The organism is Bacillus sp. BC08 (assembly GCF_054326875.1).
The window spans coordinates 1-57671 of the sequence record NZ_JBTGPA010000040.1; the positions used below are offsets into that span (position 1 = coordinate 1).

Genomic DNA, 57671 nt, shown 5'->3' on the forward strand with positions numbered 1-57671 from the left:
TACAAGACGATCGTTTCCAAGTTTCTCTAGTACAGGATGACTATATGTTTCTTTTACAGTTGTTTTTAGTGCGTCAATTGCTGTATTTCCTGTTATGAAAATGCGTGACTCATCTTTATTTTCTTTCTGTAAGTTCGTTGCCGATTTTGATGTAGGTGAGAAATGAAGATCTGCCATGACGCCTGTTAGTTGGCGATTCATCTCTTCTGGGTATGGAGAATATTTATCCCATGTACGAAGTCCTGCTTCTACATGACCTACTGGAATTTGATTGTAGAAAGCAGCTAAACTTGCGATAAATGTTGTCGTTGTATCACCATGTACAAGTACAATATCCGGCTTTGCTTCTTTCATTACTTTATCCAAACCTTCTAAACCACGCGTTGTAATATCAATTAAAGTTTGGCGGTCTTTCATAATATTCAAATCGAAATCTGGCGTAATTCCAAAGATACTTAATACTTGGTCTAACATTTGACGATGTTGTGCTGTTACAGTCACAATTGATTCAATTTTCTCTGAATGCTTTTGCAACTCTAACACAAGAGGTGCCATTTTAATTGCTTCTGGGCGTGTCCCGAAAATTGTCATTACTTTTAAACGTTCAGTCATTTCATTGCCTCTTTCTTTTACTAGTTAAAAATCTGGTAGTATTGTTACTGTATTATTATACATGAAAGTTATAAGGAAAAGGGGGAATCACCCTCAATAGAAGATATTGAAATTTAATTGCGGGGCATTTTGTATAATGAAATTGAAGAGTAAGAGAAATATTGATATTAGATTGATTTTGTGAAAATCATTTCAATAAATGAAATGAAAAATATATATAAAAGTGATAAAGATAAGATAATATATTTTTTGGTATTTTTATTTTAATGTTAAAATATAATAATTTAAAGAAAATAGGAGATAAAAAGAGAAAATGCTAATAATTATCCTGAAAAAAAACAAAAAAGGTGTAATATTAGGTTTTTCTTTCGAGATTTTCTCCTATATAATGATTTATGAATACGACATTAAAGGCTAATAATATTTGATATAATTTGCCTTTCCCTAACTTGGGTATACACTCTTTTCAACCTCCGTGTCAGAGATAATACATATTGAAAAGAGTGTATACATTTTTTTATTTAGAAGAGAAATTTTGAAATCCTTTTTTATAATGACAAATAAGATTTAAAATGGGATAATGATAGTATAACTTCCAGTGGTATGACCAATCTTTTGTAAGGAGAGAAGTGTATGCTAGATATTCAACAAATTAAAGAAATAATTCCTCATCGCTATCCATTTCTACTAGTGGATAAAGTTTTAGAAGTAGAAGAAGGAAAGCGTGCTATTGGGATAAAGAATGTTACAGCTAATGAAGAATTTTTTAATGGGCATTTTCCAGATTATCCTGTAATGCCAGGTGTTTTAATTGTAGAGGCTTTAGCACAAGTTGGTGCTGTTGCTATGTTGAAGAAAGAAGAGAATCGTGGTCGCTTAGCATTCTTCGCAGGCATCGATAATTGCCGTTTTAAACGACAAGTACGCCCAGGGGATCAGCTTCGTTTAGAAGTTGAAATGACGCGTGTACGTGGAGCAATTGGAAAAGGAAAAGCAATTGCTACTGTAGATGGTGAAATTGCTTGTGAGACAGAAATAACGTTCGCTCTTGGAGATAAAAAAGAATAATAAACGTAAAATGTTTTTTATACAGATAGGTGGATACCGGGCTGAGTTTGTAGCCTTGTGTCCACCTATTTTATTTGCAAGTAGTAATATGTGATTTGCTTAGCAAAGAGGTTTAGGAGTAGGAATACTTTAGACTGTTAATAAGAGTTTTGAATAAATAGGTCAGGGGAAATTTTGGAATAATAAGAAGGCAATTTATATAAATTTGCAGGTATTTATAGTGTGATGAGAGAATAAAGTAAAGGTAGGAATTTATACATTAAATTGTTAAGCATATAGGTTACAGAACTTTAAAAAAATTAGAAAAGTTCACAGCGATTTCATAAGAAAAACACAACTTGTTAGTAAAAGAAATATAAAATAAGTTTATCAAAATAGAGAAAAGAGATGATGAATGTGAAGCTATGCGAGGTTTTACATGATTATGAGAATGGAAAGTTTAAAGATGGCGATATGTTTTTATATCAAAATAATCCAAAGATGATTGCAATTTTTAAATCGGGTAATTTTGTTTGGAGCGATGATCATGTAGCTGTTAATTGCAAAGATATTTCAAAAGATATTTGGTACATCAGAGAAAAGTAGTGAAGGGCTAAAGTTACTATGTATAGAGTTTTATTTGTATTAATTATCTGAATGTTAAGTTATTTATCTTTGGTATGCATGAAACAAGAAATTTCTATAAATATAGAAGAAATCCATCTTAATGCGAGAGGATGGCCAAACCGAAAAGTAATTAGACATAAGAAGTGTAACTTTTTTTATTTTATGGGGAAATTACACTTATATGAATATAGAAGATAATAAAAAACTTCATCATTTAATTGATGGAGTTTTTCTGGTTTTGATGGCAAATACTAATTGCTCTTTTTAATTTATCTTTTATTTTTAATCAAGAATAATGTAATATAGTGGGGAGTATAAAAATAGATATATTATTTTAAAATTTTGATAAAGAGGGTAAAGGTATGAAAAAGAAAATTTTATTTTGGGTACTCGGTATTCTTGGGGTACTAATCATAGGCGGGGGAGTTTATGCCTATAATGTATATTCTTCTGTATCTAATACATTAAAGGAAGTTCATCAACCTTTAAAGCGTGATCAAAACAACAGTAACGTTGGAGAAAAAGTTAGCAAGAGTGAGCCAGTGTCAATTTTATTACTAGGAGCAGATGAGCGTGGTGATGATAAGGGGCGTTCAGATTCTTTAATGGTGATTACATTAAATCCTAAAAATAACTCTATGAAAACAGTAAGTATTCCTCGTGATACTTATACAGAAATTGTTGGAAAAGGTAAAAGCGATAAAATCAATCATGCTTATGCATTCGGCGGAGTAGATATGTCTGTAGCGACAGTCGAAAATTTCTTAAATGTTCCTATTAATTATTATATTGAAGTGAACATGGAAGGCTTTAAAGATATCGTTGATGCAGTCGGTGGGGTAGATGTAACTAATGATTTAGAATTTACGCAGGATGGACATCATTTTGCGAAAGGGAATATTCATTTAACAGGTGACCAAGCTCTAGCATTCACACGTATGCGTAAACAAGATCCACGTGGTGACTTTGGTCGTCAGATGCGCCAACGTCAAGTGATGCAAGGTGTTATCAAAAAAGGTGCAAGCTTCTCTTCTTTAACAGGTTATGGAGATGTATTAGCAGCAATTCAAAAGAATGTGAAGACAAACTTAACGCAAGATCAAATGTTTGATATGCAAAAGAACTATAAAGATTGCTTGAAAAATAGTGAGGATATCCAAATCCCAGGTGACGGTCACAAGGCCGCTGATGGCATTTGGTATTACTATGTTCCAGATGCAGCAAAACAAGATTTAACGAATAAATTAAGAACGCATCTTGAAGTAACTAAGTAATAAGTATTGATCCAACTTCTTATTCGGTTTCCCAAGTGCTAAAGGGCATGAAATTTGGGCACAATATGTAACGGATTATTTCGTTGCTAAGTAATAAAGGTACACAAAAGGTATACGAGCAATCGTATACCTTTTATAATAAGAGAGTGAATAAGAAATCCTAATATATGTAGGAGGAAGACAATGAACTCAATTCTAATCTGCGGTGGAGCTGGTTATATCGGTTCTCATGCTGTGAAAAAATTAGTAGACGAAGGTTTATCTGTAGTAGTAGTAGATAACTTACAAACTGGTCATGAGGATGCAATTACGGAAGGTGCGAAGTTTTATAATGGCGACCTTCGTGATAAAGCATTTTTAAGAGATGTTTTTACACAAGAAAATATTGAGGCTGTTATGCATTTCGCAGCTGATTCTTTAGTTGGAGTTAGTATGGAGAAGCCTCTTCAATATTATAATAACAATGTGTATGGTGCACTTTGTTTATTAGAGGTAATGGATGAGTTTAAGGTAGATAAGTTTATTTTCTCTTCTACTGCGGCGACGTATGGTGAGGTAGATGTAGATCTTATTACTGAGGAAACGATGACAAATCCAACGAATACGTATGGGGAAACGAAGTTAGCAATCGAGAAGATGCTTCATTGGTATAGCCAAGCTTCTAATTTACGTTATAAGATTTTCAGATACTTTAACGTGGCTGGTGCAACTCCAAATGGTATTATTGGGGAAGATCATCGTCCAGAGACGCATTTAATTCCTCTTGTGCTGCAAGTGGCGTTAGGTCAACGTGAGAAGATTATGATGTTTGGTGAGGATTATAATACACCAGACGGTACTTGTATCCGTGATTATATTCATGTTGAAGATTTAGTGGCAGCTCACTTCTTAGGGCTTAAAGACCTACAGAACGGCGGAGAAAGTGATTTCTATAACTTAGGAAATGGTAATGGTTTCAGCGTAAAAGAAATCGTTGATGCAGTTCGTGAAGTTACAAATCATGAAATTCCTGCTGAAGTGGCACCGCGCCGTGCGGGAGATCCAGCACGCTTAGTTGCTTCTTCTCAGAAGGCGAAAGAGAAGCTAGGCTGGGATCCTCAGTATGTAAATGTGAAGACAATCATTGAGCATGCTTGGAATTGGCATCAGAAGCAACCTAATGGGTATGCTAAATAAAATATAATAAGTGAAAGAGGGGTATTGTCGTTCAACATATGTTCGACAATACCCTCTCTTTTTTTATAGGATTTTTGCTATACTAAAATGTACTTATAATACAGGATGGAAGGAGGAGAATGATGAAAATACTTGTAGTGGATGATGAATCGAGTATTCGTAATTTGATTCGGATGCAGCTTGAGATGGAAGGGTATGAAGTGCTCACGGCGGCTGATGGAAGAGAAGCTTTAGAGAAATGGAATGAAGGACCAGATGTACTAATTTTGGATGTTATGCTTCCAGATACAGATGGGTATGAGTTGCTTCGTTTGTTCCGTGAGAAGAATAGGGATATTCCAGTGCTGATGTTAACTGCGAAGAGTCAGATGAATGATAAATTGCTTGGTCTGCAGCTTGGTGCAGATGATTATGTGACGAAGCCGTTTAATTATGCGGAGCTTATTCTTCGGGTCAAGAATATGACGCGGCGTGTGAAGAAGACAGAGATAACGGTAAGTCATGAAGTAATCGGAGCGGGAGAAATAACGATCTGTCCTAAGGAAAGAAAGGTGCATGTTAGTGGACAAGAAATTCAGTTAACGTACCGAGAGTTTAATTTATGTCAGTTGTTTGTTTCAAATCCACAGCGTGTATTTATGAGAGATGAGTTACTTGAGAAAGTATGGGGATTTGAGTATATCGGAAATACGAGAGCGGTTGATATTATGGTGCAAAGACTACGGAAGAAGCTAGGGAATAGCGGGGAATATATTAAGACAATTTATGGCGTCGGCTATAAACTGGATTGTTAAGTGGTGATGGTATGTCTTTAAAGAGAAATATGGTGTTTGGAATAGTGGGATTGTTAATCCCGATTTTTGTTCTTTTGTACGCAGTTGTTTATATTACGTTAGAAAAGAATATGTATCACAACGCGGCAAATTCTTTAGAGAAGTTAAGTGTAGAAGCACAAATTTATACGATGAATTATTTAGAGAAGGAAGCAGAGGTCGAGACGCTCGGTCCGAATTCACTTTTAATTGCTTCGTATTTAGCGAAGCGCATGGATGTCCGTGTACAGATGATTGGGAAGAATGGGGATGTTGTTGCGGATACGCAAAAGGGAGCACTTCTTCATCGAAATATCGATATTGCGAGTTCTTTGAAGGGGAAGAAATCGTATGTTTTTGAAGAGGGAGACCCAGCTCCAATTCTTTTGTTTTCAAGCCCAGTGTATTATGGAAACGATGTCATTGGAAGTGTTCGTTTTATAAATGAGTTAACGGGTGAGAAGGAAGTTTTAACAAATGTCGGTTGGACGTTCTTAATGACGTCTCTTTGTCTCGTAGCTGCGGGTATTTTCTTTGCAATTCGTTTGGCAAAGTCTCTTCATAAGCCGATTGATCAGTTAAGACAAATGGCGCAACGGCTTGCGAATGGTGATTATAAAAGCAAGATTGAGTTAAATGAATATGTGGAAATTGCTCAGCTTTCAGCATCTTTTAATGCGATGGCTGATGGAATTGAACTGCATATTAAGCAATTGAAAGAGGAGAAAGAGAAGCAGAAAGATTTCTTAGACCGCATTACGCATGAGCTAAAAACGCCGCTAACGGCGATTATTGGCTATGTGGATTTAATTCCAAAGTTAAAGGCGAAGGAAGATGTACAGGAGAGCCTGCGTTATGTAGCTGTAGAGAGTGAGCGTTTATTATCACTTGTAGAGGAATTACTTAAGTCTTCAAAGTACGGGACGAGTACGTTTGAAGTGTCACCTACAGTTGTGAATATAAAGGAATTAGCAGAAGAAGCAGTTTCAATTGTGAAACCTCGCCTGCAGAAATTTGAGATTGAAGTGATAAATGAGTTAACAGATGTACATGTTGTTGCAGATTTCGATAAGACGAAACAAATCTTCTTAAACGTGCTCGATAATGCGATAAAATATAGCGATGCTACGCAAATTCGTATGAATGTAATTGTAAATGAACGTGAGGCGAAGGTTTTTGTTCATGATGATGGCATTGGTATAGATGAAGGTGTGCTTGCAGAGTGGAATGAATCGCCAGAAGGGAAGATACTGCCTTCTAGTTACGGGAATGGTTACGGTTTGTATATTTGTCAGGAGATTCTGAATAAGCAGGGCGGAAGTATGCGAATTGAGAGTAGTGAAGAGGTTGGTACTACAATATTTATTACATTCTTACTTCCAAGACAGATGGAAGACATAAAAAACTTGAAAGCGGTTAAATGATACATTTATGAAACAATTATGCGGTATTTTCGAAACAACGTTTTTTTATCTTGGAGGTAGGCAGAAATGAAAAGGCTATCATTTCAAATTCTTATGTTTGTCCTTTGTATAATCGTTTCTCTTATTTTGTTTTATGTGATGGAGAAGCAAATATACAATCGAATCACAATAGTAAATGACAAACAAACTGTTTTACAAAGAGTGAATGAATCCCTGCCTACCGAAATGAAGGTTAGGCATGAAAAGTGGGGAGAAATTGTTATAACGGATGAAGTTCGTTTGCATACGATTGTTTCATTCTTTGACCGAATTCAAATAGAACCGAGAGAAGCTAAGAATCAAGAACAAGTATTTACTGGAGAAGTAACGTACTTGAATGGACATAAACGTACTTTTGCAGTAGGTGACTTGTTCCAGTACGGGGCTGATATGTACGGAAAGAATGGTACGGACCCAATGATTTCAGCATTTCAAACGTATTTGTTAAGCCTGTATTACACACCAGAACGTATTAGTGATTTTTTTGCGTCAGCGCAGGATGTCATAGTGCGCCAAGGTGATGTAGAACGTGCGATGAATCTTACGCACATACTTGATTCGATTCGGTACGCAAAGCAAATTACAGATTACGGAGAAATACAGAAATTATTACAATCACAGAATGAACCGATTGCTTATATTACCGCTTATAAAACAGGGAAGCGTATAAAGAATGAGCGAGAAGACATTCTTACTATTTCTGTATATCCATCGTACTTTGTTGTGCAATATCTCGGTGATAATAATGGGAATGTCATGTATATGAAAAGCTCCCTCGCAAATTTATTTGTAAAGGAGAATGTGTCATGAGAAAGATAGCCTTTTTCTTCTTTTTGCTAGTAATTGGAGGAGCGATGTCTAGTTGCTCTCGAGATACAACCTCTATTAAATATAATAAAAGTGGTCTCCCTATTTTGGATGATCGTCATCTTGTTGCGTATGTAGCGGCTCGTGAGGAAGTGGGTGAAGCTGTGCTTTCATCATTTTGTAAACCACGCGGCTGTACGTATGAATTTATTCGTCTTTCGACAGAAGAGCTTCTTCGGAGGGTAGAAGAGGAAGCCGGAAATCCGAAAGCGGATATTATTATTGGCGGTACGGTAGACGCGCATCAAATGATGAAGCAAAAAAATCTATCTATTCCTGTTACGAGTCAGCATGCGAACCGTATTTCAAAAACTGTTAAAGATAAAGACGGTTATTGGTACGGTTATGAAGTGGAGAAACTGGCAATTGCGATTAATAAAGAGCGGTGGAATGAAGAAATAGCACCGCTCGGACTCCCTTATCCATCAAGGTGGCAAGATTTATTAAATCCAGTATATAAGGGAAAGATTGTGATGCCAGATCCAAATGTATCAGGAACAGCATATACGTTTTTTCAATCACTTATTGATACGGTAGGTGAAGAGGAAACGAAGGAATATGTGAAGAATCTTGCAGGACAAGTTGGTGAAGTAACGGTGAATGGTTACGTACCAGTCGAGCTTGTCGCAAGCGGTGAGTATATGATAGGCATCAATTTCATGGGAGATCAGAGAATGCTTCAAAAACAAGGCTTTCCAATTGTAAGTATTGTACCGGAGCAAACAGGGTTATCTGTTAATGCGATTTCGAAACTAAAACGTGCACCGAATGGTATTATTGCGGATTTATTTATTGATTATTGTTTATCAGAAGAAGCGGGGCACATTTTAGAAAAGGTTTCGTTTGGCGTACCAACGATGTTTGCGAAGAATGAGCAAGAAATAGAAGGACAGCCAGTTAGAAGAACAAACAAAAATATATCAAATAGTGGAATAATCGAGATATGGAATAGACAGCGTCTCTCTCAGAAGTGAGAAAAGGAGACGAAAATATATGTTTAAATGGCTTAAGCCAGCACCTGCAATTGAACGTTTGCCAGCAGATATGATTGATCGAGTATACAAATTATTACGTATTCGTGTATTGATGGGAATTTCAGTTGGGTATGCTGCTTATTATTTAGTTCGTAGTAACTTTACGTTATCAAGTACGTATTTAGTACAAGAATATGGGTTTAGTACAGCTGAAATTGGACTACTAGGTTCAATCATGGCAATTGTTTATGGATTTAGTAAGTTCTTTATGGGGAATTTGTCAGATAAAGCTTTCGCCCAGCGCTTTATCGCAGTCGGTTTATTCTTATCAGGGCTTGTAAATATTTGTTTCGGTTTTGCATCGTCATTTGGAATGATTGTTACACTACTTGTTCTAAATGGTATTGTACAAGGTATGGGAGCACCACCTTGTAGTATCGTTATGACGAAATGGTTCTCAAAGAAAGAACGTGGTACGAAAACAGGTATTTGGAATATTTCACATAACGTTGGCGGAATGCTTGTGCCACCACTTGTCGGAATTGGTGTAGCCATTTTTGGTGAAAATCATTGGCAAGGCGGCGTGTTTATTTTCCCTGCGATTATCGCAATGGTAATTTCAGTTCTTGTTTGGATTAATGCGAAGGATACACCAGAATCAGAAGGTCTTCCTCCAATTGATGAGTATCGTAATGACTATGAAAATCTTGAAAAAGCAGATAATGCTAACAAGATGTCACCAAAAGAAATTTTAATGAAATATGTAGTGAAAAATAAATTTGTTTGGTTCTTATGTATTGCGAATGCATTTGTTTATTTAATTCGCTTCGGTGTTATTAACTGGGTTCCACTTTATTTAACGACAGTTAAAGGTTTCTCAAAGAATGAAGCACATGCGGCATACGCAATCTTTGAAGGTATGGCAATTCCAAGTTCATTAATCGTTGGTCTTTTAAGTGATAAATTATTTAAAGGAAAACGTATGCCATTATGTATCATTAGTATGGTCGGAGTTGTTATTGGTACGTTCGTATATTGGCAAGCAACTAGCATACTTGTTGTAAGTATTGCAGTTTCTATTATCGGTTGTTTAATTTATGTACCACAGTTCTTAATCGGTTTAAGTGCGATGGAATTAGTACCGAAATTTGCAGTAGGTACGACAGTTGGTATGTGTGGTCTGTTCGGTTATGTAGGCGGAAGTCTTGTAGCAAACGCAGCAATCGGTGTTATTGTTGATCGCTCTGGCTGGGATGGTTGCTTCATCTTACTATTAACAGGTGCAATTTTATCAACAATCTTCTTGTTCATCGTTCAACGTGGACATGAGAGAAACGCTCCTAAAGCTGCATAATATTTTGTTCGAAAAGCTATCCAATTATTATTTTGGATAGCTTTTTTTATATTAATATAATCTTTCCTTAAATCTATCTTAAAAGACAATATGTCATATTTCTAATCATTGGAATTTTTGTTACAATATAAATGAATGTGTAAAACTTTGTAAAAAGAATGTAATAATATGTAATTCTTTTTCAGAAAGTTTTGTACAATTCGAATGTCTACTAAACTATTAAGTTATAAAAGGAGAGAGAATATGTTACCAAATACGGTTCGTACTCCAAACAAGAAGAAGAAATGGATTATTATCGGGGTTATTGCACTAATTGTTATTGTAGCAGCAGTTAATATTTTTATTATGCAAGGTAAGAAGAAGGGAGCATCAACATCTGCTGATGCTGTAAGCTTTGAGAAAGTAACGGAGCGAAAGCTTAATAATACGAAGTTAATTTCTGGTCAGGTGAAGCCTGGGAATATTGAAAGTTTTTATGCAGATCCAACTAAAGGAAAAGTGAAAGATATTGAGGTAAAAGAAGGACAAGAGGTTGAGAAAGGTGCGAAGTTATTCTCTTATGATAATGAAGAGATTAATTTGCAAATGAAGCAAGCTGAGCTTGATCAGAAGATGGCAGATATGCGTTATGACCAAGGGAAGAAGAAGATTGATTCGCTGAAGAAAGAAATTAAGAAAGTGAAAGATAGTGGAGCTGGGAAAGAAGTAACAGACCCGATGGAAGAGCAAGTAAGTGAGTTAGAGATGGCGCAAAAGACAACAGATCTTGAGAAAGAAAAAGGGAAGTTGCAAAAAGAGGAGCTAAATAAAAAACAGAAAGAACTTACGGTTTATAGTAATTTTTCTGGTGTCGTTCAAAAGTTAGATAAAGATGCGGCGCAAAGTTCATCTCAAGCTTTAGGTGGTCAAGGGAAAGCATTTTTACAAGTGGCGTCTAAAGATCCATTCCAAGTTCAAGGGACGTTAACTGAGCTTCAAAAGTCACAAATTCAAAAGGATCAAACATTTACTGTAACTGCAAAAGCAAATAATAAGAAGAAGTGGACAGGTAAGATTACAGAGGTAAGTGAGTTCCCAACGAGTGCAGAGATGGCTCAAGCTGGTGGTATCGGTGAAGCGGCTCAAAATATGTCCCAATATACATATAAGGCAAGTCTTGATAGTCAAGATGGTTTATCTCCAGGTTATCACGTTTCTCTGCAAGTAAGTTTAGAGAATAAGACGATGATTGCTGTTCCGACTAAGAGTATTGTAGAAAAAGCTGATGATGCATTTGTTTATGTTGAGGATAAAGGAAAGCTTCGTAAACAAAATGTGAAAAAAGGTTCTACTGATGGAGACTGGACAGAGGTTGTAGAAGGCGTAACAGTGGGGCAAAAGGTGGTTAAAAATCCTTCCGACGATGTGTATGACGGAATGGAAGTGAAAGAGAAATGATTACGTTAAATAATATTGCTAAAACGTATTATCAAGGAAAATTGGCAGTGCCGATTTTGCACGGTATTAGTTTAACGATTCAAAGTGGTGAGTTCGTTTCGATTATGGGACCGTCTGGTTCTGGTAAATCAACGCTTATGAATATTATCGGTTGTTTAGATCGTCCAACAGAAGGCGAATATATGCTGAATGATGTGAATATCTTAACAGCAGACGAGTCAAAGCTTGCTTTAATTCGTAATGAATATATTGGCTTTGTGTTCCAGCACTTTAATTTGCTGCCGCGTCTTTCAGCAGTAGAAAATGTTGAACTTCCGCTCGTATACGGTGGTGTGAAGAAAGCAGAGCGTCGTCAAAGGGCTCTAGAAGCGCTTGGTAAAGTCGGTTTGTCAGATAGGGTTCATCATTTACCGAATGAATTATCAGGTGGACAGAAGCAGCGTGTAGCGATTGCAAGGTCGATTGCGAATAATCCAACGTTCATTATGGCCGATGAGCCAACTGGTGCGCTTGATACGAAGTCTGGTGAGCAAGTTATGGATATTTTCACGAAGCTTAATGCAGAAGGTACAACGATTGTTATGGTTACACATGAAGAGGAAGTAGCAGCGTATTCTTCCCGCCGCATTGTACTGCGAGATGGGAAAATTACAGAAGATAGAAGGTGTGCGGTATGAGTTTACTAGATAGTATAAAAATTGCCCTATCTTCTATTTTAGCTCATAAACTGCGTTCAGCTCTTACGATGCTCGGTATTATTATCGGAGTTGGTTCTATTATTACTGTCGTTGCGATTGGGCAAGGCGGAGAAGCGATGCTGAAGTCGAAATTCGCAGGTTCTGGTGGTAATAACCTGATGCCAATTCAATTTAAACCAGATATGAATGATGAGTTTGCTATAGGCGGATTTGAAATACCGAAGTTAACAGAAGAGGATATTATGGAAGTAAAACAAGTGAAAGATGTTTCACATGTTATTACGACAAATTCGACAACAGAGATATTGGATGTAAATGATAAAAAAGCAAATCTGAATGTTATTGGTCTTGATAATGAATACTTTGCGGTTAATAAAGTAAAGGTCGTAAAGGGACGTACTTTAGGTGAATCAGATATTTCTCATGCAAATAACGTTGTGATGATTAGTACAAAAACAGAAGAGACGTTATTTAAGGATGTAAACCCAGTTGGACAAATTATTGAGATGAAGGGGCAACCGATGCAAATTATTGGTGTGTATACATCTGATAATGAGTTTATGGGATTTGAAATGGAAGAAGCGTTAATCCCCCTTACATTATGGCCAGTTTTATTCGGAACAGATGATATTCAAAATATCGCAATTCAAGCTAAAAATGTAGACGATTTAGAAGCAGCTGGGAAACAAGCTGTTGATGTATTAAATAGTCGTAAGCCAAGTGAAATTCCAGGTAAATATGAACTGGTGAATTTAAAAGAATTACAAGAAAATGTTTCTAAAGTCACTAGCATCATGACGATGATCATCGGCGGTATCGCTGGTATTTCATTAGTCGTTGGTGGTATTGGTGTTATGAACATTATGCTCGTATCTGTAACAGAGCGTACGCGCGAAATTGGGATACGTAAAGCGCTTGGGGCGACACGTAGTAAAATTTTATTACAGTTTTTAATTGAAGCAGTTATGTTAACGCTTCTCGGTGGGTTGATCGGAATTGGTCTTGGATATGGCGGGGCCTATATCGTTTCTACATTCGCAAAATGGCCACCACTCGTTTCGTGGGAAGTTGTCGTTGGAGGCGTACTATTCTCTATGACACTCGGTATTATTTTCGGATTAATTCCGGCGAATAAAGCTGCGAAATTAGATCCAATTGAAGCATTACGTTATGAATAAGTTAGTAGTGTAGTGAAGATGGGGCTCTCTACTACACATTACCGTTCTAGTGGGCGGTTCGTAGCCTCATATGAGGAAGTGAACCGCCCGTTAGAACGGGTTATATAAATAGAAGGAGGCGTTATAATGGAAGCGAATATTAATACGCAAGATGTAGGTTCGAAAAAGCCATCAATATTAGGGATGATTACTTCCCCAGGTGAACAGTTTGAGAGAATGAAGAACAGTACTGCGGTTTGGGGTGCGTTTTGGATCCTTTCTTTACTAGCGGGGATTACTGGAGGTATTGGTGCTTATGTATATTCTTTAACACCTGAATCAATTAAGCTCAATCAAGAATTAGGGGTTAATGTTACACCTGTGATGACTTTCGGTGCTGGTTTTGTATTTGGTGTTCTCGGTATGATAATAGGTTTCTTCATTAGCGCAGCTGTATATAAAGTGTTAATGATGTTAATGAGTAATGATACTTCTTATAAGAAATTATTAACGATTACTGTATATTCAAGCATTATTTCATTACTTGGCGTATTAATAAATGCAGTTTTAGCACTTATTCTAGGTGGTTCAGGGAAAGAATTTTACACTGGGTTAGGACCAATTTTCGCTTCAAGCGGCGGTGCTGTAAAAGGTATTGCAAATAGCATTGAAGTATTTACAATTTGGGGATTTGTGATCACATGGTTAGGTCTTCAAATTACAGCTGGTTTAAGCAAAAAGAAAGCAACGATTCTTATGGTTATTTTCTTCATCTTAACGATTGGCTTTGGTGCGCTAAGAGGACTAGTGCAATAATCTTGATATTTCATGTCGCTAGAAAGAAATGCAGCAATTATAAAAGTAATTGCTGCATTTTTGTTATAAGGAGTAGGTACATATGTTTAAGAAATTATTAGCAAATTTTTTGTTCATGTTAGTTGTATTATTGTTAGCGGTAGAGTATATGCCGAATAAGAATCCTTATATATTTGTTGGCGTTATAAGTTGTATTTTAGCTGCAGGTCTATATGCAATCGATAGATCCTTCAAACGTATAACAGCAGAATAGTATAAATCGAAAGTTTATAAACAAAAGATTCCTTCTCATATATAGAAGGAATCTTTTTTATTTTTGCCCTTATTTCAAATACGACCAGCAAAATTTCAAATTCTACTTCGTGTAATTTCAAATTTCGGCGGTAGTATTTGAAATTACTCACAGTGAAATCGCCTCTTTATTTTTATATTGTGGAGGTACCGGCGGAATAACAAAGAGGTATACCTTTTAGAAACGAGTACTGTGTGAAGCCAGCAACTTTTAAAGAGGCGGTTGTTTTGTATGAAGGTATGATTGTGAATCAAATAAAGAAGCTAGGTATTTATCAAGATCATGAAGAGTATTATCAATGTGGTTTAATTGGTCTTTGGCATGCGTATGAAAGATTTGATGCGGAGAAAGGAAGTTTCCCAGCATATGCAGTTGTAACGGTGCGTGGGTATATATTAGAAAGATTGAAGAAAGAGTTTGCAGTGCAAGAAAAGTGTGTATGTGTAGGAGAGTATGAGGATATCTTCCATTTTGAAGATATTGAAATGAAAGCGAAGGATTTTATGAGTGTGTTAGATGAAAAGGAGAAGTATATTATTTTTGAACGATTTTTTGTAGGGAAAACGATGGGAGAAATCGCTAACGAGATGGAAATGACTTATTATCAAGTGAGGTGGGTGTATCGGCAAGCACTTGAGAAAATGCGAAATAGCTTAAGAGGATAAATATTATCATAAGAATGGAAGGCAAGGGATATTGCTTTCCATTCTACTTATTATGTTAAGGTAGTAAATGTAATAAGAGGCTTTTAAATTGTAGTGAATCTTGCATGTTCATACGTGATAATACGTATCCAGCTTTTAATAATTGCTGCTTTAACCTATGGGGACTGATATGTATTGTTGTAGTTGTGCCATTTGAAAAATGAATCTTAGCTTTTTTACTCTTTTTGAAAAACTCTATGTCATCTATATGGTTATAGAACAGCCATATACAGTTTGGAGAAGAAGGAGATTCTGTTGGGAAAGCACAAATATATTCTCGATGATTAATTGGAATTGGGACATTTTGTTTGAAATGAAAGTTTGTTTGAACTGCTTTACGTCTGCCTTGATAAGTAGAGTGAACATTGGTTAGACAAGATTGTTTGATGAGCTGGAGAGCAGTTTGGCAGGAGTAAAGATGGTTCCCGCTACTGTCGATAATCTTGGTTTGATAATAAGGGTGCTTGTATGGCTCTAACATCATTGTAGAATTAGAAATAAAAATATCATTTTCATTGTTCATAACTTCGAGTCCTCCCCTATGAAATATTGTTATAAATATCATTATATACGAATTAAGTAAAATAATTGTTAATCTTTTGTTTTGTATTGTAAATTTTGGCTATTCGTTTACAATCAATAGATGTTAGTCTTTCTAATTTGCATCGCTTGTACATATATATGAAAATAGAAAAGAGTAGGCGGTGAGATAGTATGAAGAAAAAGTATATTATTATGGCTCTAGTTGTTGTTCTTCTAGTATATTTAGCAAATAGTAATCCGAGTAAAGGTGAATATACGGATTGGGCAGCAAAACAGTTTATGAAACGTAATGATGTAAGTAAGAAGCTAGACGAAGTTCAAAAGGAAAATGAAGAGGGTCTCCTTGGCGATTTAGCATCGGCTGGTAAGAAGTTGGCGAAAAAATATGTTGAGCCACAAGTTGGATTATTAATCGAGAATTATACAAAGCGAAGTGATTATATTTTCTTCTCAACATATACGACCGAGTTTGATATAGGTGGAGAACACTATAAATATGTATGCGTCGGTTTTTCAAAAATCTTTATTCCGATTGAAATGCCGAAGAAAAAAGACGAATCTGCAAAATGATGCAGATTCGTCTTTTTGTTTATCTCCAGTGATTTAGATGTTAATGGGAACTTCAGATACATTCCTTTCTACAAGACGGGCTCCTTTTTTTCGAGTAGTATCATTAATTGATGAAAATACAGATGAGGCAAGGATCGTATCCATTACTTGATTTACGACTTGTGCATCGATGGGTGTGATAGGTTTTTCGATAGAAAAAACAACTGTTTTTCCATCTTCTTTTGCAAAAATTAATTCTAGTACTTGCATACGTTATTTCCTCCTTTTTATTTATCCAGTTAGGCAGGACCGATTGGTATTGTTTCATAATCAGCGGGGATGAACACCCCACTGATTAAATTTTCACCTTATAGGTTAGAAAGATCTGATGTGCTAACAAGTTGTATAGCGTGAAGCGGTGATGCTTGTACAGAAGCAAGAGCACGTGCTACGTTTTGTACTTGCTCTAAGTTTGCGTTTGTTTTCACACGCTTAAATTGTTTGTTCTTGAAAACTGTTTTTCCGTTCTTATCTAATCCACTGTTTAAGACAAGACGTAAAGTTAAGTCCATTACGATTGTTTCGACTGCCATGTTTATCACCCCCTTTCACTTTATAAATAGGGTGTAAATGTCATGTTTTGGCGTGAAATTTATTCTTTTTTTTGGTACGCTTAAAAGACTAAGAGAGGGGTTTCGGAAGAATGAATCGTAAATGGTTATTTTGGATTCCTGTTTTACTATGGATGGGGTTGATTTTCTATTCCTCGGCACAACCATATAAAAAGCAGGATATGCGTTCAGATATTGAACAATATGTAAATGTTGAGTTTGTGAAAGAGCATTTCTCGTGGGTATCTATCGATTATGGCGGTGGTACACCTGTTAGCATTGCAAATAAAGGTGTAGGCGGATTTGTTGAGTTTTTCCTTCGTAAAGGTGCTCATTTTATGGTGTTCTTTATGCTCGGTTCATTGACGTATTATGCTTTTCATCGATCAGGTCATTCGAGGAAAAGATGCTTTATATACGCCCTTCTTTTCATCGCGGGATATGCAACATTTGATGAAATTCATCAATGGACTACGGGAGACCGTACACCGATGTGGCAAGATTCATTACTGGATACGTGCGGCGGATTAACAGGAATTATAATAAGCAATTGGTTTTGGAATAGAAAAAGGAGCTAATCTTTTGAGATTAGCTCCTTTTGTTTATACACCAAGCAATTCTTTTAGTTCATCTGTAGATAGTTCGGTCATCCAACTATCGGTTGTAATGACGGCGTTGTTTAATGATTGTTTTCTTTCTAACATTTCATCAATTTTTTCTTCGAGTGTCCCCGTTGTAATAAGCTTATGAACGTGAACGAAGCGTTTTTGACCAATACGATATGCGCGGTCTGTTGCTTGATTTTCTACAGCTGGATTCCACCAACGGTCGTAGTGAATGACATGGTTGGCAGCGGTTAAGTTTAAGCCAGTTCCACCTGCTTTTAACGATAAGATGAAAATGTCATACGTTCCGTTTTGGAACTGCTCGATCATTTTGTCACGTTCTTTCTTCGGTACACTACCATTTAAGAAGAGAACGCGCTGACCGAAATGTTCTTCTAACACATTTTTTAGCATGTTCCCCATACCGATGTATTGTGTGAAGATTAAACAACTTTCATTTTGATCTTTTATATTTTCAATGAGTTCCATTAGCGTGCTCGTTTTCATGGAACGTTCGATGATGTCTTTTGGTTCTGTTTCTTTTAAATACAGAGCAGGGTGATTACAAATTTGTTTGAGCTTGTTCAGCATGAGTAATATAAATCCGCGTCTTTCAATCCCACTTAATCCTTCTACATTTTGCAATGTATCTTGAACAAGTTGTTCATATAAAGAAGCTTGTTCACCAGTAAGTGGGCAGTACGCTTTCTGTTCTTGTTTATCTGGTAAATTTAATGCGACGGTTTGATCTTTCTTCGTTCGGCGCAGTAAAAATGGTGAGATAAAACGTTGAACTTGTTGGATTTTTCCTTCGTCACGGTCTTTTTCAATCGGTGAGACGAAGCGACGCTGGAATTGTCCTAAGCTGCCGAGATATCCATGATTAATGAAGTCGAAAATAGACCAAAGCTCGGCAAGTCGGTTTTCCATCGGTGTACCGGTTAAAGCGATTTTGTGATTTGCTTGCAAGTTTCGTACTGCTTTCGACTGTTTCGTATGTGGGTTTTTAATATTTTGTGCTTCATCCAAAATAACAGCATCCCAGCATAACGTACTAAGTTCTTCTTCATCCAGCTGAGCTAATGCATAAGATGTTAATATAACATCTGCTGATTGAAGGAAGTCTTTAAATGATTCGCCTTTCGCTCGGTTACTTCCATAATGTAACTGAACACGTAAATTTGGTGCGAAACGCTCAAATTCTTTTTGCCAATTTCCAAGAACAGATGTCGGTGCCACGATTAAGGCAGGTCCTGTTTGGAGATTATTCTCTTTTATATATAGTAAGTAAGTGATCGTTTGAATACTTTTTCCAAGTCCCATGTCGTCAGCTAATAATGCTCCGAATCCAAGCTTTCTTAAATATAATAACCACTCAATGCCATGTTGTTGATACGGACGGAGTGTTGCGTTTAGTGCAGAAGGGACATCTACTTTTGGAATATCTCCAATGTGCAATAGTTTTTGGAATAGCTCTTCATAATATCCATCTAGTTCGATTTCAATATCGGTAAATGGACTATCTTCTTCTACAATTTCCGCCTCAGCAGTGTTTGATAAATGTTGCTGAAGGACATCTTTCATTTCGAGTCCATATTTATCGGCACGGTTCATTAGTTTTCGTACTTCTTCAATAAAGGCTGGATCCAGTCTCATCCATTGACCATTTATATTGAATAATCGTTTATTTTGTTCAACGAGTTCGAAAAATTCGCTTTCGGATAAATCAATACCGTTCGTTGAAATGCGCCAGTCGAAATTAACGAGCGTATTCATGCCGAAGAAAGATTGTGTTTGCGTGGCATTCTGCTTCAGCTGCACACGTAATTTTGGTTTTGTCGCTTTTAAATTTTGCCACCAGGATGGTAGTAAAATCGTAATACCTGCGGCGAGTAATTCGTTACTTGCTTCCGTTAAGAAGTTCCACGCTTCCGTTTCAAAGAGCTCACTTCGGAATGTCTCGTCTTCTTTTAACCACGGTACGAGCTTACTGAAGCCTTCTTGTGTTTCAAGAATACGCTCTTCATAATCGTGCCATCGTTTTGGTAAAGAATCGATACTTTCATATACATATATGCGATGAGCCCCGCGTTTTGGTGTAACAATTGTCTCAAGCTTCCACATTTCAAATTCTTCTTGCGGCTCTTGTAGCCGTAGTCCGATTGTAAAGGGAAGGTCATCTTCAATGTAACCAATTTTTCGAAGCCAATCTTCTTCATGTAGTGCTGCATCCAATTGTCTTTTCGTAAAGTCGTAATGTTCATAAAGTCTCTTGGCATCTTCCCATCCATCATTTGAACGGTTATCTTGTAATATGCTTTCATTTACCGCAGTCGAGAAAAGAGATGCCAATGTGTCATCTTCGATTGGGGTATTTTGAACTTTCCAAGATGGTTGCTGAGACCAACGCTCCATATCAGGTACGAAGTTACCACTGATGAAGGCATCCCATAATTCGTTCGCATCTTCTGTAAGTGCTGTAATAGGGCCGTTCATTTGAATATGAGCAAAGGAGTTCATCGGTTTATTAGCGATGTATTCAAATGCTTGTGCGTTTGTTAGCATAACACCTTGTTTTCCTTCAAAGGTCGCTTCTTTTAGAAACGTGCCGTAGAAGGAAGTGGAGTGCCATGTAAATGCATTTCGTTTCCAACTTGTTACGGATAATGGAGTACCGCTGTCATCTTCTCCCCAAAGGAACCAACCTTGACTAACGTGCTGGAGCCTAATTGTTACTTCAGTTTGATTGATCATCGATTAATTTTCCTTTCCGTAATTCCTCTTGTAGTGCACGCAGACGTGAATGTAAGTTTGCGATCTGAATAATGAAAGCATCCCATTCATCAGTGCGCTTCAATCGTTTATATAATGTACGTAATTTTTTTAAGTAACGAACTGCACGTCTATATGATTTGCGGTTTCGCTCTTCAATGGCCTCGGTAGCAGCAAGGTGATAAAGAGGAAGGGCTGCTTCTGGTGCTTCCTTTTCAATATCTTTCAGCGGCTCTTTCAAAAGTTCAATTGCTTCAAACCCATGTAAAAGCTGAAGTTCTGCCCATGTACGATATTGCTTTTTCGCAAGTACGTATTGCTCATAGTTTGCGAAACTATATGGTAATAGCTCTTGCAAAATCATTTCGAGTCCGGCTTGTTCATTTGTATGAGTTGCATACGTTTCATACATGATGACAAATAAGCGAACGATATCTTTTATGAAAATCGTATTTTCGTGCTCATGTATCGTTTTCTTCACTTGTTTATACGTAAAGGAAAGCCAGCTTTTCGCACGATCCCACTGCATTGTATTTAATAGCTCTTCTAACCAATAGAAGTACAGACTTACAACAGAAGGAGGCTGTTTCTTTAGTAAGTCCATCGCTAATAGGTCTTCGTCATTTAAAAAGAGTAGATGAGAAGATGCTAATGCTTTGGAAAGTGGATTGATTTTCGTATCGATTCGCTTTTCTTCTTCTTGCAGTTTCTCTTTATTGTGTAAGAGTTCACTCCATATGTGACGATAAATAAAAAATCTTTCTTGCGTATAGGCGTCGGTGGAGAAGAATACTTCGTGAACGAGACGAGCTGTTTCTTGCAAAATTGCTTCAGACTCTGAAGGAATCGCTTCTGATTGTAAGTCCCGAACGATGGATTCCACTTTATCTACAAATAAGCGAACGACGTTAACAGGCTGGTGATAAGAATACGTTTTATTTGCTTCGAAGTCCTGAATTTCTTCTAATAACTTTTGAAAGCAATAAAGCGCTGCATGTAGCCTGAACAACTCATGTATCACAACGATACGCGGAGCTTTCCGCTCGAGTTTCGTATAGAAGTCTGTAAAAATACTCATAAGAAAATACATTTGTTTATAAGTAAGCCGAGCTTGTTCTTTTTTAAATGATTCATATTCGTTGTCAAAATACGATTGCCAACTTTTATAATCCGTTTCTTCAAAAGCTGATGATTGCAATACTTGTCTTGCAGTTCGAATAGGAGGAAGGGAAGGTTTCGTATTATTTTTAAATAAGGTTAATACATCTCCTACTTGCCCAAAACTAGACGCTGCAGATAGTAACACAGCGAGCATATGCTCACATTGTGTTGGTGCAAAGCAATCACAATAGCTTTCAGCAACGTTACGAATTGGGATATGGACGCTATATACGCTGCCTTCAGCATCTACAGTTCCTGATAGCGTAAAACCATCAAAGTCAACGTTGTAGACAACACCACTACGATATAGGTGCCGAGCTGTAGCGACATGTTCCTGATCAGCTGTTTGCTGTGGATCTAGTCCTTGAACGAACTCATTCGCAATCATCATAATTTCATCTTTCGTAATTGAGTGTTGCAGCATAATATTCCTCCGTACACATATTTCTTTCCTCTACCATTATAAACAAAAAATGCTCAAAACAGAAAAAATGAAATTTAGATTACACAAATTGAAAATCATGGTAATATATATAATGTTAATTTTGTATATTACTATATGTATATAGGAGGAGAGATAGTTTGTCAGATTTACAGACGAAGTTAGGCAGTGGAATGAATAAGTTACAAGAAGGAATTGAGCAAGGGAAGATGAAGCTGCAAGTTGCACAAGAGATTGCTCAATTGAAAAAGGGAATGCAAGTGCAAATGCAGAGAAAGGCAGAAGTTCTATTAGAGGTTGGACAACAAGTGTATGTTCAATTAAGAGGGCACGGAGTAAATGAATCAAGTTTAAAAGAAATGATTGCTCCAGTCCAAGAATTTGATGTGGCTATTTATCAAGCGAGAAAACGCATCATTGAATTGCAAAAGCAGCAAGGCGAGAAAGCTACATGTGAATGTGGTGGACCTTTATCGATGAATGATAAGTTTTGTGGTTCATGCGGAAATCCTAACCCGATGTTAGTGGTAGAAAATGATGGTGAAAAGGCAAATTGTATTTCGTGTGATGAGCATATTGATAAAAACTCTACATACTGTCCAGTTTGTGGAATTGAGCAAAGTGGGGAGTGAATAAGATGTATTGTCGCACGTGCGGAAAGCAACATGGTGAGGAAGTAAATTATTGCCCAATTGAAGGTAGTATGGAGATTGCGGGAGCTACGGATGTAGTAACGTTAGAACAAGATACGGCGAAATATTGTAAAGGTTGCGGCAGTGAAAATGCTCAGCAAAATTTATATTGTCAAAAGTGTGGGCATTCTTTATTTGTTGTGAAGAAAAAAGAACAAACTGTAAAATTACCTGTGATGGACGGCGCTCCTAAAGTTGAATTTACAGCAGATAAGGCTTCGTTACAAACAGGTGTTATTGGTGGAGCTATTGCAAGTATTCTTATGTTAATTGCTGGATGGATTGGTAGTGTATTATTTGCATCTATGTTAAGTGAGATGTTTAGTACATTTGCGAAAGAGTTAAAAATGCTATCAAGCTTTTATACGAGTGCGACTTCTACGCTGCTAAGCTATCATTTACTTGGTTTTACAGCTAGTGCCGATAGTGGAATGGTATTATCTTTATCTTGGCATACTCCATTTACATTATTATTGATCATTCCATTTATTATTTTCGCTGGAACAGGAATTTGGTTAGGAAAGCAGGGCGCTGCAAAAACGATTAAAGATCAAATTTTTATGGCAGCAACAGTTGGTATTATTTATGGCGTCTTTTTATTCATCATAAGTTTTATCGCATCACAATCTTTTGCAGTTCCATTCACAAATGGAGGTAAGATTACGGTTGGTTTTTCAGCATTTAAGAGCTTATTGAGTGGTTTTGTATGCGGAACATTATTTACTTTATTAGGATTTATTGCTCATACAAGCAAAAACAATATGGCAGCAGCATTCCAAGAATTAATGCCATATGGAGCATCTATTTATTATGGAATTTCATCTATGATAAAAGGGTTTTTAGCGACAGCGGTAGTAATGTGCATTTTAGCTGTAGTGTTAGTAAGTAACATAGACAGTGCTGCGCCGTTACAAGAAGAGAAAGAATCTAAAACACAAGGTGTATTATTAGCGCTAGAATTAACACCTCAAGTATGGAGTATGGCTCATTTTTCTCCGTTAGAAGTGTCAAGTCCAGCATTTGATCATCAATTTAAAAAATATACTAAGCAAGAATCTGATAACAAATTAGCGTTTTCATTCGTGTCAGGTATTTCTATGAATGGTATCGGAATGAAGGATGTCATAATTGCACAAGGTGGATATCCAGAGGATCTCGCTGAAGTAGAAGAAGTAAATGGTGCATTCCATTACGGTTTATTACTACTTATCATTCCAGCATTCTTTATGTTCATGGCTGGGAGAAAATTAGCGGAATTACCAACTACGAACATGTATATCACACTAGCAGTATGTAGCGGTTCTTACACGATTATGATGATTGTACTGAACATCATTTCTAAATTCCAAATTGATGTTTCAGGAAAGGTCATGAATTTAGCTGGAGCAGGCGGTACTGTACTATCTATGCAAAATTCATTTGTGTATTTAACTTTGTTTAGTTTTATTTTGACATATGCAGCGGCATTCGCCGGAATGAAATTAGCTAAAAAATAGGGGGAGAGCATGTTGAAGTTTTGTGGAACATGTAACAAGAAGGTTGCAGATCATTTGAACTTTTGCCCCGAGTGCGGAAGTAAGGTCGAAATAATCGTTGATAACACTGCCACTTCATATACAGAAGTGCAAAGTGAGACCAAACCAGTAAAAAGTAAGAAAAATTTATTTTTGATTATTGGTTTCGTCATTATTGCAGCTTTATTATTTGGAGCATATAAATTTGGAGCAAATAAATTTTCAAAAGAAAAGCAAGTGAATGTAATGATTGAAGCATTCCAAAAGAAAGATATCAATGCGATTGATGAGTTTGTGAAAGCAGAAGACCCGAGTTTAAAGATTAAGACAGAGGATATTAAGGCGTACATCCGTTACTTGAAAGAGAATCCGTCTTATAACAAAGAATTACTGTCTTATTTACAGAAAGAGACTGTAGATCAAAAGTTAACAAAAGATAAAGCGTCCTTTAAAGATGGACAAATTGTCGAAGACGGAAAAGAATGGTTCTTATATCCGAAGTATAAGTTCAGTATGAAATCTTATTACATGAGTGTAAGCACAACTGCAAAGAAAGCGGAAATATCTGTGAATGATAAGAAGGTAGCAGACATTTCTAGTGATAAATCTTCGAAAGAGCTGGGGCCATACTTCCCAGGTACGTATGTTGTAAAGGCAACGGCGAAGACAGAACTTACTGAATTAGAAACAGAAAAAGAAGTAGAGTTAGCAGATGAAAAGAGCGGAAAAGTAGAAGTGGATTTATCACTTGAAGGTAAGTATGTAACCATCTCTTCTGATGAAAATGAAGCAACTGTGTTTGTGAATGGTAAAAAACGCGGGAAATTAACTTTTGGAAGTTACGAACTTGGTCCTGTATCGACAGATGAAACAGTGGAATTACATTTAGAGAAAACTACTGATTTTGGTGTAGTGAAATCTGAAAGTATTAAAATTGGAGACCAAAGCACGTATTACTTAAAATTCCCAAAAGAAACATCAAGCTCAGCAGTTGGCGATTTTGTACGAAGTCATATTTATGATAATGTACGTGCGATTTCATTAAATGATTTTAGTCTAATTGAAAATAATTATGATAAGAGCGGGAAATCGTATAAAGAAGACCGTGATTACTTACAATATTTACACAAAAAGGGAATTACAGAAGACTTATTAACGATGGAAGTTCGTAATGTAGAACGTCAAAGTGAAACGAAATACAAAGTAACAACGTATGAAGAATATCATATTCGTTACGGTGATGGATCTGTAAAGTTTAAGAGCTTTAATAACGATCATATCGTTACTGTTAATGGAAATGGAAAGGTGCTATATCATTCTCTTGGTGCCAATAATACGTTGAAATCAGAGGAAGTATCTGGTCCAACTCGTTAATAAAAGAGAGAGGTTGTTCAATGTTTTTGAACAGCCTCTTTTTTTGTAGAGTCTCCTATTGTGAATTTTCGTCAGTAAAGCGATATTTCGCGTCGAACCGTTAATATATTTTTTCTACTCTTGTTCACGAAGGGAAAATAAAAAAGATATCACTTAGCCCGAAAAAAATGGCGAGGTGATATCCTTTTTTACAATTATGAGCGCGTTTCCTTTAATATCGCTTGCACATATGGATCATGTAATATTTGTTCTATGATTGGTAACATGTTTTGTTCGAATGGAATGTCGATAGGAAATGGCTTTTGTGAGCCAGGTTTGATTCCATATTGGACAATTTTGTAATGAGTATTTTCTTCAGAGCTGAGTACAATTAATTTATATCGATTGTCATCGCCAGCGAGTGAAAAGTCAATGGAAGTAGCATCGTATGTTACTTCATCTTTATATATATACGGTTTTGGTGTACCGATCCAGTCTACTTTTGCTTGTACGTTCATGGACATAACCTCCTTATAGCTATTATAAAAAAATAAAAGCCAGCTCTCAACAAAGAGAACTGGCTTTAGCAGTCATTGGTTATTTTAAAATTTTCACTTTAACAGTTTTGCGTCCCCATTTTTGAGCAGCACTATCTGATCCAAGTAGGATGTCGATACGGTTACCTTTAATTGCACCACCAGTATCTCCAGCGATAGCTTCTCCGTAACCTTCAACCCATACTTTAGATCCTAATGGGATTACTTTCGGGTCAACAGCGATCATTTTCATGTTTGGGTTCGCTGTTAAGTCATGACCCATTGCAGTTAATACACGGCCACCATATGTGCCACCGTTTTCGCTTGGGTGAGCTGTATATGCTGTAGCTACAACTGTTAACTCACGACCATTAGAAGGTTCGCTAGTTTCAGCAGCTTTCACAGCAGGCTTAGCAGCTGGTTTTGCTTGTGCTGCAGGTTGCGCTTTAGCTGGTGCTACAGTTTTAGCAGGAGCAGGTTGTTCTTGTTTCTCAATAACAGGTGCTGTACCTGTTAAGAAAGGAACGTGAACATAAGCTGTTTTCCCGTTATATTCGAATTGTAACCACTCATTTTGTACTTGGTTCGTTGTTTCAATCATATCGTCTTTCTTAAGCGTCCCAAGAACTTCTGAGTCTGTGTTCGCTTCAGCACGTACATTTAATACGTTAGCTGTTACGTAGTAGATGCTTTTTGTAAACTCTGTACTTACGAATGCGTCTTTACCATCTAAAGTGATTTTTGACCATCCGTTCTCTGTATTTTGAACATCTATTTTATTCCCGTTTAGTAATTTACCGACAACTTTTGATTCCGTAGTAGGGTTTTCGCGTACATTTAGTACGTCTGTTGTTACAACAGTTTCTGCATTAGCAGATGATGTGAAAATCCCAAGACCAAAAACTGCTGCTGTTGCTATTCCAATTAATTTTTTCATGATAGCCTCCATTGCGTTTGTTTTCGTGTCCTCATTATAGCAACAGATTTTTTCGGATTTCGGGAAAACACACAATTACAAACCATTCGTAATCAGTCGTTAACATCCTGTAATATAACAAAAAATGTAGGAAAGCGTTTTTCAATCTATGTGATTAGTAGGTTTCTACTTATATTCAAAATATTTAATACAACATATATTTTTCGGCGTAAATAAAAATGTTACAGGAGTGTTACATGATGTTTACTAAACGATTACATTCCTTGAGTATTTTACCGTTTTATGGGTAATATAGTTATATAAACATAAACATTTCGTTTGTGAAACTATAAACACGTGCTATATACTAGCAAAAAAACCGCATAATTGTTACAAAAAGAAAGGGTTGCAAGGAAGCAAAATACCCTTTTTTACATCTGTAACACATCCTTTTTTGGGAAAATACATTCCCATCCGCATTTTTCTCACACAATTTGACAGCAGTATTTCGATCTTTTAGCTCTTGCAGAGTGAAAAGGTTATACGGAAGGTAAGGCTGTCCATAAGAATTCGAATTGGTGAAGGTGAAAGTAAGAAAATCACCGTAAAATTATAGTTTTCTATCCGATTTTACATATCGGAATTTATGTTATTTACAAAAGTGAAACCTACGAAGGGGGATTTGATGAAGAAACTGACAAAAACATTCATCGTATCATTAACATTATGTATTGCATTTACAATTTGGGGGATTATTCCCGAATCTATTATTGGAAAAGGTAGCTTAGGAAATGTAACAACCGCAATTCAAACTGCATTAGTTAGTAAGTTTGGATGGTTCTATATTATTTCTGTTTCTATTATATTAGGTGTGTCTATCTTTTTAATTGTTTCGAAATACGGTTCTATCCGTTTAGGTAAAGATGATGATGAACCTGATTATAGTTATATGACATGGTTTGCTATGCTATTTAGCGCTGGTATGGGTATCGGCTTAGTTTTCTGGGGCGTTGCCGAACCATTAAACCATTTATATGCACCTCCGTTTGGAGAAGGTGCAACTGAGGAAAGTGCGCGTCTTGCACTACGCTTTTCATTTTTCCATTGGGGATTACATCCGTGGGGACTATATGCATTTGTAGCGCTGTGTATTGCTTACTTTACTTTTAGAAAAGGAAAAGCAAGTACGATTAGTGCGACAGTAGGTCCGTTATTTAAAGGCGGGGAACATGGGCGTATTGCTCATTCGTTTGATGTGTTAGCTGTTTTCGCAACTGTGTTTGGTGTTGCGACTTCATTAGGTCTTGGTGCAAAACAAATTGCAGGTGGCGTTAGTTATTTAACATCTATCCCGAATTCATTAACGACTCAATTAGTTATTATTGCAATCGTAACTGTGTTATTTATGTTATCTGCACAAACAGGCCTTGATAAAGGAATTAAATATTTAAGTAATACGAACATTATTTTTGCGTTTGCACTTATGATTATTGTATTATTTGCGGGTCCAACAAACTTTATTATGAATTACTTCACTTCAACAATCGGTTCTTATATTCAGGAGTTGCCAAGTATGAGCTTCCGTTTAAGTCCATTAGATGAAGGCGGAAATCAATGGATTCAGTCGTGGACAATTTTCTATTGGGCATGGTGGATTGCATGGTCGCCATTCGTAGGTACGTTTATTGCCCGTGTTTCACGAGGACGTACCATTCGTGAGTTTGTTATCGGTGTGTTACTCGTACCGACCGTAATTGGTGCACTTTGGTTCTCTGTTTTCGGCGGGACTGGTATTCATATGGAGCTGTTTGGTGATGCTCATATCTTCGACAAAGTGAAAGAGATGGGAACAGAAGTAGGGTTATTCGCTATGTTCGACCAGATGGGAAGCTTTGGATCAGCTTTATCGGTATTAGGTATTCTACTTATTGCAACATTCTTTATTACATCTGCAGACTCTGCGACATTCGTTTTAGGGATGTTAACGACACATGGTAGTTTAAATCCACCAAACCGCATCAAAATGGTTTGGGGTATCGTTTTAGCATCGATAGCTTCTACGTTATTATATGTTGGTGGATTAGAAGCACTGCAAACGGCAGCTATTATTGCAGCATTCCCATTCGTCTTCGTTATTTTCTTTATGATGGCGGCATTATTTAAAGAGTTACAAAAAGAAGGGCGTATGAAGCATCATAAATAATAGAAGGAAAAAGAGCTGATTATGTATCAGCTCTTTTTTATATAGAAGGAACTTTAACAGTAAGTCAGGGAAATAAAATACTTTACTATATAAGTAGTATGCCTTTTATATAAAGAAAAATCGGTACGTTTCGACAAATTCCGATATTTTTTAAATTCTATTCATATTTTTGACAAAAAATTGTCGGAAATGTGTTGTCACGTTTATGTATATGTGCTATATTATTTCCTGTAAGCGATTTCAAATGGTTTTAAAGCGCATTCAAGGGGGACATCTAGAATAATGAAACGTTACGAAAGAAAGTGGAAGCATATTTGTTTGAAACGTGTGGCACATCGCAGTGTCCAAGAAAGCACGGAACCTAAGACTGAAACGCGCAAAGAACAGCTAGAGAAGCAATTGGTTCTACAAAAATAGCAATCACTTTTTCGTATATAAATGAAGGTCAATCGTTCGTTGGGGGATGGACGTGAAATTACTTTCAGCTAAGGGGTATTGTCTGATATATAATTTATACGGCAATAAATAAGCACAGAGCATACGGCGCTCTGTGCTTATTTTTATTATTTATCTTTTTTGAATCGAACTGTTTTATCCCAGCCAATGACTTGTTTCTTGCTCTTTGCACGCAAGTATAAAATTAAGCTACGAATGAATAAGTACGTAAAGAGCTGTGCGTACGTAAAGTACATGATAACACTAATAAAAATATTAGTTGGTGTAAAGGTTCGTTCCACACTCTGGGCACTAAATAATTGCGAAACATATGTAATATATGCGACATACCACATAAATAGTAGCGGAATGCTATATTGAATTTGGAATATCCCGAGTAACCCAATTACAAACCAAACGTTCGAAATGATTAAGAATAGCCAAAATACAACATACACTAAAACTTGTTGTAAGGAATGGACGAGAAGTTTTCCTTTAAAGAAACTTAAGGAAGAAAACATTTTTTCTAAAATATACAAGTTCCCTTGGAGCCAACGGGTACGCTGCTTAATAAGGATTTTTAAATGCTCAGGTTCTTGCTCCCATGTAATCGATTCTGGAACAATCGGTAAGAGATAGCCTTTTTGTGTAATTCGTAATGTTAATTCAGCGTCTTCTGCAATTGCATATGGGTCATAACCGCCAAGCTCTTCTAATGCAGAGCGACGAAGAAGCATGTTTGTTCCTGTTAGTGAACCTGTTTGGAATAGTAACCAGCGCCCAGATTGCATTAGGAGCTGGAAGATTTGAAATTCTAACGAAATCATTCGTGTTAGCCAGTTTCTTTTTTCATTTACAGTACGAACGTGACCGACAGCTCCAACAGCATCCTCGGTTGTTTCAGCATGTTCTACAAGCATTCGTAGTGCATGTGGTTCAGGCTGGTTATCTGCATCATACACACAGAAGTATTCACCATCTGAAATACTAAGACCATAGTTTAATACACGCGATTTCCCTTTTGGTTCACCCGCCGGTACACGAATGTGACGAATATGAGCATAAGCTTTATCGAAATCGTCACCAATTTCAGGTGTCTCATCTTGAGAGTTATCGTTTAATAAATAAACAGTTAGTTTGCCTGGATATTCAATCTTCGCCATCGCCTCTAAAGTATCTTTAATAACGACACCTTCATTGTGGGCGGGTATTAAAATGTCGACGCTTGGATACTGTTCTAGCGTACGATCTTTTCGTTTCCTATTTCGGTGAACTAAGCCCGCAAGTGTTAAGAAAGAATAGTAAACGAGTAAGCCAGAGAACAGAAAGGCTGTAAAAATAAGTACATATTTAATTGAAAATGTTATGCTGATCCAAAAAACAAGTACGCAAAACAGGAGGAATAAAAGGAGTATAACGAGTGTCATCATAATACTGTCGGTCCTTTTGTAGCGATTTGTTCTCGTTTAATCTTAATGTCTTGAATTGCCTCAGCTGTAAGCCATTTTTCCATTTTAGGCTGTAGACGGTTCATTACAATATCGGCACCAGCGTCATTTGTATTTTGTAATAAAATGACTAATGTGTTGTTATCATATTCAGCAACAAGGTCAAAGTCAGCCCTTACCGTTTCAACTAATAATGAAGCTACACGGTCCATAACACTTTCCTTCGTATATTTACTAAAGGGAGTGAAGTCAAAATAAATCATAAGGCCTGTTTCATTACGACGATTCATTGCATTTATTAATAATGCTTGTCGTCTTTCGAATTCTTGTCTTGTTAATAATTTTGATTCTCCAATGTATTGTTCTAACGTTCTCACACGTTCGGTTAATTCTTTATTTTCATGAATAACCTTCTTTAATAAATGAGTTGAGATATATACGATGAAGAAGTTTGCTGCCATTAGGAAGTGGGTAATAATGTATTCCCATTGTTCTGATGTACTCCATAAGTAAAGCCATGCTTGGTAGAATAGGTAGAACACCGAAATGATGGTTCCTAATATGAAGAAAACAAAGGCAATTTTATCAGCCAAAAATAGAAATAGTACATTAACAATTACATATATAATTGTAAAAATGAGAGCATGCTCATATTGCGTTACATGTACAGTTGTAAAATAAAATAAAATTTGTAAAATCCACATAGAGAGGACTTTATAGAAGTTATTTTTCACAAAACTTTCCTCCTTAAAGGTAATTCATGCAAGGATACTTGTAGTATGCACAATTATTAAGAAATAGACCGGATGACTAGATTGTTTTAGAGAGAGCAACAACAAGTAGTATCTCTCTTTTGCAAGAAAAAATAAACAGACTTACTAATTATTGTATCATAATGTTCTTATATTTAAGCATAAAGTATTTAATATATATCGAAAAAATAAATAACAAAAAGTCCCCTCTTTAGAAAAGAGGGGACTTATATCAATTTATAGGAACATCATACCTGCAACTGCTGCATTTAAGAAGTTCGCTAGTGTACCAGCGATAACTGCTTTAATCCCTAATTGTGCAATTTGTTTACGGCGAGTAGGAGCTAGCGTTCCTGTTACACCTAACTGAATTGCGATAGAAGAGAAGTTTGCGAATCCACAGATTGCGAATGTTAAAATTAAATTTGTTTTTGCTGAGAACTCTGCCATGTGTGGTCCTAAGTTTGCGTATGCAACGAATTCGTTGATTGCAAGTTTTTGACCGATAAAGCTTGCTGCTTGTACAGCTTCACCAGGAGAAACCCCGATTAAGATTGCAAATGGTGATAGTAAGTAACCGAAGATTAAATCAAGGCTAAGTTTAATATCGAACAGAGAGCCAATTAATCCTAATAAACCGTTTAATAAAGCAATTAATGCGATGAAAGCCATTAACATTGCTGCTACGTTAATAACAAGTTGCATACCTTCAGATGCACCACGTGCCGCTGCGTCAATAACGTTTGCATCTTCACGTTCAGTAGAAAGTTCAACGTTATTATCTACTTTTTCTGTTTCTGGCATAATTAGTTTCGCAATTAATAGACTTGATGGAGCTGCCATAATTGCTGCTGCTAATAAGTGTTCTAACGGAATACCCATTGCTGCATAGCCGACAAGAACTGATCCGGCAACAGCTGTCATACCGCTTACCATAATAGTAAAGAATTCACTATTTGTTAAACGTGCTAAGTAAGGTTTAATTAAGATTGGAGCTTCAGTTTGTCCTAAAAATACAGTTGTTACAGAGTTTAAACTCTCTGCTTTAGAAGTTCCAAGAAGTTTGCTTAATGCGCCACCAACGACACTGACAAATTTCTGCATAATACCGAAATGATATAAGATTGCAACTAATGAACTAATAAATACGATTGGAAGTAGTGCTTGAATGAAGAAAACAAATCCCCAAGGGCCTTTTGCGTTGACTAAATCCCCAGCAACGAACTTAATTCCCTCGTAAGAAAAATTAATTAATCCTTGAACGCCATCTGCAGCGTATTTTAAACCTGCTTTTCCGGCATCCCATCGTAATACGATAAATGAAAATGACATTTGTAATGCTAGCGCGATTAAAATTGTGCGCCAATTAATAGCTTTGCGGTTGGAAGATAGTAAGAAAGCAATTGCTAATACTCCAATCACGCCGCCAATTCCCCATAAAAGATTCATGCAGTGTATGCTCCTTCCTCATAGTAAAAAAAGTGTATAAACCAGTTGTCTATACATTTACGAATATAACATCTTAAGTAACTTATCATAATGGACATCAGAGGTCAAACGTCTAACGAAAAGTTTAAATAAAAAGAAAATTCTTTAAAAAAACACATATAAAATGATTAGACATGAAATAGGTTATGTTTTTTATGTGAAAATATACATTATGATAACGTTATGGATTGTTTTTGTAGAATATAGTGTATGAAATAGGGAAATAGATACATTATTTTTTCGGGGATATAGGTGACATATACTAAAAAGAGCCTTCTAGTAATCTAGAAGGCTCTAAAAATATAACTTAAGGTGCTTTCGTATAACCTAAGAAGTGCTTACTCCAATAAGAGTTACTTAGTGAAGCAATTGCTACACCTTTATCTCCAGCTTGGATAAACGATCCGCCTCCAAGGTAAATACCCATATGAGAAGGACCTGCTTTATAAGTGTCTTTGAAGTAAATTAAGTCACCTGGTTGTGGATTTGAAGTTTGTGGTAGGCTACCCCAATATCCCGCAACACTTTGACGACTAATGTTATGACCAAATTTCTTAAATACGTGGTAAATGTAGCCACTACAGTCAACACCGTTAGCAGAAGTACCGCCCCAAACGTATGGTACGCCTTGCATTCCTTTTGCATATGCAAGTATGGAAGAACTATCGCCGTTATTATTGCTTGTATTATTATTATTATTGTTGTTATTGTTGTTGTTATTTTGGTTCTCGTTAGGCTTATTATTTACAGCGCCACCAACTGGTGTTTTAGATAGGTAACGTGTTCCGATATAACCATTTTGGCCGTTGTAGTTAATTTTACTCCATCCAGAGTTTTCAGAGATTACTTGAACCTTCTGTCCTTGTGGAAGTGCGCCTATGATTCTATAATTTGTACCTTCGCCACTACGTACGTTTAAGGCAGAAGCATTAATGTAGTAGTCGCCAATTGCACCTTGATCAGGTTGTTTTGGCTGTTCAGGAGTAGCAGTGCCACCTTTAACGAATTTTACAAACTCGCTACTAACGAAGCCTGTTTTTCCTTGATAGTTTACTTTAAACCAACCATTTTCAGACCCAACTACGTTTAATGTAGTCCCATTTAACACGCCGCCAATTACACTATGGTAAGCAGCGGGGCCTGTACGAACGCGTAGAGATGTTGCGTTAACAACGTAAGTACCGCCAGTTTGAACGGTTACATTATTATTTTGTTCTTGGTTGTTACCTTGTGTAACATTGTCGCTAGAACCGCCTTTTGTTACGTAGTCTTTGCTTACGTAAGCAGCTTGTCCAGCATAATTGATTTTGAACCAATCTTGAACTTCGCCAACAACTTGTACAACTTGTCCTTTTGCAACAGAACCTACAGTTGTATGAGAAGTGCTAGGACCTGTACGAACACGAAGAGAAGATACATTTACTGTATAGTTTCCGCTTGCTGGTTTTACAGATTCTTGGTTGTTATTATTCGTATCGTTGTTTGAAGAACCCGTATTTGAAGAAGCACCAGATACAAATTGGCTACTTACATAACCTACTTGTCCATTATGGTTGATTTTCACCCAACCATTTTCTTGCCCAATTACGTTTAATGTTTGTCCTTCATATACACGTCCTGAAACAGAACTAGAAGTGTTTGGAGCGGTACGTACACGTAATACATCAGCAGTAACTTTATTGTTTCCACCTGATGTATTTACATTAGTATTGCTTGCTCCATTTTTTGATACAAATTCGCCGCTAACAAATCCGGTTTGTCCATTAATGTTAATTTTGAACCAACCATTTTCTTCGCCAATCACGTTTAGTGATTGACCGTTATAAACGCGAGAAATGATGTCGTGAGAAGTACTTGATCCTGCACGAACATGTAATACGCTAGCATTCACCGTATAAGATGAACTGTTTGATGCGGAAGCTTGAACAGTTTGTGTAGCAGCTTTTTGTGTATTTTGTTCAGGGGCAGCTTGAACACTATCAAGTGTAGGTGCTGCTCCTCCTGCTACAGACACTGCCGCAAGACCGGCAAGGTATTTTTTCATAATTTGTCGATTCCTTTCTGTCTGTAATGTAGTGAAGAAATATTTACCAACTGTTAAAAATTCTAAAGAGCATGTCGATTACTGTCAAGACTTATGCGGTAATCTGAATATGACAAAAAGATTACAAAAAAAATCAAGGCATAAATCTATACCTTGATTTCCAATTAAATACATATATTGAGTGTAGAAAAGATAGAAATTATTCGTGTTTAAGAAGATGACATATTGGATTGTAACAAGCTTTGAGAAAAGGATCTTTGTAGCATTTTTGTGATAGGGCCAACTTGACCATCTTGGATTGCGGTTCCATCAAGGTGAGTCATTGGCAAAATTTCAATCGTTGTTCCTGTAAAGAAACATTCATCCGCTTGATAAACATCACGAACGCTGAAAAGTTCTTCTTGTACCGGAATGCGAAGGGTTTTCGCTAAAGAAAGGATATATTGACGAATGATGCCATTTAAAATAAGGTGATTGGCTGGATGTGTGTAGAGAGTTCCGTTTTTTATGAGAAAGAAATTAGAACAGCTTCCCTCAGTTACAGTACCATTTCGTACGAAAAGAGCCTCTTTACAACCTTTGCGTTCAGCTTTCGTAGCAGCTAATACATTGGGTAATAAATTTAATGATTTGATATCACAGCGTAGCCAGCGCGTATCTGGTTCTGATATAGCACGTATACCATATTCAATCCATAACGCGGGTCTTTCTTTCTTCGTAATATAGGCATAGATTGTCGGCGGGACGTCATATGAGAATGTGTGGGTACGAGCTTGTACACCACGAGATACTTGCAAATAAATCGTTCCATCTTCGTAGAAATTATTACTTTCAATTAGTTTGTAAAGTAGGATAATAAGTTCTGCTTTTGAGAAAGGGAGTGATAATTCTATTTCTTCCATGGAGCGATATAATCTTGTGATATGCGGATCTAATAAGTGAAAGTTTCCTTTATATAGGCGAATAACCTCATAGACACCATCTCCAAACTGCAAGCCTCTTTCTTCAAGTTCTATGTAAGCACGATGTTTTGTTGTATCAATAACTGCATCATTCCATAGTACAAATTTTTCGTATGCCAATTTTTGTCCCATCCTTTCGTAAGTGCATAAGTAAAGTGAAGCTTTCATTCGGAATAAAAATCACTATAGTAATTTTTATGTGAGTACTTCTTTACATATGACGTATATGTATTTGTAAATGGTAGAGAAGTAGTGATTTCCCCCGCTATTTGTGGGCAGCAATACTCCCACTTAAAAATTCAGCTGGGGGCAAAGAAGTGAAGCAGGCGAATAACTGCCCGTAAATGCCCGATTGGTGAGGGCTGATAATCAGTGGGGGTGAACACCCTCACTGAGTAAAGTTTCACTTTACAGCATTTTGTATATACAAATTCGAAAATAAGAAATAAGAATCCTGCTTTTGAATAAAAAAAAGCAACATTCTGATGGAATGCTGCACAAGGAGGGTAGCTATCTTTCATAGGGACATCGTCTTATTGAATGTTTTGTGTATGGAAACAAAACATATTGAAAGACAATTATAAGAAAGTAGAAATAAACGATTCATATATTTCTTTAAGGGATCTTATTAAAGATGAGAGATAAGAAATATATAGAACCTTGCTTGCATATTTTATTATAGAGATGTTTCATTAACGCTATGTGAATATTTGGTAAAGGTTATGTAATGTTAAAGTTAATGAATATAAGTGATTGTATGGAGAAATATAAAAAAAAGAGGCTGAGATTACTCAGCGCTCTTCTTTTCTTCTTTAATAGCTGTCTTTACTTCACCAGTTTTGGTCTTATTACTTTCAGAGAAGCGAAGTAAGTCACCTTCAATGATTTTGTCAGACATGTTCAATTCATTTTGAGCACGATCAATGAGTGGTTGAGATTCTTCTTTAGGTAGTTGTACAACTTCGCCAGTAGAACGATCGTAGAATGTACTGTTCGTGTACATGTACTTATCTGTAACGAAGCTACCGTCACGAAGAACAACGAATCCTTTATTTTCTGGTGAGAATACATCATGACCGAATTGAACTTGATTTGTAGAATCTACACCAAGTAAGTTTAGAATTGTTGGTTTAATGTCAATTTCACCAGTTGGTTTTGAAATTGTTTTACCTTCTTTTTGACCTGGAACGTGAATAAACATCGGTGTTTTTTGTAAGTTCATATGGTCAAATGTAGTGATTTCTTCTTTTCCTAAGAACTGTGCCATTGCACGGTTATGGTTTTCAGAAATACCGTAGTGATCACCGTAGAATACGATAACTGAGTTGTCGTAAATACCTTCTGCTTTTAGACGCTCAATAAAGTGTTTCATTGCTTCGTCTAAATAGCGAGCAGTTACCATGTAACGGTCAAATACGCCATCACCAGAATTGTATTCATCGATTAATTTCGTACTTTCATCATAAGTGAATGGGTAATGGTTTGTTAAAGTAAGGAAGCGAGTATAGAACGGTTGCTTTACTTCTTTTAACATATCGATAGATTGATCGAAGTATTCGATATCTTTTAATCCCCAATTTAATTTCGTTTCTGGCGTAATCTTGTAGTCAAGTTCGTTGTAGTAACGATCATAACCAAGTGCCGGATACATAATATTACGGTTCCAGAATGTTGCATTGTTCGCGTGGAATACTGATGTGTGATATCCTTGCTCACGCAAAATTTCTGGAGTTGCTGTATATTCGTTATTACCGTGTGTGAAGAATACAGCACCACGGTCTAGTGGATACATGGAAGTATCTACTAAGAACTCAGCATCTGATGTTTTTCCTTGCCCAGTTTGATGGAAGAAGTTATCAAAGTAATAACTTTCTTTCGTAAATTGGTTTAAGAACGGTGTAACTTCTTGTCCGTTAACTGTTGCACCAATTAAGAATGTTTGTAGTGACTCAAGAGAGACAACAATTACGTTTTTCCCTTTTGCAGTACCAAACATATTTGGATCTGGTTTGCTTTGCGTTGTTTTTACGTAGTTTTCTGTTTCCTGTAATTTACTACCGTCAGCAAAAGCCTTTTGTGAACTTGATTTTGCTTGTAAGCCAAGGTCGTACACTTGGTGTACATATAAACCTAAGTTTTTAACAAGCATAACGCGGTCGAATGAACGTGTTAATAGTTCAGGACGTTCGGCTTCTGCCAGCCCTAAGTTTGCGAAGAAAATAGCAACTGTTGACACGAAGTATAGGGAGCGCATTGGGCGTGCTACACGTTCTGTCGGTGCAAAATTCTTCATCTTCTTCAATAAAATGAAGAATACGATAATATCAGCAAATGCAAGGATGATTTTGTAGTTAAACAATTCTTGCACACTAGAACCTAAACTACCAAAGTTAGATGTTTGTCCTAGTACAGGTAAAGTAACGAAGTCATTGTAGAATCCGTAGAACATTACGTTACCAACAAGAATGATTGTTAAGACAAAATTAATTCCAAGTGCTATATAGTTACGTTTTTTCCCTTTTGCAAATAATGCAAGGCCAACAAGCAGTAATGATGCTGCTAATGGGCTAAGGAATAAAATGAATTCTTGCATGAAAGATTCAAGTTTTAAATCAAAGCTTGTGCGTGTAATAATATATGTCTTCAACCATACGGCTAAAGCTACGAATACAGTGAAACGCACATTTTGAAATTGTGATTTCAAGGTTTCTTTCATTCATTTCCACCCTTTCTCTATCAGGCTTGGTCGATTTTGGAGCGAAAAATGCTAAAATAAAAAATACATAGTTTTCTTGGCCATAATTAAAGGTTCTATATTCACCCATATACGACTATAACTATGCATACCCTTTTGGTTTCTTTTGCTGCTCATAAGTATAACGTCATTTCTGTATTATACAACAAAATTCATTTCTGAGAAACACTATAACATTTTACATTTTTTGTATGAGATTTGTCACTACCAGAGAAAACTTTAACATTCGTTTATATGTCCGTCAACTAGAAAATATAACAAAGGTAGAGCAGAATGTTAAGTGGAATTGAAAATTTTCTTTGTTGAGAAATAAGAAATGACGATGGGTAAGCGGTTATCTAGAAACCTATTATATGAAGGAAAGTACGGGAAAATTAACGAACACTTGTTCTTTTTTCGTTTGTTTGTTACAATGAAAGTTCATTGATAGATTGTGTGTAATTTTGATGAACTTTTACTGATAACATATTGTAGCTTATTTCTTTTTAAAAATAGGGAGGCTTTCACATGGAACAAAAATTTTCAGTTGAAGCGTTTTGGAAGAAAACAAAACATGTTGCAAAGCAAGCAGGACAGTCGGTCATTTATGCAAGTTTATTATTGTTTTACGTTTTGCAAAGACCTGATGTTCCAAAGCGAGTGAAAATTATTGTGATTGGAGCACTTGCTTATTTTATTGCACCAATTGATGCCATCCCAGATTTCATTGCTGGGGTTGGTTATACAGATGATTTAGGGGCGTTGACGGCCGCACTATTGCAGGCATCGTTATACGTCAATGAAGAGGTGAAGGATAAGGCACGAGTGAAGTTGGCAGAGTGGTTTGGTTCGGATATAGACACATCATTTATCGATCAGAAATTAGATCAATAGGTGAGAACTGTCATGTGGTGACAGGGCGAACGTAAGCGAGGAAGTGCTTTATGCCATCAGGAAGAACGCATACGAAAATAAACTTAATATCCCTTCCGGTTGTTTTGTTTATGCTCTTTTCGTATGGATTAACAAACTTGGATTTTTTATTAACTTTTGCAATTGGCTTTTTAGTAGGTACTTCATTTTTAACGCCGGATTTAGATACATATAGTAATGCGTATAATAAATGGGGATTCCTACGTATATTTTGGTATCCGTATAAGAAGGTCATGCCGCATCGCTCCTTCTTTACACATACAATTATACTTGGTGATGTGATTCGTATTGCATACATGTTAATTGTATTTTCTCCATTTTTATTCCTATTAAATGTGATCGCGCTTGATGGGAATTTAATAGAAATTGCGAAGAAACATGAGGTTGAAATTGTAACGTTCGTAATGGGAATTGTTGTGGCAAGCACGCTTCACATTATAGCGGATAAAGTGAATACGCGTCGCAAGAAAATGATGAGAAAAAAGAAGAAACGCAGAAGATAAAAAAACCGTCCCAAAAGGTGTTTTGGGACGGTTTTTTCTTATTAATAGGTCGGTTATCGATGAAAATTCATTTATCATGCGATAGTGTCGTTTTAATCAAACGTTTGTTTAAACTTAAGCTGTTAGCACTCTAATACCTTTTACGATGTTCCAAATGAAGTAGTATAAGCTAATAATGCCGCAAATACATAAGACAATCATTGCTCCAATGCCAAGTGTTACGTCTGGTTGATTCGATCCGATTCCCATAATTCCTAGAATAATAAATCCAATGAATGCCGCGATACTTGGAATAATGTGTGTCCATAGAGCGCGTTTTGCGTGTGGTTTTGTTTCAGAATCGCCCACAACCCACACAATGATAGGGAATAAGATAGGGGCAAATAATACACTAAAGTATGATAAAGCTGCTAATATTTTGTTTCCGTTCATATATATCACCTCATAAATAATATCCGTTGTTATACCTTTATTATGCAGGAAATATAGCGAGCTTCCTATCGATGAACATTACAAGAACGTGACGTTTTTGTAAGATTTCCATACTAAATGATAAAATTTTCAAAAAAATCTTTTGTAATGGAAATTGTTGTGATAAAATTAGTGAAAACGTTTTCTTAAACGTTTTTTATTTTAGACTTAAAGGTATGATGACCTGATAGTCTATTGGTGAGGTTATTCTATTTAAAAGGGGATTCTTTAGGGGGAGAGAACAATGAACACATGGACACAAGTTTATGATCCGTTCGGAAACATTTGGATTTCGGCAGCGGTCGCACTTATTCCGATTATCTTTTTTTTCTTAGCTTTAGCAGTTTTCCGCATGAAGGGGTATGTGGCAGGGTTTATTACAGTTGTACTCACAATTTTAGTGGCGTTATTCGCTTATAAGATGCCGTTCACGATGGCGATGGCAGCGACCGGATATGGTTTCTTATACGGACTATGGCCGATTGCTTGGATTATCATTATGTCGGTATTTTTATATAAAATATCTGTAAAAACAGGTCAATTCGATGTTATTCGTGCATCTGTCTTATCCATTACAAATGACCATCGTTTACTCGTTATTTTAATCGGTTTTTCATTTGGAGCGTTTTTGGAAGGGGCAGCAGGATTTGGTGCACCAGTAGCGATTACGGCAGCACTTCTTGCAGGTCTTGGATTAAATCCTTTATATGCAGCGGGTCTTTGTTTAATCGCAAATACGGCGCCAGTAGCGTTCGGAGCGATGGGAATTCCGATTACAGTTGCTGGACAAGTAACTGGTATTGATCCACATAAAATTGGACAAATGGCTGGACATCAATTACCGTTTCTATCATTATTTGTTCCGTTCTTTATCGTATTTTTAATGGATGGATTTAAAGGAGTAAGACAAACATGGCCAGCTCTATTTGTAGCGGGGAGCTCATTTGCAATTACGCAGTTCATTACAGCGACGTTCTTAGGACCAGAACTTCCGGATATTACGTCAGCACTTGTAAGTTTAGTGAGTTTATCGCTATTCTTAAAAGTTTGGCAGCCGAAAGAAATCTATCAGTCTAAAGAAGCAAATAGTGAAGTAGCTGCGACGACAGCAACATCTATGCCGAAACTAACAGTAGGGAAAGTAGTAAAGGCATGGTCTCCATTCATTATTTTAACTGTAATGGTAGTCATTTGGAGCCAAAGTTTCTTCAAAGCGTTATTTGCTCCAGGTGGCGCATTAGAAAGCCTTGTGTTTAAGTTTGAGGTTCCAGGCTTACACAATCTAGTAATGAAAGCAGAGCCAATTGTAAATAAACCGACGCCTTATGAAGCAATCTTGAAATTCGATGTTTTATCAGCGACGGGAACAGCAATTTTAATTGCTTGTATCATTTCGATCTTTATTTTGAAAATGAGTGCAAAAGATGCAGTAGTAACATTTAAAGAAACGCTAAATGAGCTTAAGATGCCAATTCTATCTATCGGATTTGTATTAGGATTCGCATTTATCGCAAACTATTCTGGTTTATCTTCTACATTAGCGTTAGCACTTGCAGGAACAGGCGGACTATTCCCGTTCTTCTCACCATTCTTAGGCTGGATCGGTGTATTTTTAACAGGATCCGATACGTCAGCGAATGCACTGTTCTCGAATTTACAAGCGATTACAGCGCAGCAAGTCGGTGTATCTGAAGTACTTCTCGTTGCAGCAAATACAACGGGCGGTGTAACTGGAAAAATGATTTCTCCGCAATCGATTGCAATTGCTTGTGCTGCAGTGGGACTTGCTGGAAAGGAATCAGATTTATTCCGCTTTACAGTGAAGCATAGTTTATTCTTCGTAATTATTGTTGGTATTATGACGTATGTACAGGCATATTATTTAACATGGATGATTCCATAAACAACAAAAGAAATAAACTTTTCATTTTTCAGATTATAGTGTATGATGGGAAAGTATTGAAAATTAAATCAGTGATAAACTAGGGGTGCCTAACGTATGCGTAGGCTGAGAGAGAAGCGCGTGAACTTCTTAACCCTTTGGACCTGATCTGGCTCGTACCAGCGTAGGGAAGTTAACGGCTTTACATAATGATGTCTTTATGAGCCAGGTCCTTATTTTTTTATGGACCTGGCTCTTTTTATTTTGGCATACGCTGGCCATATCTTGTCCTTGTCACGTACAGGGGGGCAACAAAGGTTATGAAACAGTCTGTTTCAGCTGAGCAAATTGAATTGAAATCGAGTTTACCAGGAAGTAAGAAAGTGTATGTGGATGGACCACGCGCGGGTATGAAAGTGCCGATGCGCGAGATTGAACAAAGTGAAACGAACGGCATTCCGAATCCGCCAATTCGTGTATATGATACGAGCGGTCCTTATACAGATCCTGCGTATAAAGTGGAGCTGGAAAAGGGGATTCCAACGCCGCGCCATTCTTGGATTCTGGAGCGCGGAGATGTAGAAGCATACGAAGGGCGCGAAGTGAAACCAGAGGATGACGGTGTAAAAGTGGCTTCGAAACATACACCTGTTTTTCCGCAAATGGATCGCCAGCCGCTTAGAGCGAAGCAAGGGGCAAACGTTACGCAAATGCATTATGCACGTAATGGCATCATTACGTCTGAGATGGAATATGTTGCGATTCGTGAAGGAGTGGAGCCTGAGTTTGTTCGTAAGGAAATCGCAGAAGGCCGTGCCATTTTACCAGCGAATATTAACCATCCGGAAGCAGAGCCGATGATTATCGGACGTAATTTCCACGTGAAGGTCAATGCAAATATCGGAAACTCTGCTGTCTCTTCTTCTATTGCAGAAGAAGTAGAGAAGATGACGTGGGCAACGCGCTGGGGTGCGGATACGATTATGGATTTATCTACAGGTAAAAATATTCATACGACGCGTGAGTGGATTATTCGTAATGCGCCTGTACCAGTCGGAACTGTACCGATCTATCAAGCGCTGGAAAAAGTAAACGGAATTGCAGAAGATTTAACGTGGGAAGTGTATCGTGATACGTTAATTGAGCAAGCGGAGCAAGGTGTTGATTACTTTACGATTCACGCAGGCGTATTACTCCGTTACATTCCGATTACTGCAAAGCGTACGACAGGTATCGTTTCACGTGGTGGTTCAATTATGGCACAGTGGTGTTTATTCCATCATAAAGAAAACTTCTTATACACTCATTTTGAAGAAATATGTGAAATTATGAAGCAGTACGACGTTTCGTTCTCTCTTGGAGATGGATTACGTCCAGGTTCGATTGCAGATGCAAATGACGAAGCACAGTTTTCTGAGCTTGAAACACTTGGTGAATTAACGAAGATTGCTTGGAAACATGATGTGCAAGTGATGATTGAAGGACCTGGGCATGTACCGATGCATTTAATTAAAGAGAATATGGAGAAAGAGCTTGATATTTGTCAGGGCGCGCCGTTCTATACACTTGGACCGTTAACGACAGATATTGCACCAGGTTATGACCATATTACATCCGCAATTGGGGCTGCAATGATTGGCTGGTTTGGAACGGCGATGCTTTGTTATGTAACGCCGAAAGAACATTTAGGTTTACCGAATAGAGATGATGTTCGCGAGGGAGTTATTACGTACAAAATCGCTGCGCATGCGGCTGATCTTGCGAAAGGGCACAAAACGGCTCATCAGCGTGATGATGCACTTTCAAAAGCTCGCTTTGAATTCCGTTGGCGCGATCAATTTAATTTATCTTTAGATCCTGAACGTGCGATGGAATATCACGATGAAACATTGCCAGCAGAAGGCGCGAAAACAGCTCATTTCTGCTCTATGTGTGGACCGAAGTTTTGTAGTATGAGAATTTCACATGATATTCGTGAATATGCGAAAGAAAATGATTTAGAAACGACCGAAGCAATTGAAAAAGGGATGAAAGAGAAAGCGAAAGAATTTAAAGACACTGGTAGTCATTTATACCAATAACACGTTACACCTCTTTACTTGATTGATCACACTGTAGTACCTAACTTAAATATAGAAGAAGCCCGCTTTGCTAAGACGGTAGCAAAGCGGGCTTCTGTCGTTTATCCCACATTAATGGGCAGTAAGACCCCCACCTCAAAATTCAGTGAAAGCACAGAAGTTAGGTGGGGGTCGGGCTGCCCATTAAAGTCCGATTGGTGAGGGCTGATAATCAGTGGGGAATGAAGAAAACCCCCACTGATTAAAGTTTCACTTTATAAGGCGAAGAAGAGGTGTACCCAGTAGTATAAGAGGAATAATGTGACGACTGTTGTGAGAGGAATAACGATAAGGGATACACTTAAATAGTCTTTCCATTTTACTTTAATTTTGTTTTGTTTCAGGATATACATCCAAATGAGGGAAGCTAGTGTACCGATTGGTAATAATAGTGAACCGATGTCACTACCAATAATGTTTGCGAGATAGATAGTTTTTAATGTGACTGGGTCTAGTCCCATTTCTGTTAATGTGATTGTACCAATCATAAGTGCAGGATGGTTATTGAAGACGTTAGAGAGGAGGGAGACGAGTCCGCCCATTGCAAAGCTAGCATAGAGTAGATGTTGACTTACAACTGGTTCAAGCCAATTTACCAGCGCCGTTGTTAATCCTGCGTTATGAAGCCCGTAAATAATGACATACATAGAGAAAGCGAAAATCAAAATGTGCCACGGTGTCTTTTTTAAAATATCGACAGGGTTCGTTCGTAAGTAGTACCATCTCCAGATGAGAAGAATGAGTGAACCGAGTACAGCAACAATTTCGATTGGAATTGATAAGAAGGATGCAACGAATAGAAGACAGCGCATAAGGAAGACGAAGCCTAATACTTTTAGCATGAATCTTGTCCGTTTTTGTTTCGTATCAACTGAATTTTTTCCTTTTAACGGATGGAAGTTTTTCGTGAAGAATATTTCTTCGATATCATATGAAGAAACAGGTAATTTTTCAGGGAGTTTTTTCTTTAAAACTGTATACATAAGCCATGACATAAACAATAGTCCTAATGTTGCAGGTACAAACATCATAGCAGTATGCATATAAAGAGTCATATTCACAATATTTAATGCGATTAAGTTTACGATATTACTTACACCAATTGGTGCACTAGATGCAGTAGCGATTAAAGCACCGCTTAATAAATAAGGGATTTGTTGATGTGGTTTTAATTTAAGGTTTCTCAGTAGTAAAATTAGGATTGGTGTTGTAATTAAAATACTACCGTCGTTATTGAATAAAAGAGTCATAAGAAAACATAATAATTGAATATACCAGTATAAACGGCGACCGGAGCCTTTTGCTAAATTTGCAAGTTTCGCTGCGGACCAGTGGAAGAAGCCGAAGCTCTCTAATATAACCGCCATAACGATGGTCGCTAATATTGTTATAGAGGCACCGCCAATTTTACTAATAATGTCCATGACGTCTGGTCTTGATACAAGTCCAGTAATCAAGATAATGCCAGCGCCAATTGCTGCCGGCCACGCCTCATTTAAACCACGAGGTCGCCAAAAGATAACAATCATCGTTAAGAAGAATACAATAATAGTAATCCATATTTCAATGCTCATATTTTGCCTACCTTTCTATTTTCCCTTGAACAAATGTAGCTTGTCTCAAGTTTGTATTGATAGTATATTCAGCAAAAAATAAGAAGAACTAGACGTATAATGGAATAAAGCGAATATGTGTTTTTCAAGCTAAAGGACAAGTGTCACTAATAGCGAAATAACTATTGTGAGAGGAGTCTATAAATTAGTGGGGCGATAAGATAGTAAATGAAATTTATATGGGTGATTATGGAGATATATCAGCGATTCTTGAAATATATTAGCGATTTTTAAAATATATCGACTGATCGACAAAATATGACAAAAGGAGCCCATCCCAAAATGCCTTTTGGAACAGACTCCCGACTATATTATTTTTCCTTCAAAAAAGTTCGATCCTTCAAGAATAAATTCCAGAAGAAAATAAATCCTGGTAGTAAAATTGCGATTCCAATTGCGTATAGGATAAGCAATGCATAGAATGTTTCTGTAGTTGTAAAACTTGTAAATACAGTTACATCAGGATAAATAATATAAGGTAAATGCGCGACACCGTAAGCGTAACTTGCAAATGCATATTGAGCGACGACTGCTAAAACGGCAATGCGAGGGTATCCTAGTGTGCCATACTTCTTGTTTGTCCACCAAAGGGAAGAGTACCCGATAACGAATAAAACGATAGAAACTGTAAACCATGGGAATTGTTTTATGAGTCCTTGCATAAGCCAGTGTGTTTCCGGATCCATTACAACGAGGGCGATAATCGCCGTAACGAGTGTTGCGGGACCAAGGATGATGGCGTTTCTTCTATAAATTCTATACGAATCTTCTGAACCTTGCTCTCTCGCAAAATCAGCAAGAAAGAGCGAGGAAAGAAATAGTTCCGAAGTTAGTCCGAAGAGCATATAGCAGTAGATAACCGGGCTAGAAAGAAGTTTTCCATACAAAAGTACTTCTTTTCCTTCAGACATTGTAATATAAGCCCCCTCTGTAACGGGTAAAACGGTAATTAATAAGGCTGGAATTAAGAGCCCAGTAATACCTGAAATCACCCGAAGGAGGAATTGATATTTTGGCAGAGAGTAGGCAAATACCATGAATGTACTACGAATTGCAATGAGTATTAAAATTAACATAACTGGTACGAACATCACTGTCGCAAGGGTGAAAGCAGCTTTCGGAAAGAAACCGAGAAAAGCGACAACGACAAAGACGAGAAATGTATTTGTTACTTCCCAGGTTGGTGATAAGTATCGATTGGCTAGCTTGGCAGCGAGCGTTGGATGTTTTGCGTATACCATGCCCCAAAAACCTGCTCCAAAATCGATGGAACCTAATATACTGTATACGAAAATAAGAGCCCATAAGATGATGATTGCAATACTTTCCTCATGCACGAGAATCGCCTCCTTCGTGATGTAAATCATTTGTAAGCGGATGTTTCTTAAAGAATGTCCGTAGTACAAAAACTGTTAAAATACCGAGTCCAATATATAAAATGATGAATAGAATAAATAAAGGACCGACAAAATCAGCGCGTGTAGAAGCATCAACTGTCCGTTGCATACCATAAATGGTCCAAGGTTGACGACCACTACAGCTGAAAATCCACCCAAATTCAATACCGAGCATCATAATTGGTCCACATGCGGCAGCTCCCCAAAGAAGCCACTTCGGTAATTCTGTTCCTTTTTTTCGGTAAACAAAGTACCAATACAAGAGGGCGATTGCCGCAACTGCAAAAGTAAAGGCAGCGGTGCCGACCATTAAGTTGAATAGTGTATGTGTATAAAATGGTGGCCATGTTTCTTGTGGGAATTCCTTGAGTCCTTTTACGACGGTGCTAGGGTCGAGTCCCACGAGTAGGCTAAGCATGTTCGGAATTTCTAGTGCATAGTTTAGTTCAAGTGTGTTCGGATCTACAACTCCACCAATTGATAACGGTGCATGTGATGTCGTTTCAAATAAAGCTTCAGCAGATGCAAGTTTTTCAGGGGAATGCTTATGTAAGGCAATCGCCGATTCGTGTCCCGAAAGCCACATCGTAGCACCTGTAATAAATGTCACGACGAGCCCTAACAGTAGTCCTTTTTTATGATATGCCACTTCACGTTTATTTAAATTCTTCTTTAATAATTTAAATCCAGCGATAGAGGCAATGACAGCTGCTCCAGTTGCGTAGGCTGTAATCACAACGTGGAATGCGCTTGTGCCAAAACTCGGATTAAAGAAAGCTTTCCACGGATCAACGTTAAAAACGGATCCATCTGGTCCCATTGAAAAGCCTGCGGGTGTATTCATCCATGTATTTGCTGATGTAATAAGCACGGCAGATGCCGTGGCACCAATCATGACGAAAAATAGCGAGATTAATCTCATAAATGGAGGTAGTTTATCAGCTGCATATACATAAATGGACATGAACAAAGCCTCTAAAAAGAAGGCGAAAATCTCAATTTGAAAGGGAACAGAAATTACCTGCCCAACAATTTTGGCAAAACCAGGCCAAAGAAGTGAGATTTGCACACCAACGATTGTTCCAGTCGGAATTGCTACACCGAGAAGGATGGCAAACGCCTTCGTCCATCTTTTCGCCATAATGGCGTAGTCGGAATCTTTCTTCCAGTGATATAGTATTTCACTTATAAAAATCATCAATGAAAGTCCCACGCCGAGTGTTGCAAAGATAATGTGGAATGCTAATGAAGAACCAAAAAATGCTCTTGCTAATGTTACCGTATCCATATGTAAACTCCTCTTCTTTTTTGCCATTATTTTCTGATTGAATTGGAAGATTTATTCAAAAAAACTACCAAAAATATATATGTATTTAAAAAGTGGATATGGTAATATGTTGATTGAATATTCTAAATAAAAAGAAGTTAATGTTTAATAATATTTTGTTTGTTTTTTAGTAAGGAATATTTTATAATCTTTTATGCGAACATAAGTTCTGTTTTTGGAGGTAAAGAAGTTTATGTGAAATGGAGAGGATGTTTTATGTATCCTGAAGTCATTAAAAAGATGGCATTTTCAAAAGAGCATAGAGATTTATTATTGAAGCTGTATAATAAAGAGATTACGCGTCGTGAATATGATCGACTTGTAGCATCGCTATATAGACCTTCTAAAGAGGCTTGTGAGGGATAGAGGAACGGGAGACAATCTAATAGATTGTCTTTTTTACATTCATGTATGTTCTGGTAAAATTAAGGTTAGTCTTAATGGGGAGGTGAAAAGATTGCGGAAACGTTTATATATAGGGATTGGGGTTATTCTCTTAATCGCTTTAGGTGGCATTGTATTTTGGGCAGCTATACAAGGAAACCGTACAGAACATTTTATTTTAAGACATATGGTGAATGAAAATGGGACGCTTGCAACATATCGTTTAGCGGATACAAAGGCAGGTAAGGGTGAAGCGAAAGGCCGTGAAGCTTTATCAGAATCAGCAGGACTATGGCTACAATATACATTGGATAAAGACGATCAAGCGTTATTCGATGAACAAGTTAAAGTTATTCAAAATAGCTTTGTACATAAGGATCAAATCGTTATATGGAAAATCTCTGAAAAGGGAGAAATGCAGTCAGCTACCAATGCACTTATAGATGATCTTCGTATTATAGAACAATTATATCGTGCTTATGAGATGTATAAGGAGGAGCGTTATAAAAACTTAGCAGATCAATTGAGTGACGCTGTAATTCGTTATAATAAGAAAGATAATTATTACGTTGATTATTATGATGCAGATGCAGGGAAACAAAATAATTTTGCAACTACATCATACTTAAATCCGCACGCATTCTCGTATATGAAGAAGTACGGCAAGGTTTCTGCACAGCAATATCAGGAAGTCGTTCAATTTTTAGCGGATTATCCAAGGCATGGCTGGGCATTCCCAAAAGAGTATAAAGAAGATGGTACATTTACGTACGATAAAGAAGTGAATCTTATTGACCAATCATACGTGGCATATCATCGAAGTTTAGGTGCTCTTTCATCAGATGCTTATTTGGAATTTATAAAGAAGAAGTTCCAGGAGGATGGAAAGCTATACGGTCGTTACAATTTAGAAACGGGAAAACAAACTGTGAATTATGAATCGCCAGCCGCTTACGGACTAACGATCTTGTACGTACTACAAACAGGTGATACGAAGTTTGCAAAGGAATTATATGATCATATGGTCACATTCCGAAATGACAATGTATTTAGTAGATATTACGGTGGATACGTAACAGGTGAAAATAATAATACGCATATTTTCGATAACGTATTGCCACTTTTAGCGGAAATAGAATTGGAGAAGAGTAAGAAATAGAAGGTGCTATCCCCTTTTGGGGTGGCGCCTTCTATTTGGGTCGTTATGTATTGATATAATTTTACACCTTAATAGTAGAGAAGTACTCAATCACAAACTTACGGAATTGCTGAGCAGTTTTCGATAAGTAGCGTTTCTTCGACCAACTTAAGCCGATAGTTCGCTCGCAATTTGGTTCAATAATACGTAACTTATTTAATGCTAAAGTAGAGTTTTTTAATAAAGTTAAACTTGGGACAAAGGCGATGCCTAGGCCTTGCTTAATAAGGTCGCTAATCACGGTTGGTTCATCTACTTCAAAAGCGATATGTGGAGTGAAACCAGCTTCCTTGCAAAATTCATCTGTTAAGTGCCGAAATCCGTAACCAGTGTTCATACTAATAAATGGTTCGTCTTTTACTTCATGCAGATGGACACTGTCGCGTCCTGATAAACGATGGCCTGAAGGGACGACTAAGAAAATTTCTTCTGTAATAAGTGGTTCCCACATAATTTCCTCGCCTTCAATTGGTACAGAAGAAATGCAAAAGTCAATTTCTATATTATCTAGTTGTCGCTTCATAGAAGGAGTAGATGCGAGAAATTGTTGGAATCGAACGTTAGGATGCTCTAGTAAAAAAGAACCGAGTAGTTCTGGTAATATTCTCGGAATAGAAACTGCCAGTGTAATAGAGCTTTGTTGTAATTCAGCTAAATCTTTAATTTCTCGTTCACCTTCACTTAATTCATGAAAAATGCGCTCTACTCGTTTTAAAAATACTTTTCCAAAAGAGTTTAATGTAATCTGTCGACCTTGGCGATCAAATAGCGGGACGCCTAAGTCCTTTTCTAATCTAGCGATTGTTTTGCTGAGCGAAGGTTGTGCGATATGCAATTCTTCAGCCGCTTTTGTCATATGTTCTAATCGTGCGACTGTCTGAAAGTATTTTAGTTGAAGAAGTTCCATTTTGACGCTCCTTTCTATAGACCAAAAGGAATGAATTGATAATTAAAGATGTATTATACAGTATGGAAAGTGGCGTGTATAGTAAATCTGTTAAACCATTGTAATGGTGTTAAATTAGGAGAAGGAGTATGTTTCATGAAAGGAATTCAACTTATATTTAAAGATTGGAAAGCGATGTGGCACCATAAACATGGACGTATCGCTTTAATTTTTTTGTTAATCGTTCCTTTAATTTATTCAGGATTCTTTTTAGCTGGATACTGGGATCCGTATGGGAAATTAGATAAATTACCTGTTGCGATTGTAAATTTAGATAAGGGTGCTGCGATGGATGAAAAAACAATTCATGCCGGAGACGATTTTGTAAAAAATTTAAAAGAGAATAAGGAACTAGCTTTTCATTTCGTATCAGAAAAACATGCTGATGAAGGGTTAAAAGAAGATAAGTATTATATGGTTGTTACAATTCCAGAGGATTTCTCTAAAAAGGTAAGTACACTTATGGATGAGAAACCAGAGCCCGCGCAGCTTCAGTACAAAGTAAATCCGGGTAAAAACTTTGTAGCAGCTCAAATTGGAACGACAGCTGTTGAAAATATGAAAACAAAAATTTCAAATAGTATTACGAAATCTTATACAGAAGGTGTCTTTTCAAAGTTCCAAGACTTAGCACAAGGATTGAGTGATGCAAGTAATGGCGCTGAGAAGTTACATGAAGGAACGACAGATGCAAGAAATGGGGCCAATCAGCTTGCAGATGGTATTCATCGTTTAAGTGACGGGACATCAAAAGTGAAAGAGGGAAGTGAAAAACTTGCTGCTAGCCAATCAGCCTTAACTGGCGGAGCAAACGAGCTAAGTCAAGGAGCAAACTCACTTCATAGTGGGATGGAGTTATTGACGCAAGGTGAAAAAACTTTACAATCAGGGGTTAGTGAATTAAGTGCTGGTACAAATGAATGGGTGAACGGAAGTGAGAAACTTGCTGAAGGGCAAGTGAAAGCGGACAATGCAGCAAATAGTGTAAAGCAACAATTAGAAGAGTACGTGAAAAGTCACCCAGAAGTGCAACAAGATCCTGCTTTTCAAAAGATCATTGCTACTTCTAATGGATTAGCTAAAGCAACAAGCACTTTAAATAATAGCCAACAACAATTGACACAAGGTGCGCAGAAGCTTGTGGCTGGTCAGCATAAGGTTGAAGAAGGCATGCATACATTTGGAGTTAAGTTAAATGAGGCTACTACTGGAACGAAAAAGCTAGCAGATGGTGCGGGGAATCTGGCTGATGGATTTACGAAGTGGGGGAACGGATATATATCCCTGCAAGAAGGTGTAAATCAGCTTGCAAGTGGCGGAACAGAGTTAAATAACGGTGCTGGTAAGTTAACAAGTGGACTTGTTAAACTTGACGATGGTGCAAAAGAACTTTCTACAAAATTGGGAGAGGGCGCAGAGAAGATAGCGGATATTCGCAATGATGATGCACGCAATACGATGTTCTCAGAGCCAGTTCAATTAGTGAAGTCGACAGTTTCTGATGTGCCTAATTACGGTTCAGGTATTGCACCATATTTCTTATCACTTGCATTTTATGTTGGCGGAATTATGGCATCAAATATTTTACCTCTTGGCCGTAGACAAAATATGAAAGTAAGCGGAACGGTACATTTTATTAATAAACTAGGATTGGTATATGTAATTGGACTGATTCAAGCATTACTTGTGGATGTGGTTGTACTAGGGGTTATGAAATTAGAAGTTGCAAGTGTGCCACTCTTTATTTTATCAAGTATTGTTATTTCCTTTACGTTCATGACGTTTATTCTTATGTTAGTAACGGTATTTGGTCTTATTGGTAAGTTCTTAGCAGTAACGCTTCTTGTCCTGCAATTAGCGACGAGCGGGGGTACTTTCCCAGGAGAATTAAATATAGCTGTTCTTAGCAAGGTTGGACAATTTCTCCCAATGTCCCATTCTCTTAGAGGGCTACAAGATGTGATTTCTTTAGGAGATTGGTCGCAATTACAAATGCAAATTTTAATATTATTATGCTATCTCGTTGTTGCCGGCGGAATTGCTTGGATCACGAGTCATATACAACATAAAGAGACGAATGCAGAACAAGTTTCCTAAAATGAAAGAAGCTATCCATTTTTTCCGGATAGCTTCTTTTTTATTTGCGTTGCATTACCGCAAAGTAATTGTTTTCATTATCAGCAAAGTTGAATGCTCTACCTGTAGGTAAATCTACAACTTGTCCAACTGTAACGTTTTTCTCAGAAAGGTCTTTATACAGTTGGTCTAAGTTATTAGAGAAGAACATAAGTGAAGGTGTATTTAAGTTTAATTCAGGTTGCATCTTAGCAATTAACGCTTTATCGTGAAGGACGATGCTTGTGCCTCCTTCTTTCGTTGGTGCAATTTCAATCCAGCGAAAGCCTTGTCCGTTATTTTCTTCCGCAATAATTTGGAATCCTACTGTCTCAGTCCAAAATTGTACTGCTGCATCTTGATTATTTACATATAACATAATTTGTCCAATTTGATTAATCATAGGTGTGTCCTACTTTCTTTTCTTATATGGAATTCTATTATATCAAAGATATGGTTTGAATACCTTTTCGTGATTTTTCCGAAGTACAATCTTAGCCCATTTCACATTTTTCGTAGGAGAAGGTCCTGTAATCCATGTATGAAATGGTAGTGTACTGCAAATGACCATTGCTGAAATTGAGATTGTGGCCGTTATTGTAAATAATAATAGGCTATATAATATTGTATTTTCTTGCAGTGTGAATAAAGAAAGAAATTTTGTACATAGTTGCAAGAAGAAAAAATGAGCTAAATAAGCACCATACGTGTAATTTCCAATAAATCGTAAAGCTTTATATAAGAAACCGCGTCGCTGTACGATTGTAATAGACAGCACGTAAAGTATAATAATTTCGCATACGATATATAAAAACATAGACGGTTTTAAATAGGTTGAAACGGTTAAATGAATAGAGTTTGCTCCGTAAAAACTAAATAACTCATAATTGATGAATAAAAATAAGATGAAAAATAATATTGTAATAAGCGGGATATGTTTCATGACAAATGTACGCCACGTTTTTAGCGCTACAGCAGCGATTCCTCCCATGACGAAATAGAATGAGTAGAAGAAGAAGGAACGATCTGTATAATGTAAAATGGTTGAGCTAGTCAATTTCTCTCCATTAAAAATGTAGTGAGAAGAATACCACATTAAGAGGAAATATAGACAAGCAAAGATAGTCATATATTTATATATGTCTTTTTTATTTTCTGTTCGTTTTTGAAACCAATAAAATAGTGTACATAGTAAAGGGAACAATAAGTGAATTTGGAACATCATAATCACGTACCAAAGATGGGGTGCAGCTGTTCCGAGTAATAAACTTTTGATACCACTTTGTAGTGTAATCATATCGTTTGTTGTTAATAAGTAAAGAATAGACCAGAAGAAATAAGGAATGAGTAAATGTGCGGCTTTTTCATAAATATATTCTGTGTAGGCTAGTTGCTTCGTATATTGCCGAATTAAGTGAAAGCCGACGATAAATATGAATGCAGGTGCTGAAAATTTTGCAAGGTTGAATAGCATGCCCATAATGAGGGAGTGCTCAAGTAAGACATTTCCTTGATTCATTGTATATAATAAGGAACTTTGCAAAACGACAGCAAGAAATGCAATGCTTTGCAAAACTTTAAATTCTGGTGCGCTTTGAGTCATTAGGTCCATCTCCTTTTCCATACATGATTATAGTACGGAGAATGGATAATGAGTGTGGAATATTTGTGAAGATTATAACAAATTTGTGGCGGAATGGATCAGCAACAAAAAAGAGGATGCTCGGCTGGAGCATCCTCTTTCTATTTATTAAGCAAATTTGTTTTTGATCCAGTTCTTACCTTCTACAAGGCGAGCTGTCATTACGGCACAAGCGTTATCTGCTGTTACGTTTAACATCGTTGCAGGAGGATCAATGATTGTACTGATTGCTGCGATAATTGGCAATGCTTCTGGCGGGAAGCCGTATAGAGAAACGATTAACATTTCACCAATCATACCGCCGCCTGGAATAGCGCCCATTACTGTTCCTACTAATAGAGAAACAACAAGTGCGATTGCTAATGTTTTCGGTCCTTCGAATTCCATGTTGAAAATACCGAATAAGAAAGCAATTTTTAATACGCCGCCTAAAACAGATCCGTCTTTATGAAGTGTAGATCCAAGAAGGACAACTGTTTCACGAACGTCAGAAGAGATACCCATTTTCTTCGTTGCTTCCAAGTTCGCTGGAATACTAGCAGCACTACTACAAGTTGCAAGTGATGTAACTGTAGGAGAGACCATGTTCTTCCAAAATATTTGTACACCTTGTTTGCGACCTGCAAGGTATGCATAGAACGTGAAGAATACAAAGAAGTAAATTAGAGACGCTGGATAGTATACCATTGCTGCTCGGAAGTAAGTTCCAAGAAGTTGTGGTCCGAATTCACCAACTAATGCTGCGAAGTAAGCAGCAAGTCCGATTGGAGCGTAGTACATAATGAAAGATACAACTTTCATTGAAATTTCTGCACCAGCTTGTAAGAATGTAGCGAATGGTTTTCCTTTTTCACCAACTGCTGAAGTTGCAACCCCCATTAAGATAGAGAAGAAAATAAGAGCTAACATATTTTCACGAGATAGTAACTTCGAGAAGTCAGATACTGTTATAATACCGACGATTTGATCTGCAACACTAACTGCTTTTTCAGCTTTATCAGGCTGTGTTAGTTCCAATACAACACCTTGTGCTGGCGGGAATACTTTCACGACAATAATCATAAAAATAGCAGCTAAAATACTTGTAAATAAGAAAGTCCCAGCCATACTAGACATAATTTTACCGAAACGTTTTAATCCATCCATATTAGCAATAGATGATGCGATGCTAAAGAACACTAAAGGTACAACAATCGTAAACATTAAGTTTAAGAAAATGTCACCAAGCGGCTTTAAAGCAACTGCATCGGTACCCATGAAATAACCAATGAAACCACCAATTAGGATAGAAGATAATAAAATAAGTGGAAAGCGATATGCCTTCATAAATATATCCTCCTATCAATTAAAAAATCATACTGAATTATTATAGCGAGTTAGAGTCCTCTTTACTAGGAGAATAATGATAGATAGAATAGCGTGAAAACCGAGAAATTTTTGTTTTTAAGCTCGGCATACAGCAGGCAATCTAGACATATATATTTGTAACCTAGTGGCGGCAAGGGATGCGTCGTAATTTAGGTTTGGAAAAAGGGGGAGGGAAACGGAATGAATATTTTACTTTGCTGTGCAGCGGGAATGTCTTCCAGTTTGATTGTTACAAAAATGGAGAAAGCAGCAGAGGCAAAAGGGATAGAGGTAAAGATTTGGGCAGTATCAGGTTCTGAAGTAAATAGTCACATAGATGAAGCTGATGTGCTTTTACTTGGACCGCAAGTACGTTATTTATTACCGAAAATGAAAGAATTATGTAAGGAGAAGGGAGTACCTGTTGATGTCATTCAACCCGCCCATTACGGGCTTTGTAATGGAGAAGCTATCTTGCAAGCAGCTTTGTCAATGAAACCATGAGGAGAGTGGGATAGATGATACGGTTTTTAGAGAAATATGTAATGCCGGTAGCAGGAAAAGTTGCAGAACAGAGGCATTTGCTAGCAATTCGTGATGGACTTGTATTGACGATGCCTTTCTTAATTATAGGATCATTTTTCCTCATCATTAGTGCTTTACCAATACCAGGTTATAATGATTTTATGGCAGGTTTGTTTGGGGAGAATTGGCAGAGGGCTT

52 protein-coding genes and 1 riboswitch (1 of these 53 running past the window's edge) are annotated in these 57671 nt (G+C 37.1%); of the genes, 30 read left to right on the forward strand and 22 right to left on the reverse strand.

Features of this window, described 5'->3' with window-relative positions; genetic code table 11:
* A partial coding sequence (gene wecB, locus ACXVYO_RS26350) for a non-hydrolyzing UDP-N-acetylglucosamine 2-epimerase (RefSeq protein ID WP_458469167.1) occupies positions 1–612 on the reverse strand: 612 nt, incomplete at its 3' end.
* A 633-nt stretch (positions 613–1245) separates the two neighbouring features.
* Between wecB and fabZ the strand changes: the two genes are divergently transcribed.
* The 15 genes from fabZ (at position 1246) to ACXVYO_RS26425 (ending at position 15271) form a co-directional block, all read left to right on the forward strand.
* Positions 1246–1680: a 3-hydroxyacyl-ACP dehydratase FabZ gene (fabZ, locus tag ACXVYO_RS26355; protein ID WP_000884318.1), complete on the forward strand. Its 435-nt coding sequence runs from the start codon at positions 1246–1248 to the stop codon at positions 1678–1680.
* A 387-nt stretch (positions 1681–2067) separates the two neighbouring features.
* Positions 2068–2265 (forward strand): hypothetical protein, encoded by a 198-nt coding sequence (locus ACXVYO_RS26360; RefSeq protein WP_458469169.1) that lies wholly within the window; start codon positions 2068–2070, stop codon positions 2263–2265.
* 383 nt (positions 2266–2648) lie between these two features.
* Complete coding sequence (gene tagU / locus ACXVYO_RS26365) at positions 2649–3560, forward strand: polyisoprenyl-teichoic acid--peptidoglycan teichoic acid transferase TagU (protein ID WP_458469171.1); 912 nt, start codon at positions 2649–2651, stop codon at positions 3558–3560.
* Between the two features lie 183 nt (positions 3561–3743).
* Positions 3744–4736 carry a UDP-glucose 4-epimerase GalE gene (gene galE, locus ACXVYO_RS26370; RefSeq protein ID WP_061679387.1) on the forward strand — a complete coding sequence of 331 codons (993 nt, stop codon included), beginning with the start codon at positions 3744–3746 and terminating at the stop codon, positions 4734–4736.
* A 122-nt stretch (positions 4737–4858) separates the two neighbouring features.
* Positions 4859–5530, forward strand: a complete 672-nt coding sequence (locus ACXVYO_RS26375; protein WP_458469173.1) for a response regulator transcription factor — start codon at positions 4859–4861, stop codon at positions 5528–5530.
* A gap of 11 nt (positions 5531–5541) precedes the next feature.
* Positions 5542–6972: a HAMP domain-containing sensor histidine kinase gene (locus tag ACXVYO_RS26380; RefSeq protein WP_458469174.1), complete on the forward strand. Its 1431-nt coding sequence runs from the start codon at positions 5542–5544 to the stop codon at positions 6970–6972.
* A gap of 66 nt (positions 6973–7038) precedes the next feature.
* Complete coding sequence (locus ACXVYO_RS26385; RefSeq protein WP_000826638.1) at positions 7039–7821, forward strand: DUF3919 family protein; 783 nt, start codon at positions 7039–7041, stop codon at positions 7819–7821.
* Positions 7818–8852, forward strand: a complete 1035-nt coding sequence (locus ACXVYO_RS26390) for an ABC transporter substrate-binding protein (protein WP_458469176.1) — start codon at positions 7818–7820, stop codon at positions 8850–8852. Before ACXVYO_RS26385 ends, ACXVYO_RS26390 begins: the two co-directional genes overlap by 4 nt.
* 19 nt (positions 8853–8871) lie before the next feature.
* Positions 8872–10206, forward strand: a complete 1335-nt coding sequence (gene pgtP / locus ACXVYO_RS26395; RefSeq protein ID WP_073517156.1) for an MFS transporter — start codon at positions 8872–8874, stop codon at positions 10204–10206.
* 243 nt (positions 10207–10449) lie between these two features.
* The gene (locus ACXVYO_RS26400; RefSeq protein WP_458469178.1) at positions 10450–11643 is read left to right on the forward strand and encodes an efflux RND transporter periplasmic adaptor subunit; all 1194 of its coding nucleotides are present in this window, start codon (positions 10450–10452) and stop codon (positions 11641–11643) included.
* The gene (locus tag ACXVYO_RS26405) at positions 11640–12320 is read left to right on the forward strand and encodes an ABC transporter ATP-binding protein (RefSeq protein WP_000631628.1); all 681 of its coding nucleotides are present in this window, start codon (positions 11640–11642) and stop codon (positions 12318–12320) included. Before ACXVYO_RS26400 ends, ACXVYO_RS26405 begins: the two co-directional genes overlap by 4 nt.
* Positions 12317–13519, forward strand: a complete 1203-nt coding sequence (locus ACXVYO_RS26410) for an ABC transporter permease (RefSeq protein ID WP_061679380.1) — start codon at positions 12317–12319, stop codon at positions 13517–13519. The genes ACXVYO_RS26405 and ACXVYO_RS26410 overlap by 4 nt, the downstream gene beginning before the upstream one ends.
* Positions 13520–13645: 126 nt before the next feature.
* Positions 13646–14314, forward strand: a complete 669-nt coding sequence (locus tag ACXVYO_RS26415; protein ID WP_427266301.1) for a Yip1 family protein — start codon at positions 13646–13648, stop codon at positions 14312–14314.
* Between the two features lie 82 nt (positions 14315–14396).
* A complete protein-coding gene (locus tag ACXVYO_RS26420) occupies positions 14397–14567 on the forward strand; it encodes a hypothetical protein (RefSeq protein WP_458469179.1) in 171 nt (56 codons plus the stop codon).
* Positions 14568–14800: 233 nt separating this feature from the next.
* Positions 14801–15271 (forward strand): sigma-70 family RNA polymerase sigma factor, encoded by a 471-nt coding sequence (locus ACXVYO_RS26425; RefSeq protein WP_458469180.1) that lies wholly within the window; start codon positions 14801–14803, stop codon positions 15269–15271.
* Between the two features lie 55 nt (positions 15272–15326).
* On the opposite strand, the gene ACXVYO_RS26430 is transcribed toward ACXVYO_RS26425, so the two are convergent.
* Positions 15327–15833 carry a competence protein ComK gene (locus tag ACXVYO_RS26430; RefSeq protein WP_458469182.1) on the reverse strand — a complete coding sequence of 169 codons (507 nt, stop codon included), beginning with the start codon at positions 15831–15833 and terminating at the stop codon, positions 15327–15329.
* Between the two features lie 191 nt (positions 15834–16024).
* Here ACXVYO_RS26430 and ACXVYO_RS26435 point away from each other — a divergent pair, with 191 nt between their 5' ends.
* Positions 16025–16423: a DUF4359 domain-containing protein gene (locus ACXVYO_RS26435; protein WP_000731404.1), complete on the forward strand. Its 399-nt coding sequence runs from the start codon at positions 16025–16027 to the stop codon at positions 16421–16423.
* 33 nt (positions 16424–16456) lie between these two features.
* Here ACXVYO_RS26435 and ACXVYO_RS26440 read toward each other — a convergent pair whose 3' ends face one another.
* Both ACXVYO_RS26440 and ACXVYO_RS26445 read right to left on the reverse strand, forming a co-directional pair.
* On the reverse strand, positions 16457–16672 hold the full coding sequence (locus ACXVYO_RS26440) for a DUF2922 domain-containing protein (protein ID WP_458469184.1): 216 nt from the start codon (positions 16670–16672) through the stop codon (positions 16457–16459).
* A 98-nt stretch (positions 16673–16770) separates the two neighbouring features.
* Positions 16771–16995 carry a DUF1659 domain-containing protein gene (locus ACXVYO_RS26445; protein WP_073517148.1) on the reverse strand — a complete coding sequence of 75 codons (225 nt, stop codon included), beginning with the start codon at positions 16993–16995 and terminating at the stop codon, positions 16771–16773.
* A gap of 110 nt (positions 16996–17105) precedes the next feature.
* On the opposite strand from ACXVYO_RS26445, the gene ACXVYO_RS26450 reads away from it, so the two are divergent.
* Complete coding sequence (locus tag ACXVYO_RS26450) at positions 17106–17591, forward strand: VanZ family protein (protein WP_458469186.1); 486 nt, start codon at positions 17106–17108, stop codon at positions 17589–17591.
* A gap of 24 nt (positions 17592–17615) precedes the next feature.
* Here the strand turns inward: ACXVYO_RS26450 and ACXVYO_RS26455 are convergent, their stop codons facing one another.
* A complete protein-coding gene (locus tag ACXVYO_RS26455) occupies positions 17616–20372 on the reverse strand; it encodes a DEAD/DEAH box helicase (protein WP_458469188.1) in 2757 nt (918 codons plus the stop codon).
* The gene (locus ACXVYO_RS26460; RefSeq protein ID WP_458469190.1) at positions 20356–21975 is read right to left on the reverse strand and encodes an SWIM zinc finger family protein; all 1620 of its coding nucleotides are present in this window, start codon (positions 21973–21975) and stop codon (positions 20356–20358) included. Before ACXVYO_RS26460 ends, ACXVYO_RS26455 begins: the two co-directional genes overlap by 17 nt.
* Before the next feature lie 158 nt (positions 21976–22133).
* Here ACXVYO_RS26460 and ACXVYO_RS26465 point away from each other — a divergent pair, with 158 nt between their 5' ends.
* From ACXVYO_RS26465 to ACXVYO_RS26475, 3 genes are read left to right on the forward strand one after another with little or no spacing between them, the layout of a single operon-like run.
* Positions 22134–22625: a double zinc ribbon domain-containing protein gene (locus ACXVYO_RS26465; protein ID WP_458469191.1), complete on the forward strand. Its 492-nt coding sequence runs from the start codon at positions 22134–22136 to the stop codon at positions 22623–22625.
* Between the two features lie 5 nt (positions 22626–22630).
* Positions 22631–24181 carry a zinc ribbon domain-containing protein gene (locus tag ACXVYO_RS26470; protein ID WP_458469193.1) on the forward strand — a complete coding sequence of 517 codons (1551 nt, stop codon included), beginning with the start codon at positions 22631–22633 and terminating at the stop codon, positions 24179–24181.
* A gap of 12 nt (positions 24182–24193) precedes the next feature.
* On the forward strand, positions 24194–25573 hold the full coding sequence (locus ACXVYO_RS26475) for a zinc ribbon domain-containing protein (protein WP_458469246.1): 1380 nt from the start codon (positions 24194–24196) through the stop codon (positions 25571–25573).
* Between the two features lie 194 nt (positions 25574–25767).
* Here the strand turns inward: ACXVYO_RS26475 and ACXVYO_RS26480 are convergent, their stop codons facing one another.
* Positions 25768–26070, reverse strand: a complete 303-nt coding sequence (locus tag ACXVYO_RS26480; RefSeq protein ID WP_149212899.1) for a DUF3910 family protein — start codon at positions 26068–26070, stop codon at positions 25768–25770.
* Between the two features lie 79 nt (positions 26071–26149).
* The gene (locus ACXVYO_RS26485; protein WP_458469195.1) at positions 26150–27025 is read right to left on the reverse strand and encodes a cell wall-binding protein EntA; all 876 of its coding nucleotides are present in this window, start codon (positions 27023–27025) and stop codon (positions 26150–26152) included.
* A 664-nt stretch (positions 27026–27689) separates the two neighbouring features.
* Between ACXVYO_RS26485 and opuD the strand changes: the two genes are divergently transcribed.
* Positions 27690–29207: a glycine betaine transporter OpuD gene (gene opuD / locus ACXVYO_RS26490; protein ID WP_458469197.1), complete on the forward strand. Its 1518-nt coding sequence runs from the start codon at positions 27690–27692 to the stop codon at positions 29205–29207.
* A gap of 563 nt (positions 29208–29770) precedes the next feature.
* Here the strand turns inward: opuD and ACXVYO_RS26495 are convergent.
* The 6 genes from ACXVYO_RS26495 to ACXVYO_RS26520 all read right to left on the reverse strand — a co-directional run bounded on the left by ACXVYO_RS26495 (position 29771) and on the right by ACXVYO_RS26520 (position 39052).
* Positions 29771–31072 (reverse strand): glycosyltransferase family 2 protein, encoded by a 1302-nt coding sequence (locus ACXVYO_RS26495; protein WP_327802606.1) that lies wholly within the window; start codon positions 31070–31072, stop codon positions 29771–29773.
* Positions 31069–31824 (reverse strand): dGTP triphosphohydrolase, encoded by a 756-nt coding sequence (locus ACXVYO_RS26500; protein WP_458469198.1) that lies wholly within the window; start codon positions 31822–31824, stop codon positions 31069–31071. Before ACXVYO_RS26500 ends, ACXVYO_RS26495 begins: the two co-directional genes overlap by 4 nt.
* Before the next feature lie 255 nt (positions 31825–32079).
* Positions 32080–33291 (reverse strand): NupC/NupG family nucleoside CNT transporter, encoded by a 1212-nt coding sequence (locus ACXVYO_RS26505; protein ID WP_458469199.1) that lies wholly within the window; start codon positions 33289–33291, stop codon positions 32080–32082.
* A gap of 346 nt (positions 33292–33637) precedes the next feature.
* The gene (locus ACXVYO_RS26510) at positions 33638–35374 is read right to left on the reverse strand and encodes a C40 family peptidase (protein ID WP_458469201.1); all 1737 of its coding nucleotides are present in this window, start codon (positions 35372–35374) and stop codon (positions 33638–33640) included.
* Between the two features lie 209 nt (positions 35375–35583).
* On the reverse strand, positions 35584–36468 hold the full coding sequence (locus ACXVYO_RS26515) for a D-amino-acid transaminase (protein WP_458469203.1): 885 nt from the start codon (positions 36466–36468) through the stop codon (positions 35584–35586).
* 655 nt (positions 36469–37123) lie between these two features.
* Positions 37124–39052: an LTA synthase family protein gene (locus ACXVYO_RS26520; protein WP_458469205.1), complete on the reverse strand. Its 1929-nt coding sequence runs from the start codon at positions 39050–39052 to the stop codon at positions 37124–37126.
* A gap of 546 nt (positions 39053–39598) precedes the next feature.
* Here ACXVYO_RS26520 and ACXVYO_RS26525 point away from each other — a divergent pair.
* The gene (locus tag ACXVYO_RS26525) at positions 39599–39964 is read left to right on the forward strand and encodes a YkvA family protein (protein ID WP_458469206.1); all 366 of its coding nucleotides are present in this window, start codon (positions 39599–39601) and stop codon (positions 39962–39964) included.
* Positions 39965–40014: 50 nt separating this feature from the next.
* Positions 40015–40506, forward strand: coding sequence for a metal-binding protein (locus ACXVYO_RS26530; protein WP_172553451.1), 492 nt, complete (start codon positions 40015–40017; stop codon positions 40504–40506).
* Between the two features lie 114 nt (positions 40507–40620).
* Here ACXVYO_RS26530 and ACXVYO_RS26535 read toward each other — a convergent pair whose 3' ends face one another.
* Positions 40621–40938, reverse strand: a complete 318-nt coding sequence (locus tag ACXVYO_RS26535; RefSeq protein WP_073517132.1) for a DUF4870 domain-containing protein — start codon at positions 40936–40938, stop codon at positions 40621–40623.
* A 283-nt stretch (positions 40939–41221) separates the two neighbouring features.
* On the opposite strand from ACXVYO_RS26535, the gene lldP reads away from it, so the two are divergent.
* Together lldP and thiC are read left to right on the forward strand one after the other, a co-directional pair.
* Entirely contained in the window at positions 41222–42880 is a 1659-nt protein-coding gene (lldP, locus tag ACXVYO_RS26540) for an L-lactate permease (RefSeq protein ID WP_458469208.1), read from the forward strand.
* A gap of 71 nt (positions 42881–42951) precedes the next feature.
* Positions 42952–43067: riboswitch (TPP riboswitch) on the forward strand.
* Between the two features lie 112 nt (positions 43068–43179).
* A complete protein-coding gene (gene thiC, locus ACXVYO_RS26545; protein ID WP_458469210.1) occupies positions 43180–44940 on the forward strand; it encodes a phosphomethylpyrimidine synthase ThiC in 1761 nt (586 codons plus the stop codon).
* A 254-nt stretch (positions 44941–45194) separates the two neighbouring features.
* Here thiC and ACXVYO_RS26550 read toward each other — a convergent pair whose 3' ends face one another.
* From ACXVYO_RS26550 to cydA, 3 genes are all read right to left on the reverse strand, one after another.
* On the reverse strand, positions 45195–46553 hold the full coding sequence (locus ACXVYO_RS26550) for an arsenic transporter (RefSeq protein ID WP_458469212.1): 1359 nt from the start codon (positions 46551–46553) through the stop codon (positions 45195–45197).
* 350 nt (positions 46554–46903) lie between these two features.
* Positions 46904–47929 carry a cytochrome d ubiquinol oxidase subunit II gene (locus ACXVYO_RS26555; protein ID WP_000544166.1) on the reverse strand — a complete coding sequence of 342 codons (1026 nt, stop codon included), beginning with the start codon at positions 47927–47929 and terminating at the stop codon, positions 46904–46906.
* Positions 47922–49277, reverse strand: a complete 1356-nt coding sequence (gene cydA, locus ACXVYO_RS26560; RefSeq protein ID WP_458469213.1) for a cytochrome ubiquinol oxidase subunit I — start codon at positions 49275–49277, stop codon at positions 47922–47924. The genes ACXVYO_RS26555 and cydA overlap by 8 nt, the downstream gene beginning before the upstream one ends.
* Positions 49278–49532: 255 nt before the next feature.
* On the opposite strand from cydA, the gene ACXVYO_RS26565 reads away from it, so the two are divergent.
* Both ACXVYO_RS26565 and ACXVYO_RS26570 read left to right on the forward strand, forming a co-directional pair.
* Positions 49533–49682: a hypothetical protein gene (locus tag ACXVYO_RS26565; RefSeq protein WP_000283173.1), complete on the forward strand. Its 150-nt coding sequence runs from the start codon at positions 49533–49535 to the stop codon at positions 49680–49682.
* A gap of 91 nt (positions 49683–49773) precedes the next feature.
* Positions 49774–50859, forward strand: coding sequence for a transcriptional regulator (locus ACXVYO_RS26570; RefSeq protein ID WP_458469214.1), 1086 nt, complete (start codon positions 49774–49776; stop codon positions 50857–50859).
* 61 nt (positions 50860–50920) lie between these two features.
* On the opposite strand, the gene ACXVYO_RS26575 is transcribed toward ACXVYO_RS26570, so the two are convergent.
* A complete protein-coding gene (locus tag ACXVYO_RS26575) occupies positions 50921–51805 on the reverse strand; it encodes a LysR family transcriptional regulator (protein ID WP_458469216.1) in 885 nt (294 codons plus the stop codon).
* A 135-nt stretch (positions 51806–51940) separates the two neighbouring features.
* Between ACXVYO_RS26575 and ACXVYO_RS26580 the strand changes: the two genes are divergently transcribed.
* Positions 51941–53941, forward strand: coding sequence for a YhgE/Pip family protein (locus ACXVYO_RS26580; protein WP_458469218.1), 2001 nt, complete (start codon positions 51941–51943; stop codon positions 53939–53941).
* A gap of 40 nt (positions 53942–53981) precedes the next feature.
* Here the strand turns inward: ACXVYO_RS26580 and ACXVYO_RS26585 are convergent, their stop codons facing one another.
* The 3 genes from ACXVYO_RS26585 to ACXVYO_RS26595 form a co-directional block, all read right to left on the reverse strand.
* On the reverse strand, positions 53982–54362 hold the full coding sequence (locus ACXVYO_RS26585) for a VOC family protein (protein WP_458469219.1): 381 nt from the start codon (positions 54360–54362) through the stop codon (positions 53982–53984).
* A gap of 42 nt (positions 54363–54404) precedes the next feature.
* Positions 54405–55562 (reverse strand): acyltransferase, encoded by a 1158-nt coding sequence (locus ACXVYO_RS26590; protein WP_458469221.1) that lies wholly within the window; start codon positions 55560–55562, stop codon positions 54405–54407.
* A gap of 147 nt (positions 55563–55709) precedes the next feature.
* The gene (locus ACXVYO_RS26595) at positions 55710–56927 is read right to left on the reverse strand and encodes a dicarboxylate/amino acid:cation symporter (RefSeq protein WP_458469223.1); all 1218 of its coding nucleotides are present in this window, start codon (positions 56925–56927) and stop codon (positions 55710–55712) included.
* Positions 56928–57149: 222 nt separating this feature from the next.
* Here ACXVYO_RS26595 and ACXVYO_RS26600 point away from each other — a divergent pair, with 222 nt between their 5' ends.
* A complete protein-coding gene (locus ACXVYO_RS26600) occupies positions 57150–57452 on the forward strand; it encodes a lactose/cellobiose PTS transporter subunit IIB (RefSeq protein ID WP_458469225.1) in 303 nt (100 codons plus the stop codon).
* A gap of 14 nt (positions 57453–57466) precedes the next feature.
* A protein-coding gene (gene celB / locus ACXVYO_RS26605; protein ID WP_458469227.1) for a PTS cellobiose transporter subunit IIC crosses the window boundary here: on the forward strand, positions 57467–57671 show its 5' portion. It continues 1097 nt past the right edge of the window; 205 of the gene's 1302 nt are visible here — the first part of the coding sequence; the start codon lies at positions 57467–57469; the stop codon falls past the right edge of the window.

Excerpts from the sequence above, each read along its gene's own strand:
- fabZ (WP_000884318.1), top strand. The coding sequence starts at position 1,246 with ATGCTAGATATTCAACAAATTAAAGAAATAATTCCTCATCGCTATCCA.
- ACXVYO_RS26360 (WP_458469169.1), top strand. The coding sequence starts at position 2,068 with ATGATGAATGTGAAGCTATGCGAGGTTTTACATGATTATGAGAATGGA.
- tagU (WP_458469171.1), top strand. The coding sequence starts at position 2,649 with ATGAAAAAGAAAATTTTATTTTGGGTACTCGGTATTCTTGGGGTACTA.
- galE (WP_061679387.1), top strand. The coding sequence starts at position 3,744 with ATGAACTCAATTCTAATCTGCGGTGGAGCTGGTTATATCGGTTCTCAT.
- ACXVYO_RS26375 (WP_458469173.1), top strand. The coding sequence starts at position 4,859 with ATGAAAATACTTGTAGTGGATGATGAATCGAGTATTCGTAATTTGATT.
- ACXVYO_RS26380 (WP_458469174.1), top strand. The coding sequence starts at position 5,542 with ATGTCTTTAAAGAGAAATATGGTGTTTGGAATAGTGGGATTGTTAATC.
- ACXVYO_RS26385 (WP_000826638.1), top strand. The coding sequence starts at position 7,039 with ATGAAAAGGCTATCATTTCAAATTCTTATGTTTGTCCTTTGTATAATC.
- ACXVYO_RS26390 (WP_458469176.1), top strand. The coding sequence starts at position 7,818 with ATGAGAAAGATAGCCTTTTTCTTCTTTTTGCTAGTAATTGGAGGAGCG.
- pgtP (WP_073517156.1), top strand. The coding sequence starts at position 8,872 with ATGTTTAAATGGCTTAAGCCAGCACCTGCAATTGAACGTTTGCCAGCA.
- ACXVYO_RS26400 (WP_458469178.1), top strand. The coding sequence starts at position 10,450 with ATGTTACCAAATACGGTTCGTACTCCAAACAAGAAGAAGAAATGGATT.
- ACXVYO_RS26405 (WP_000631628.1), top strand. The coding sequence starts at position 11,640 with ATGATTACGTTAAATAATATTGCTAAAACGTATTATCAAGGAAAATTG.
- ACXVYO_RS26410 (WP_061679380.1), top strand. The coding sequence starts at position 12,317 with ATGAGTTTACTAGATAGTATAAAAATTGCCCTATCTTCTATTTTAGCT.
- ACXVYO_RS26415 (WP_427266301.1), top strand. The coding sequence starts at position 13,646 with ATGGAAGCGAATATTAATACGCAAGATGTAGGTTCGAAAAAGCCATCA.
- ACXVYO_RS26420 (WP_458469179.1), top strand. The coding sequence starts at position 14,397 with ATGTTTAAGAAATTATTAGCAAATTTTTTGTTCATGTTAGTTGTATTA.
- ACXVYO_RS26430 (WP_458469182.1), bottom strand. The coding sequence starts at position 15,833 with ATGAACAATGAAAATGATATTTTTATTTCTAATTCTACAATGATGTTA.
- ACXVYO_RS26435 (WP_000731404.1), top strand. The coding sequence starts at position 16,025 with ATGAAGAAAAAGTATATTATTATGGCTCTAGTTGTTGTTCTTCTAGTA.
- ACXVYO_RS26440 (WP_458469184.1), bottom strand. The coding sequence starts at position 16,672 with ATGCAAGTACTAGAATTAATTTTTGCAAAAGAAGATGGAAAAACAGTT.
- ACXVYO_RS26445 (WP_073517148.1), bottom strand. The coding sequence starts at position 16,995 with ATGGCAGTCGAAACAATCGTAATGGACTTAACTTTACGTCTTGTCTTA.
- ACXVYO_RS26450 (WP_458469186.1), top strand. The coding sequence starts at position 17,106 with ATGAATCGTAAATGGTTATTTTGGATTCCTGTTTTACTATGGATGGGG.
- ACXVYO_RS26455 (WP_458469188.1), bottom strand. The coding sequence starts at position 20,372 with ATGATCAATCAAACTGAAGTAACAATTAGGCTCCAGCACGTTAGTCAA.
- ACXVYO_RS26460 (WP_458469190.1), bottom strand. The coding sequence starts at position 21,975 with ATGCTGCAACACTCAATTACGAAAGATGAAATTATGATGATTGCGAAT.
- ACXVYO_RS26470 (WP_458469193.1), top strand. The coding sequence starts at position 22,631 with ATGTATTGTCGCACGTGCGGAAAGCAACATGGTGAGGAAGTAAATTAT.
- ACXVYO_RS26480 (WP_149212899.1), bottom strand. The coding sequence starts at position 26,070 with ATGAACGTACAAGCAAAAGTAGACTGGATCGGTACACCAAAACCGTAT.
- ACXVYO_RS26485 (WP_458469195.1), bottom strand. The coding sequence starts at position 27,025 with ATGAAAAAATTAATTGGAATAGCAACAGCAGCAGTTTTTGGTCTTGGG.
- opuD (WP_458469197.1), top strand. The coding sequence starts at position 27,690 with ATGAAGAAACTGACAAAAACATTCATCGTATCATTAACATTATGTATT.
- ACXVYO_RS26495 (WP_327802606.1), bottom strand. The coding sequence starts at position 31,072 with ATGATGACACTCGTTATACTCCTTTTATTCCTCCTGTTTTGCGTACTT.
- ACXVYO_RS26505 (WP_458469199.1), bottom strand. The coding sequence starts at position 33,291 with ATGAATCTTTTATGGGGAATTGGCGGCGTGATTGGAGTATTAGCAATT.
- ACXVYO_RS26510 (WP_458469201.1), bottom strand. The coding sequence starts at position 35,374 with ATGAAAAAATACCTTGCCGGTCTTGCGGCAGTGTCTGTAGCAGGAGGA.
- ACXVYO_RS26515 (WP_458469203.1), bottom strand. The coding sequence starts at position 36,468 with ATGGGACAAAAATTGGCATACGAAAAATTTGTACTATGGAATGATGCA.
- ACXVYO_RS26520 (WP_458469205.1), bottom strand. The coding sequence starts at position 39,052 with ATGAAAGAAACCTTGAAATCACAATTTCAAAATGTGCGTTTCACTGTA.
- ACXVYO_RS26525 (WP_458469206.1), top strand. The coding sequence starts at position 39,599 with ATGGAACAAAAATTTTCAGTTGAAGCGTTTTGGAAGAAAACAAAACAT.
- ACXVYO_RS26530 (WP_172553451.1), top strand. The coding sequence starts at position 40,015 with ATGCCATCAGGAAGAACGCATACGAAAATAAACTTAATATCCCTTCCG.
- ACXVYO_RS26535 (WP_073517132.1), bottom strand. The coding sequence starts at position 40,938 with ATGAACGGAAACAAAATATTAGCAGCTTTATCATACTTTAGTGTATTA.
- lldP (WP_458469208.1), top strand. The coding sequence starts at position 41,222 with ATGAACACATGGACACAAGTTTATGATCCGTTCGGAAACATTTGGATT.
- thiC (WP_458469210.1), top strand. The coding sequence starts at position 43,180 with ATGAAACAGTCTGTTTCAGCTGAGCAAATTGAATTGAAATCGAGTTTA.
- ACXVYO_RS26550 (WP_458469212.1), bottom strand. The coding sequence starts at position 46,553 with ATGAGCATTGAAATATGGATTACTATTATTGTATTCTTCTTAACGATG.
- cydA (WP_458469213.1), bottom strand. The coding sequence starts at position 49,277 with ATGGATACGGTAACATTAGCAAGAGCATTTTTTGGTTCTTCATTAGCA.
- ACXVYO_RS26565 (WP_000283173.1), top strand. The coding sequence starts at position 49,533 with ATGTATCCTGAAGTCATTAAAAAGATGGCATTTTCAAAAGAGCATAGA.
- ACXVYO_RS26575 (WP_458469216.1), bottom strand. The coding sequence starts at position 51,805 with ATGGAACTTCTTCAACTAAAATACTTTCAGACAGTCGCACGATTAGAA.
- ACXVYO_RS26580 (WP_458469218.1), top strand. The coding sequence starts at position 51,941 with ATGAAAGGAATTCAACTTATATTTAAAGATTGGAAAGCGATGTGGCAC.
- ACXVYO_RS26585 (WP_458469219.1), bottom strand. The coding sequence starts at position 54,362 with ATGATTAATCAAATTGGACAAATTATGTTATATGTAAATAATCAAGAT.
- ACXVYO_RS26590 (WP_458469221.1), bottom strand. The coding sequence starts at position 55,562 with ATGACTCAAAGCGCACCAGAATTTAAAGTTTTGCAAAGCATTGCATTT.
- ACXVYO_RS26595 (WP_458469223.1), bottom strand. The coding sequence starts at position 56,927 with ATGAAGGCATATCGCTTTCCACTTATTTTATTATCTTCTATCCTAATT.
- ACXVYO_RS26600 (WP_458469225.1), top strand. The coding sequence starts at position 57,150 with ATGAATATTTTACTTTGCTGTGCAGCGGGAATGTCTTCCAGTTTGATT.